At 50.1% G+C, this 56066-nt stretch carries 62 protein-coding genes and 3 pseudogenes; 7 read left to right on the top strand and 58 right to left on the bottom strand.

What is annotated here, in order from left to right; genetic code table 11:
- From J3351_RS11750 to J3351_RS11735, 4 genes are all read left to right on the top strand, one after another.
- A partial coding sequence (locus J3351_RS11750; protein WP_207697803.1) for a hypothetical protein occupies window positions 1-257 on the top strand: 257 nt, incomplete at its 5' end.
- Window positions 258-478: 221 nt separating this feature from the next.
- Window positions 479-1498, top strand: a complete 1020-nt coding sequence (locus J3351_RS11745; RefSeq protein WP_156182516.1) for an iron ABC transporter permease — start codon at window positions 479-481, stop codon at window positions 1496-1498.
- A complete protein-coding gene (locus tag J3351_RS11740; protein ID WP_005935386.1) occupies window positions 1499-2257 on the top strand; it encodes an ABC transporter ATP-binding protein in 759 nt (252 codons plus the stop codon). It begins immediately after the preceding gene.
- A 38-nt stretch (window positions 2258-2295) separates the two neighbouring features.
- The gene (locus tag J3351_RS11735; RefSeq protein ID WP_005935382.1) at window positions 2296-3345 is read left to right on the top strand and encodes an ABC transporter substrate-binding protein; all 1050 of its coding nucleotides are present in this window, start codon (window positions 2296-2298) and stop codon (window positions 3343-3345) included.
- Between the two features lie 25 nt (window positions 3346-3370).
- On the opposite strand, the gene J3351_RS11730 is transcribed toward J3351_RS11735, so the two are convergent.
- A complete protein-coding gene (locus tag J3351_RS11730; RefSeq protein ID WP_005935380.1) occupies window positions 3371-4162 on the bottom strand; it encodes an AraC family transcriptional regulator in 792 nt (263 codons plus the stop codon).
- Between the two features lie 119 nt (window positions 4163-4281).
- On the opposite strand from J3351_RS11730, the gene J3351_RS11725 reads away from it, so the two are divergent.
- Complete coding sequence (locus J3351_RS11725) at window positions 4282-4950, top strand: alpha/beta hydrolase-fold protein (protein WP_207697802.1); 669 nt, start codon at window positions 4282-4284, stop codon at window positions 4948-4950.
- A 523-nt stretch (window positions 4951-5473) separates the two neighbouring features.
- Here the strand turns inward: J3351_RS11725 and J3351_RS11720 are convergent.
- The 16 genes from J3351_RS11720 to J3351_RS11645 form a co-directional block, all read right to left on the bottom strand.
- Window positions 5474-6520: a YhcG family protein gene (locus J3351_RS11720; RefSeq protein WP_207697801.1), complete on the bottom strand. Its 1047-nt coding sequence runs from the start codon at window positions 6518-6520 to the stop codon at window positions 5474-5476.
- Window positions 6520-7788 (bottom strand): site-specific integrase, encoded by a 1269-nt coding sequence (locus J3351_RS11715; RefSeq protein ID WP_207697800.1) that lies wholly within the window; start codon window positions 7786-7788, stop codon window positions 6520-6522. Before J3351_RS11715 ends, J3351_RS11720 begins: the two co-directional genes overlap by 1 nt.
- Before the next feature lie 92 nt (window positions 7789-7880).
- A complete protein-coding gene (locus tag J3351_RS11710) occupies window positions 7881-8075 on the bottom strand; it encodes an excisionase (protein WP_207697799.1) in 195 nt (64 codons plus the stop codon).
- Between the two features lie 213 nt (window positions 8076-8288).
- Window positions 8289-9581: a virulence-associated E family protein gene (locus J3351_RS11705; protein ID WP_207697805.1), complete on the bottom strand. Its 1293-nt coding sequence runs from the start codon at window positions 9579-9581 to the stop codon at window positions 8289-8291.
- A complete protein-coding gene (locus J3351_RS11700; protein WP_207697798.1) occupies window positions 9565-10197 on the bottom strand; it encodes a CHC2 zinc finger domain-containing protein in 633 nt (210 codons plus the stop codon). The genes J3351_RS11705 and J3351_RS11700 overlap by 17 nt, the downstream gene beginning before the upstream one ends.
- 40 nt (window positions 10198-10237) lie before the next feature.
- Window positions 10238-11899, bottom strand: a complete 1662-nt coding sequence (locus tag J3351_RS11695) for a relaxase/mobilization nuclease domain-containing protein (RefSeq protein WP_207697797.1) — start codon at window positions 11897-11899, stop codon at window positions 10238-10240.
- A complete protein-coding gene (locus J3351_RS11690) occupies window positions 11871-12266 on the bottom strand; it encodes a plasmid mobilization relaxosome protein MobC (RefSeq protein WP_207697796.1) in 396 nt (131 codons plus the stop codon). The genes J3351_RS11695 and J3351_RS11690 overlap by 29 nt, the downstream gene beginning before the upstream one ends.
- Before the next feature lie 1015 nt (window positions 12267-13281).
- Window positions 13282-14964 carry a recombinase family protein gene (locus J3351_RS11685; RefSeq protein ID WP_207697795.1) on the bottom strand — a complete coding sequence of 561 codons (1683 nt, stop codon included), beginning with the start codon at window positions 14962-14964 and terminating at the stop codon, window positions 13282-13284.
- Window positions 14965-15082: 118 nt separating this feature from the next.
- On the bottom strand, window positions 15083-15349 hold the full coding sequence (locus J3351_RS11680) for a DUF6870 family protein (protein ID WP_117982154.1): 267 nt from the start codon (window positions 15347-15349) through the stop codon (window positions 15083-15085).
- A 469-nt stretch (window positions 15350-15818) separates the two neighbouring features.
- On the bottom strand, window positions 15819-16229 hold the full coding sequence (locus tag J3351_RS11675) for a sigma-70 family RNA polymerase sigma factor (protein WP_015560007.1): 411 nt from the start codon (window positions 16227-16229) through the stop codon (window positions 15819-15821).
- Between the two features lie 459 nt (window positions 16230-16688).
- Window positions 16689-17555 carry a metallophosphoesterase gene (locus J3351_RS11670; RefSeq protein ID WP_155175850.1) on the bottom strand — a complete coding sequence of 289 codons (867 nt, stop codon included), beginning with the start codon at window positions 17553-17555 and terminating at the stop codon, window positions 16689-16691.
- 122 nt (window positions 17556-17677) lie between these two features.
- Window positions 17678-20038, bottom strand: coding sequence for an ABC transporter permease (locus J3351_RS11665; RefSeq protein WP_207697794.1), 2361 nt, complete (start codon window positions 20036-20038; stop codon window positions 17678-17680).
- On the bottom strand, window positions 20022-20717 hold the full coding sequence (locus J3351_RS11660) for an ABC transporter ATP-binding protein (protein WP_041254460.1): 696 nt from the start codon (window positions 20715-20717) through the stop codon (window positions 20022-20024). The genes J3351_RS11665 and J3351_RS11660 overlap by 17 nt, the downstream gene beginning before the upstream one ends.
- A 64-nt stretch (window positions 20718-20781) precedes the next feature.
- Window positions 20782-22011: a sensor histidine kinase KdpD gene (locus J3351_RS11655; protein WP_155175846.1), complete on the bottom strand. Its 1230-nt coding sequence runs from the start codon at window positions 22009-22011 to the stop codon at window positions 20782-20784.
- Window positions 22008-22706, bottom strand: coding sequence for a response regulator transcription factor (locus J3351_RS11650; RefSeq protein ID WP_012741667.1), 699 nt, complete (start codon window positions 22704-22706; stop codon window positions 22008-22010). Before J3351_RS11650 ends, J3351_RS11655 begins: the two co-directional genes overlap by 4 nt.
- On the bottom strand, window positions 22699-22887 hold the full coding sequence (locus tag J3351_RS11645; protein ID WP_015560012.1) for a helix-turn-helix domain-containing protein: 189 nt from the start codon (window positions 22885-22887) through the stop codon (window positions 22699-22701). The genes J3351_RS11650 and J3351_RS11645 overlap by 8 nt, the downstream gene beginning before the upstream one ends.
- 150 nt (window positions 22888-23037) lie before the next feature.
- On the opposite strand from J3351_RS11645, the gene J3351_RS11640 reads away from it, so the two are divergent.
- Window positions 23038-23397, top strand: a complete 360-nt coding sequence (locus J3351_RS11640) for a helix-turn-helix domain-containing protein (RefSeq protein WP_014080204.1) — start codon at window positions 23038-23040, stop codon at window positions 23395-23397.
- Between the two features lie 202 nt (window positions 23398-23599).
- Here the strand turns inward: J3351_RS11640 and J3351_RS11635 are convergent, their stop codons facing one another.
- From J3351_RS11635 to J3351_RS11510, 26 genes and pseudogenes are all read right to left on the bottom strand, one after another.
- The gene (locus J3351_RS11635) at window positions 23600-24946 is read right to left on the bottom strand and encodes a relaxase/mobilization nuclease domain-containing protein (protein WP_207697793.1); all 1347 of its coding nucleotides are present in this window, start codon (window positions 24944-24946) and stop codon (window positions 23600-23602) included.
- A 158-nt stretch (window positions 24947-25104) separates the two neighbouring features.
- The gene (mobC, locus tag J3351_RS11630) at window positions 25105-25452 is read right to left on the bottom strand and encodes a plasmid mobilization relaxosome protein MobC (protein ID WP_003020363.1); all 348 of its coding nucleotides are present in this window, start codon (window positions 25450-25452) and stop codon (window positions 25105-25107) included.
- Window positions 25449-25613 (bottom strand): hypothetical protein, encoded by a 165-nt coding sequence (locus J3351_RS11625; RefSeq protein ID WP_014080207.1) that lies wholly within the window; start codon window positions 25611-25613, stop codon window positions 25449-25451. Before J3351_RS11625 ends, mobC begins: the two co-directional genes overlap by 4 nt.
- 12 nt (window positions 25614-25625) lie before the next feature.
- A complete protein-coding gene (locus J3351_RS11620) occupies window positions 25626-26210 on the bottom strand; it encodes a hypothetical protein (protein ID WP_003020359.1) in 585 nt (194 codons plus the stop codon).
- A 13-nt stretch (window positions 26211-26223) separates the two neighbouring features.
- Complete coding sequence (locus J3351_RS11615) at window positions 26224-27183, bottom strand: hypothetical protein (protein WP_207697792.1); 960 nt, start codon at window positions 27181-27183, stop codon at window positions 26224-26226.
- A 179-nt stretch (window positions 27184-27362) separates the two neighbouring features.
- On the bottom strand, window positions 27363-27716 hold the full coding sequence (locus tag J3351_RS11610) for a cysteine-rich VLP domain-containing protein (RefSeq protein WP_055228207.1): 354 nt from the start codon (window positions 27714-27716) through the stop codon (window positions 27363-27365).
- A 4-nt stretch (window positions 27717-27720) separates the two neighbouring features.
- Entirely contained in the window at window positions 27721-27897 is a 177-nt protein-coding gene (locus J3351_RS11605; protein WP_207697791.1) for a hypothetical protein, read from the bottom strand.
- Window positions 27894-28643, bottom strand: a complete 750-nt coding sequence (locus tag J3351_RS11600) for a DUF4366 domain-containing protein (RefSeq protein ID WP_207697790.1) — start codon at window positions 28641-28643, stop codon at window positions 27894-27896. Before J3351_RS11600 ends, J3351_RS11605 begins: the two co-directional genes overlap by 4 nt.
- A 2-nt stretch (window positions 28644-28645) precedes the next feature.
- Window positions 28646-28897: a DUF4315 family protein gene (locus tag J3351_RS11595; protein ID WP_015563850.1), complete on the bottom strand. Its 252-nt coding sequence runs from the start codon at window positions 28895-28897 to the stop codon at window positions 28646-28648.
- A 14-nt stretch (window positions 28898-28911) separates the two neighbouring features.
- Window positions 28912-30630: a C40 family peptidase gene (locus J3351_RS11590; protein ID WP_207697789.1), complete on the bottom strand. Its 1719-nt coding sequence runs from the start codon at window positions 30628-30630 to the stop codon at window positions 28912-28914.
- On the bottom strand, window positions 30611-32971 hold the full coding sequence (locus tag J3351_RS11585) for a VirB4-like conjugal transfer ATPase, CD1110 family (RefSeq protein WP_207697788.1): 2361 nt from the start codon (window positions 32969-32971) through the stop codon (window positions 30611-30613). The genes J3351_RS11590 and J3351_RS11585 overlap by 20 nt, the downstream gene beginning before the upstream one ends.
- Complete coding sequence (locus tag J3351_RS11580; protein WP_097786401.1) at window positions 32928-33317, bottom strand: PrgI family protein; 390 nt, start codon at window positions 33315-33317, stop codon at window positions 32928-32930. Before J3351_RS11580 ends, J3351_RS11585 begins: the two co-directional genes overlap by 44 nt.
- A 15-nt stretch (window positions 33318-33332) precedes the next feature.
- Window positions 33333-33890, bottom strand: coding sequence for an MT-A70 family methyltransferase (locus J3351_RS11575; RefSeq protein ID WP_374222250.1), 558 nt, complete (start codon window positions 33888-33890; stop codon window positions 33333-33335).
- A gap of 2 nt (window positions 33891-33892) precedes the next feature.
- Complete coding sequence (locus J3351_RS11570; protein WP_120041463.1) at window positions 33893-34672, bottom strand: site-specific DNA-methyltransferase; 780 nt, start codon at window positions 34670-34672, stop codon at window positions 33893-33895.
- Window positions 34662-35393 carry a septation protein SpoVG family protein gene (locus J3351_RS11565; protein ID WP_003020333.1) on the bottom strand — a complete coding sequence of 244 codons (732 nt, stop codon included), beginning with the start codon at window positions 35391-35393 and terminating at the stop codon, window positions 34662-34664. The genes J3351_RS11570 and J3351_RS11565 overlap by 11 nt, the downstream gene beginning before the upstream one ends.
- 15 nt (window positions 35394-35408) lie before the next feature.
- On the bottom strand, window positions 35409-36275 hold the full coding sequence (locus tag J3351_RS11560; protein WP_117612914.1) for a VirB6/TrbL-like conjugal transfer protein, CD1112 family: 867 nt from the start codon (window positions 36273-36275) through the stop codon (window positions 35409-35411).
- 11 nt (window positions 36276-36286) lie between these two features.
- A pseudogene (locus J3351_RS11555) lies at window positions 36287-36367 on the bottom strand (Maff2 family mobile element protein); the annotation flags it as partial.
- Window positions 36368-36458: 91 nt separating this feature from the next.
- Window positions 36459-38123: a recombinase family protein gene (locus J3351_RS11550; protein ID WP_015514789.1), complete on the bottom strand. Its 1665-nt coding sequence runs from the start codon at window positions 38121-38123 to the stop codon at window positions 36459-36461.
- Window positions 38124-38129: 6 nt separating this feature from the next.
- On the bottom strand, window positions 38130-38327 hold the full coding sequence (locus tag J3351_RS11545) for a hypothetical protein (RefSeq protein ID WP_015514788.1): 198 nt from the start codon (window positions 38325-38327) through the stop codon (window positions 38130-38132).
- A gap of 253 nt (window positions 38328-38580) precedes the next feature.
- Window positions 38581-39879 (bottom strand): virulence-associated E family protein, encoded by a 1299-nt coding sequence (locus tag J3351_RS11540; protein WP_025579734.1) that lies wholly within the window; start codon window positions 39877-39879, stop codon window positions 38581-38583.
- Between the two features lie 13 nt (window positions 39880-39892).
- The gene (locus tag J3351_RS11535) at window positions 39893-40540 is read right to left on the bottom strand and encodes a CHC2 zinc finger domain-containing protein (protein WP_025579733.1); all 648 of its coding nucleotides are present in this window, start codon (window positions 40538-40540) and stop codon (window positions 39893-39895) included.
- Window positions 40541-40611: 71 nt separating this feature from the next.
- Window positions 40612-42201: a MobQ family relaxase gene (gene mobQ / locus J3351_RS11530; RefSeq protein WP_096241072.1), complete on the bottom strand. Its 1590-nt coding sequence runs from the start codon at window positions 42199-42201 to the stop codon at window positions 40612-40614.
- Window positions 42202-42360: 159 nt separating this feature from the next.
- Window positions 42361-42840, bottom strand: coding sequence for an MGMT family protein (locus J3351_RS11525; RefSeq protein WP_015514786.1), 480 nt, complete (start codon window positions 42838-42840; stop codon window positions 42361-42363).
- A 354-nt stretch (window positions 42841-43194) separates the two neighbouring features.
- Window positions 43195-43509, bottom strand: coding sequence for a DUF3847 domain-containing protein (locus J3351_RS11520; RefSeq protein ID WP_025579729.1), 315 nt, complete (start codon window positions 43507-43509; stop codon window positions 43195-43197).
- Window positions 43506-43844, bottom strand: coding sequence for a DeoR family transcriptional regulator (locus J3351_RS11515; protein ID WP_207697787.1), 339 nt, complete (start codon window positions 43842-43844; stop codon window positions 43506-43508). The genes J3351_RS11520 and J3351_RS11515 overlap by 4 nt, the downstream gene beginning before the upstream one ends.
- Window positions 43845-44036, bottom strand: a complete 192-nt coding sequence (locus J3351_RS11510) for a hypothetical protein (protein WP_172455309.1) — start codon at window positions 44034-44036, stop codon at window positions 43845-43847. It abuts the gene before it with no gap.
- A gap of 533 nt (window positions 44037-44569) precedes the next feature.
- On the opposite strand from J3351_RS11510, the gene J3351_RS11505 reads away from it, so the two are divergent.
- Window positions 44570-45391 (top strand): helix-turn-helix domain-containing protein, encoded by an 822-nt coding sequence (locus J3351_RS11505; protein WP_025579723.1) that lies wholly within the window; start codon window positions 44570-44572, stop codon window positions 45389-45391.
- 45 nt (window positions 45392-45436) lie between these two features.
- Here J3351_RS11505 and J3351_RS11500 read toward each other — a convergent pair whose 3' ends face one another.
- The 15 genes and pseudogenes from J3351_RS11500 to J3351_RS11430 all read right to left on the bottom strand — a co-directional run.
- A complete protein-coding gene (locus J3351_RS11500) occupies window positions 45437-46201 on the bottom strand; it encodes an MBL fold metallo-hydrolase (RefSeq protein WP_015540951.1) in 765 nt (254 codons plus the stop codon).
- Window positions 46202-46235: 34 nt separating this feature from the next.
- Complete coding sequence (locus J3351_RS11495) at window positions 46236-46655, bottom strand: nuclear transport factor 2 family protein (RefSeq protein ID WP_025579721.1); 420 nt, start codon at window positions 46653-46655, stop codon at window positions 46236-46238.
- Between the two features lie 18 nt (window positions 46656-46673).
- Entirely contained in the window at window positions 46674-46898 is a 225-nt protein-coding gene (locus J3351_RS11490; protein WP_015540949.1) for a helix-turn-helix transcriptional regulator, read from the bottom strand.
- Window positions 46899-47034: 136 nt separating this feature from the next.
- Window positions 47035-47193, bottom strand: coding sequence for a Maff2 family mobile element protein (locus J3351_RS11485; RefSeq protein WP_207697786.1), 159 nt, complete (start codon window positions 47191-47193; stop codon window positions 47035-47037).
- 95 nt (window positions 47194-47288) lie between these two features.
- Window positions 47289-48176: pseudogene (locus tag J3351_RS11480) on the bottom strand (VirD4-like conjugal transfer protein, CD1115 family); the annotation flags it as partial.
- A gap of 41 nt (window positions 48177-48217) precedes the next feature.
- A complete protein-coding gene (locus J3351_RS11475; RefSeq protein ID WP_002596227.1) occupies window positions 48218-48376 on the bottom strand; it encodes a transposon-encoded TnpW family protein in 159 nt (52 codons plus the stop codon).
- Window positions 48377-48518: 142 nt separating this feature from the next.
- Entirely contained in the window at window positions 48519-50390 is a 1872-nt protein-coding gene (locus tag J3351_RS11470; RefSeq protein ID WP_207686922.1) for an AAA family ATPase, read from the bottom strand.
- A gap of 11 nt (window positions 50391-50401) precedes the next feature.
- A complete protein-coding gene (locus J3351_RS11465; protein WP_024729653.1) occupies window positions 50402-50704 on the bottom strand; it encodes a hypothetical protein in 303 nt (100 codons plus the stop codon).
- Window positions 50701-52197: a MobQ family relaxase gene (mobQ, locus tag J3351_RS11460; protein WP_207697785.1), complete on the bottom strand. Its 1497-nt coding sequence runs from the start codon at window positions 52195-52197 to the stop codon at window positions 50701-50703. Before mobQ (J3351_RS11460) ends, J3351_RS11465 begins: the two co-directional genes overlap by 4 nt.
- Window positions 52163-52522 (bottom strand): DUF3847 domain-containing protein, encoded by a 360-nt coding sequence (locus J3351_RS11455; protein ID WP_207697784.1) that lies wholly within the window; start codon window positions 52520-52522, stop codon window positions 52163-52165. Before J3351_RS11455 ends, mobQ (J3351_RS11460) begins: the two co-directional genes overlap by 35 nt.
- 127 nt (window positions 52523-52649) lie before the next feature.
- Window positions 52650-53174: a hypothetical protein gene (locus tag J3351_RS11450; RefSeq protein ID WP_015516227.1), complete on the bottom strand. Its 525-nt coding sequence runs from the start codon at window positions 53172-53174 to the stop codon at window positions 52650-52652.
- Between the two features lie 266 nt (window positions 53175-53440).
- Complete coding sequence (locus J3351_RS11445) at window positions 53441-54973, bottom strand: hypothetical protein (RefSeq protein WP_015573038.1); 1533 nt, start codon at window positions 54971-54973, stop codon at window positions 53441-53443.
- Window positions 54974-55104: 131 nt separating this feature from the next.
- Window positions 55105-55389 carry a DUF6809 family protein gene (locus tag J3351_RS11440; RefSeq protein ID WP_005944778.1) on the bottom strand — a complete coding sequence of 95 codons (285 nt, stop codon included), beginning with the start codon at window positions 55387-55389 and terminating at the stop codon, window positions 55105-55107.
- Between the two features lie 13 nt (window positions 55390-55402).
- Window positions 55403-55780, bottom strand: coding sequence for a TnpV protein (locus tag J3351_RS11435; RefSeq protein WP_005944774.1), 378 nt, complete (start codon window positions 55778-55780; stop codon window positions 55403-55405).
- A 4-nt stretch (window positions 55781-55784) separates the two neighbouring features.
- A pseudogene (locus tag J3351_RS11430) lies at window positions 55785-56066 on the bottom strand (DNA recombinase); the annotation flags it as partial.

Below are 56066 nucleotides of genomic sequence, written 5' to 3'. Positions count from 1 at the left end.
TGAGTGGATGGCGGTTGCCGTTCTCCCTGCATGGCTTTCCTGCCCCCCTTCCGGCGGCGTTTTCCAGCTCTCCCTTGCGGGGTCATCGCCGGGTATCCCATGCAGACGGTCATGCGGTTGTCAAGGTGCAACGGGCAAAACGGCAACAAAAAAGCCGTCACAAAACAGACCAGCCCTGCCTTCGCTTTTTCTGGAAGGTCATGCTAGTCGGTTATGTAACGGCTGAAAGCCAAGATGTTCAGCCCCGCAGGGTCTGAACGAATATGTAAAAATATGTTATATTCAAATGAAAACTTTGGCAAAAAGAGAGAGGGCCGGACGGTGCCAGCCCTCTTGACAAAAAGTAATTTGGCTATCCGGTTTTTAAGAATCGTCCATTCTTTAAAGAATTGTCCATAGACAAATCTGCAAGCAGCCTGTAAAATACTTTGCAGGTAGTCAAAGCTAACCTCGAACTACTTGAGAGGGTGATTTCTATATGAAAAAGACACGACTGACGATCATTCTATTGATGATTCTAACGCTTGTTTCTGCAATCATTACGCTTTGCATGGGAGCAGTCCGCATTCCGGTACAAGATACACTATCGATCCTGCTTCGGCACCTGTTCGGGACAGACACAGGCGCCTCGGTATCTGTGGCATTTGAACAGATCGTCTGGCAGATCCGAATGCCCCGAATTATTCTGGGCTTTCTAGCAGGAAGCGGGCTGGCCCTCTGCGGCTGTGTGATGCAGGCCGTTGTCCAAAACCCAATGGCAGACCCATACATTCTTGGCGTGTCGGCAGGTGCAACGCTGGGAGCCACTGGTTCGCTCTTTCTGGGGCTGGGCGTGATTTCCGGCTTCTGGGCCTTTGTAGGAGCAGGCGGTGCCTGCTTCCTCGTATTGGCTCTCTCATCGGCGGATGGCAAAACCACCTCAGTCAAGCTGATCCTCTCCGGCATGATCGTCAATGCACTGCTGACAGCATTTTCCAACTTTATCATTGCGGTAGCAGGCGATTCGGACGGTATGATGTCCATCAAGTTCTGGACAATGGGCTCCCTGACCCGCGCCGGATGGAAAAACATCGGCCTTATCACACTGATTGTGCTGGCGGCAGCAGTCTTTTTCCGGACGCAGGCGCAGACGCTGGACGGCCTGATGTTGGGCGAGGAAGCAGCTTCCACCATCGGCATCAACACCTTTCGGTGTCGGTTGGTTTACCTGCTGGTGCTCTCGGTGCTGACCGGTGCACTTGTATCGGTCTGCGGCACTATCGGATTTGTTGGGCTCATCATCCCGCATGTTTCCCGCGCCATTGCCGGCACAGCCCACCGAAAACTACTGCCGATTGCGGCATTATCCGGCGGACTGTTCATGCTCTGGGTGGATGCCATCGCCCGCAGTCTGATTCCCAACACCGAGCTGCCTGTGGGCATTTTCACTGCCTTGGTAGGTGCGCCGTTCTTCGTCTATGTGATGGTGCGTAAAAAATATGGATTTGGAGGCAATTGAATGAGACTGGAAGCGAAAGATGTAAACATTTCGATTTCCGGCAAACCAATTGTACAGCATCTCTCCATTGAGGTGCCGGACCGGAAATTCTCAGCCTTGCTGGGTGCCAACGGCAGCGGCAAGACCACTCTACTCCGCTCCATCTACCGCACACAAAAGATGGACAGCGGCATCGTTCGTCTGGATGACGAGGACATCACACACTTTTCCGGCAAAAAGCTGGCGCGGAACATGGCGGTGATGGGACAATTCAACCAGATCAATTTTGACTATACCGTGCTGGACATCGCCCTGATGGGACGGTATCCGTTTCACTCCCTGCTGGAGCAGGAAAAAGAGCGGGATTATGAGATGGCTTTGGAGGCACTGGACAAGGTAGGCATGAAAAGCTACCGCGACCGGAACTTCCAGTCCCTTTCGGGCGGTGAAAAACAGCGGGTGGTTCTGGCCCGCGCGCTGACCCAGTCACCCAAGATCCTGATCCTCGACGAGCCGACAAATCATCTGGATATCCGTTATCGGTTAGAAATCCTTTCAATCATCAAAGATTTGCAGATCACGGTCCTGGCAGCGCTGCACGATCTGAGCCTTGCAGCACAATTCTGCGACCACCTCTATCTGATGAAACAAGGCGAAATTGTAACGCAGGGCCAGCCTCAAGCGGTGATGACCCCCGAAAATCTGCGCCGAATCTTTGATGTAGAAGCCTGTGTGTACCCCAGCCCAATCAACGGAAGACTGATGATTCAATATCTATAACAAAAACGCGGGAGTACCCCGCAGAAAGAGGAACCTTTATGAAAAAGAAAACCCTGAGTGTTGCTGCCGCGGCACTGGCAGCCGTCATGCTGACCACTGGCTGTGGTCAGACCGCATCTTCTGTGGCATCGTCTGCTGCCGCCTCCTCTGAGGTGGCTTCATCGGTGGCCGAGAGCATCGTTTCTTCCGCTGAGGAGACTGCCTACCCTCTGACCCTGCAGATTTATGACGCTGATGGCAATGCTGTGGATATGACCTACGACCATGCACCGGAGAAGGTGCTGTCCACACAGCTGTCCATGACTGAGCTGCTCATCAAGCTGGGGCTCAAGGATAAAATCGTCGGCGTGTTCGATAATGACAATGCCCTGAAAGGCGACATCGCCGATGAGGTTGCATCTCTAAACAGCCTTGGCGATAAGAAGTCTGTTTCCAAGGAGACCATCCTTGCCACGGAGCCGGATCTGATCCTTGGCAAGGGTCCCCTGATGTTCACTGAAAGCAGCATCGGCACTGTCCAGTCCTATCAGGAGCTGGGCATTCCCGTCTACACTGAGCTGGCTAGCGCTTCCATTGATCAGTCGCTGGATAACATTGTAGAGGATGTGCGGAACATCGGCGAGATCTTCAACGTGCAGGAGACTGCAAACGCTTACGCTGACGAGCTGCAGGATAGAATCGACGCGCTGATGGACAAGGTCAGCGGCCAGAGTGGAGAGCCCCTGAAGGTTCTGCTCATGGCTGGCTACACCGATGGCACCTTCGTGGCCTTCAATTCCAAGATGAGCAGTTGTATGCTGAATGCCCTGAACGCTGAGAATGTTCTGGACAAGGGCGGCAACGGCCTGACTCTGGAGAATCTGGTCTCCATGAACCCGGATATCATCGTCTACGTCCGCGCAGATCGCTTTGGTGCCACCGATGCCGACGCGGTGGAGCAGCTGACCTCCAACGCCGTCGTGCAGGAAGTTCCCGCCATCGCCAACCAGAAGGTCATCGAGATGGATTATGATGACGTAATGGACTACGGTGCACGGGTCATCGATTCTGCTGAGACCCTGTACAACTTCATGTACAGTGCATCTTAACGGAACCTGAAATCAAAAATTTCGGTTATGGCAGAATACGGGTGGGCGGAAAGCCCATCCGTTTTTTGTAAATGCGGCTGAAATAACAGGCATCTCGGTAGCCGACCTCATGAGCGGCCTGTGTCACAGTGTAGTCGCCGGAACGCAAAAGCTCAGTGGCTATTCGGACACGATAATTGATGAGGTAATCGATGGGACGGATGTTTTTGTACTTATAAAAGAGATAGCTGACATGTCCAGCTTTCTCATTGACCTGCTCGGCCAGTGCGTCCAGCGTCAGCGGCTCTGCATAGTGCTCTGCGATGAAATCCAGCAGGATGTTCATAATCTGGCTCTCGTTATAAGTTTCCTCGGGCTGAAAATCTGCAAAAATCTGGGCGAAGAACTCTTCTGTCAGCTTTTCCTGCTGGTACTGACTGCGGATGTCAGCGTCCGGGTGGAGCTTTAGGATCTGCTCCAGAATGGAAAAGGTCTGTTCCGGATTTTTGAGCTTGTGGGAGAACAGCAAAGGCCGGTCGTTTTCGTAGTACATATTGATGTAGTGGAAATCCTGCTCGCCCAAAGCCGAAATGGTCAGGGTCTTGTCGGGACATCCGTGCAGGAATAGTCCTCGCTTGGCAATGAAAGGTTCGTGCTCAAATGAGAAGATGGCCCGACCCGACACCGGAACAATCAGTGCACTTTTCAGGGTGCGGTAGCTATTACTCTCACCAGCGTGCAGGGTAAAGCTGCGGAAGCCGACAGACTCGATTCGGCCCTGATTGTATTCCTGAAATAAAATTTCCAGCGGATTAGGAAGCGCGGATATTTGATTCATTGGGAGCTCCTTTGTGCAAAAGCGGTTAGCTAATGCTAATATAGCACAAAATGCTACCGTTTGTCTATGTGGGGAGCACCCCACACTGCGTAATAATTGATAAAAAAGGGCGGTTATGGATGGAAATTCTAAATCTCGGTTCACATCGAATTGAAGTCCGGTTCCCGGAAAAGGGACTGCGCAAAGGCAAAAATCCTGCAATCCTACTCAACGATGGGGAACTGATTGAGCAGTTGAATCTGCGCACGGAACGAGCAGTGTTGGTGGGGGTATACCCCAATAACAGACTTTCAGAATATACCCCGTGGCCGGAACCGGCTATTCGACCGGGCACACCGGATTTTGGCGGGCAGCTAGGACAATATCATCGAGAACTGAACAACGAAATTCTCCCGGCGCTTATAGACGAATACGCCCTTGACACAGAAAAACTGGCGTATGGCGGCTATTCGCTGGGCGGTCTGGCTGCAACCATGAGTCTCTGGGAAACAGATGCCATTGCTGCAGTATTTTCCCTCTGTGGGTCGTTCTGGTATCCGGGTGTTGCCGATTTCATAGAGGAACATGTCCCCAAAAACCACTCCGCACAGGTTTATCTGCAAAATGGTATCCGGGAGGGCGAAGGCCACAACAACCGCCTGTGTGATGCCTATAGCTATGCCCAACGAGTCCACACTGCCCTGCAAGCGACATGTGGAGCCAAAACTGTGCTGGATGACTACGGCCATCATGACCGACAAAGTGAGCGTCTTAACGCTGCACTGCGTTGGGTGGAACGTGTGCTATGAATCATTGGCGTAAATTTTGGCGTATGCTGAATCAAGGTGCATTTTATAATCACCAGCGACGAGCTGATTTAACCGCAGGGAACGCCGATTGGTAGCATAAAATCCTTATATGAAACAAAAAGCGGCAGCTACGTTGTTTTTCGCAACATAGCTGCCGTATCTTCGTTTTTGGAGTTCGGTGTAGCCACTACACCAATCCGCCTATTCACTTGTTACACCACACCGCTTTGTAAGGCTCCTTTTCGGGAAAACGTCCCAAAATTGGTGTAGCTGTGGTGTAGTACCGCAGATGATGGGCAAAATCGCATTAAAATTTGCTCGTATCTGCGCTTGATTTTCGCCTTTTACTGCTCAATCGGCTTCATCGTGGGGAGCTTGACTGGTGGTGATTTATAGCTGTTTACAAGTGTTCATAAGCCTTTGTTTGTGCAAGATAAAAAGGTCTTATTTTTCGCAACTCTACGCAACTGTTTACAGCTATTCTCAAATTGGTGGTAAGTCAGTGGTAAGGCTGGTGGTAAACTTATTCGTCCTCGTGAGAGTGCCAACGCTTCAGGACTTCTTCCACCTGCCTAATAAGCTGCTCCTTGTTCGGCATATATAAGACGTACCGGGATGCAAAAATCTGGTTTGACAAACCGCCCAGCGCATACTCGGCTGCTACGCTGTCCTTGTCGGTGCAGAGGATGATGCCGATAGGAGGATTATCTTCTGGGTCGTTGACCTCTGCGGCGTAGTAGTTCAGATACATATTGATTTGTCCGGCGGCTTCGGGCGTGAGCTTGGTGGTTTTCAACTCGATCAGCACATAGGCGTGTAAAATCTTATTGTAGAACACCATATCCACATAGTAGTGGGTGTTGTTCACTGTGACACGCTGCTGTGTGCCGACAAACATAAAGCCCCGGCCAAGTTCCAGCAAGAAATCTTCGATTTGTCGCACCAGTGCTGCTTCCAAATCGCTTTCAAGGAACGACTTTTCTTCCGGCAGTCCCAAAAACTCGAATACATACGGGTCCTTGATGATGTCCTCCGGCTTTGTGTAGTCCACACCTTTTTCAGCCAATGCTAAAACTTGTTCCTTGTTGGCATCCCCACGAGACAAGAGCAGCCGTTCAAACAGGGAACTTTCAACCTGACGTTTCATTTCACGGACAGACCAGCCAGAATTGACCGCTTCTTTTTCGTAGAAGCTGCGCTTCTCCTTATCGGAAATGGATAACAGCTCACAGTAGTGCGACCAACTCAATTTTCCAGACACTGTCTGGAAAATTGGATAGCTGAGATAGAACTGCCGCATATTGTAAACATTCGAGCGCGAAAAGCCCTTGCCAAGCTCCTTTGTCAACGCCCTGGAAAGCTGCAATAAGGTCTTTTCACCATATGCAGCACGGATGCTGTCATTTTGTTCACAACGAACAACGATCTCACCAATCTTCCAATAAGTTGACAGCAGTTCCTGATTGACCTGCTGTGCTACATTTTTACGGGAAGCTTCCAGCAGAGAACGAATCTCGCTCACTGCCGGGGCAAGAACCTGCGCTGCGAGGGTTACAGATTTATTTTCCATCAGTCATTTTCCTCCTTTCCTTCAAATGTCGTGGTTGCAGATAAGAACTCTGCAAACTTGTCGATTTCCTTTTTCTTGAGATTTTTTGTGGCCTCAGTGTAGATGTTCATGGTAGTGGTAATATCGGCGTGGCCCAGTACGTCTTGAATGACCTTCATGTTGATTCCGGCCTCGCAAAGCCGGGTAGCGCAGGTGTGCCGCAAGGAATGGCAACTAAACTTCGGAAGCAGGACAAGGTTCTTCGGCTTAATTGTACCGCTTTCGCATTTTGCCAGCTGTTCCTCGTTGCAGTCGCGGATGATACGGTCAATGCCTTTATTGATGGTGCTGTGATGCTGGCACTCGCCAAAACGGTTTACAAAAATAAAATCCGTATAGCCATCAATCGTCACCTTGCAGGAAATTCCAGTTTTCTTCTGATACTCTCGCTCTTGTACAAAAGCAGCCTTGACTGCCGGAGTCATAGGCACAATTCGATTTCCAGCTTCCGTTTTGGGTGTATTGATTCCGTACAGACAACCTTTCTCCCGGTGGCTGTAATAAATCAACGTGTGATTTACACTGATTTCACCCGTATCAAGGTTGATGTCCTCCCAGCGCAAACCCGTTGCCTCACCAGCACGGAGACCACATTCCACCATCACAGTAATGATGGGAAGCCAGTGATTGTACTTCTCACTGTTTTTCAAGAAGTCCATCAACAGCTTCTGCTGGCCTGCGGTCAGAGCCTTGCGGCGTTCGCTGTCCAGATTGTGCGTCTGCTTCAACTCTTTCAACGCATTATCGGATGGATTGATGCGGAGATACTCGTCCTCAACCGCAAAATCCAGCACCTGATGCAGCACTGTATGGATGTTCTCCACCGTTGCCACTTTCAGACGCTGCGAATCCACAAGGCCATTGTAAAACCGCCGCACATCCGACTTTTTCAGGCTTCCGACCTTCCGCTTTCCAAACTCCGGGAATACGTACATCTTGTACATATACTCGTAATTGACCAGTGTGTTGGCTTTCAGCCCCTTTTTCAGTTGCAGCCACTGCTCGTGAATGTCATTGATGGTCGCGTTCCGCGCTTCCGAACGAATGCCATCACTGCGGTCACGCTGAATCTCTGCTTCTTTCTCACGAAGTTCTTCCAGACTTTTGGCGTACACATTGTTGCGCTTGCCGTTTTCACTGCGCCAGCGGTACTCATACGTTCCGTTACTGCGCTGATATTCACCTTCCTTTAGAACACGCTTCTTTGAGTCTTTTCTTCTTTCTGCCATCGTTATGTCCTCCATTGTTGGCAGAAAGCAACCTACAGCTTAATCATACCATACCGCCGAGGTGCTTTCAACTGCCGACTTCATTTTTATTGTCAAATCGAAAATAATCGGTCAATGTGTTCATCCAGCCTGCGGCGTTTCAGCAGCCGCTTCGTACCATTCCAGAGAACAAAGGTACAGTCCTTGGAATCGCTCATTTCGCGCAGTTTGTTGATACCAATGCCGGAATAGGCTGCGGCTTCTTCCAGCGTCAGATTGCTTTTCTCCCAAATCGGGACTTCTTTCATAGGCAAAACCTCCGTATTTTTGTTTGTAACCAGCAGACTGTAACCGCCACAGAAAACTTTTTCTACGGTGGTATGCTGGCAATTTTCTGTATTTATTTTTCTTATCGGTTACAGGTTACATGGTTACAGATAGGAAAATCACGTGGAATGATGCTGCTTTTTGGCAGATACAGGGTGTAACCAAACCTGTAACCAACTGTGTAAAATGGCCCTTCAAAACGGAAATCCCATCTGCTGAGCTTCTTCGTCTGTAAGTTCTACAAAACCGTCTGCCTCCACTTTTGCAGCGGTTACACGTTCCCATCCTTTCTGCACGCCATACTTCGGGTAGCGTTTGGCTGCTTTATGGGCTGTCCACCCCTTGATTTCGCCATTCACAATTCCTGCAGTCATGATCTCACAGATAGCACGGGTTTCCCACTCCGCAGGAAGATTCAGATTGCCCAGTGCCTCAGCGTAGAGCTGTTTGGAACATACCCGGTCACCCGTGTAATCCTCCAGAAACGCATAAATCATGCCCGCCTGTGTATCTTCCTGCATAAAATCTTTCTGGCAAATCTGCAAGGCTTCCTGCATGGCAGGGCTGAATGTCAGCTTATAATCACCGCTGTTGTAAATCGTCATGGCTTCTGCCCAAAGCTGGTCGATATAGGCACGGGATTCCGCTTCGTTATCCAGAATATGTACTTCAGCCTGTGTTGCATCCACCGGGATGGGGATAAAGCGGCGGTTTCCCGTGCGGTCACGGGGCAGGAAGTCCTGTCGATTGGTCGTTCCTGCAAAGACACATTGCCGCAAACGATCTGCCGGGTGTGTTTCATACGGGATTTTGTAGGTTTCTTTCTGCTTGCTGAGAAAGCTCTTGATTTCTTCAATGCTTTTGGCATTGGCAGTCGCAATCATTTCCGACATTTCCATAATCCAGTGGCCTTGCAGCTTGCGGAACACGTTATCATCATCCAGTCGCCGCAAATCATCCGAGAACCATTCATCTTTGATAGCAAGCAGCCGGAAAAAAGAGGATTTTCCTGCACCCTGCCCACCGACCAAGCAAAGCATCATTTCAAATTTGCAGCCGGGATGAAACACCCGTTTGATCGCTCCAAGCAGAAAAATTTTCAACGCTTCTGTGGTAAGCTCATCTTCTGCGGCACCGAGAAAGCGATGCAAGGCGCGGCTTATCCGTGCTGTGCCATCCCACTTCAATTCATTCAAGTAGTCCCGGATGGGGTGGTAATGATTCTCATTGGCAACAATGCGAATTGCCGCAGACACTCGTTTTTCGCTGTACAGACCATACTTTTTCATTCTACGAAGAATGTACATCATATCCGTGTCGGTCAGTGTAGGGCCAGAACGCTGCCAGCCCATCGGCTTTACAATATCAATGCGTTCACTCAGCAGATTCAGCCGGATGGAATCAGCAAGAATCGGGTCGTTCTGCAAAACAGTCACACAGTTTTGAATCGTGTTCTGAACACCACCTTTTTCAGCCTGCGAGAGCATTTTGCGGATGTTGGAAATGGTCGGTCTGGTATTTTCGGATTCGTTGGGCAATCTGTTGAACCTCCTTCCGATGTTCGGTGAGAAAATATCGATTCTCTATCAGATATTGGATGTAATCCGTATAATGCAGGCTGGCAACAAAACATGGATGCAGTTCTTCCTCCGATAATTTTGGTACAAATCGTATGCGCCAGTCAGCTAGGATTGCACGGCACTCGTACAATATTTGGATTGGGTCTTTGTATTCCACGATTTTCAAGTGCTGCCGTGGGAAATTTTCCGTTGCAGAAAGTCCAAAGTCTGCGGCCAGCTTTTCCGCCGCCTGTCGTAAGGACAGTTGAAACATTTTTGCGGTGAAGTCGATTGCATCGCCATCCGCGCCACAGCCAAAACAGTGAAATCGAAAATCCACTTTCATGCTGGGATTGCGGTCTGCATGGAATGGACAGCAAATCATGCTGCTGCGGTTTGGACGAAAACCATAGGCTTCTGCAGCCTGTCGAGTAGTGATATTCCGTTTTACGATTTCAAATAAATTGTTGTTCTTGAAAATTGACCTCCTTCTTATTTTCAAAAGTCCCTGCCGAATGGGAAAGCCCTGCACGGGCTTACGCATCCGGCAGGGTTCCGGGGTGCGGGGTGGAAGACCCTGCTGCTTACAGGCTCATATCATAGCTGCGCTTCTTGCGTTTCGGTTGACGCTCGCGCTGTTCCTGTCGAGCCTGCTCCTGCCTTGACTTTTCGCGGACTTTGGCCTCCCACTCGCGTTTCCATGCAAGGTCGGATTTCATCTCATTGGTTTTTCGGAAGATGCTGTACACATTATCCGATGCAATTTCCAGACACCGGGATTCTTCTTTTAGGGGAGCATATGCCTTTTTCCTCTCCGCGATTTCTTTGGTCAGTTCTTCTTTCCGTATTTTCAAGGATTTCAGCGATGGCAGCTTTCCATCGTTCTCTTCCCGGAAATATTTCACAGATTCTGCATAGGCATCCAATTCCTTGGAATGCTCTGCACGGAATTTTTTCTTAAAAATCGCCTTCGCAAATTGCTGCTGAACCTCTTTGGTAGAAAGGTACTGTCCCGCATAATGAATCTGCTCATTGGTTTTCTGCAGTTCATCCTCTGCCTGCGACAGCCGTTCATACGCAGCCTGCGCATTGGCCTGTGCTGTCTTACACAGATCGTTCAGTTCCGTCAGGTCGTTGATGTTGTTTTCCTGCACCCATACCAGCGTTTCAGCCATTTTCTGCAAATTGCTGATTTTGACCTTTAGTGCATAGGCCAGATTTTCCTGTGCCTTAACATTCTCCTGCAGGTCCACAACGAGCCGCAGCCTAGTTCTGGTCATAAAGATCAGTATGGGGTCTTCCTTGTACCGCAGATTCTTCTCGGCGTTCTGAACAAAGAATCCTTCCAGACATTCTCTTTTGCAGCTGTCCCCCAAGGAACGCTCCGATATAAACTTGTTCCGTTCCGGCGGCAAATAGCTGTAACGTCCACGTTGTGTTTTGACGAAAACGTCATATTCATCCTGCAAGATATTTTGAAAGTCCTCATACGAGATTGCTCTCTCACCAGCAGTGGCAACGGCATCCCGGATAAGCTGTTTCTGTGTTTGAAACTTTGTCGAGTTGGGCGTAAATCCTTCCTTTTCGATTTCTTGTTTTTTCTCATCCAGCCGCCGCTGTGCCCAATACTCTGCCTCGGTCACGCCCATTCTGGATGGTGACAGTAAATCGACCTGATGCAGAAATTCGCAGCGGCACAAATCCATGAGGGATTTCTGCAGATGCTTCAGGTACTCGTTCGTCACATGGTGCTTGTACCCTGCCTTGCAGTCGATGGGTCGCTCCATGAAGGGCTGCTGGGGCACATCCAATTTTCGCAAGCTGTTGATTACGATATGTACATGAATGTTGCCGCTGCCATTGTGACCGTCCATGTGCGTACAGACCAATGCCTGATGCCCCGGAAAATTTGCTTTTGCGTATTCCAGCCCAAGCTCCTGTGCCCGTTTCCCCGTCAAACAATTTTCTGTGCTGTCCCGTGGATCAAAGCTGATGATGTAATGGTGGCTTTTGATTTCATTCTTGTTTTTGTTTTTCTGGTACTCGCGGTTCAACTGCTGGCAGGCCGCATCAAAGGAATAGGGTTCACAGTTCAGACCGTCCAGATAAAACTCATCTCGCATGATACGATTTCCGTTCTGGTCAAGGATCGGAGTTTTCCGAAGCTCGTCATGCTTGAAAATCAGATACTCCAGTGCAGCACCATAGTTGGAACTCTTACTTGCGATGTGCTTTAAGATTGCCATAGTTCTTTCCTGCCATTTCTGCGACTTGTTCCCGCATCTCAAAAATACAGGCAATCGCATGGTTGATGTTTTCGTGCATCGCACGGGACTGGATACCGCCGCTGTTGAAGAAAGCTGCGATCTGGTTCAGGTTGTTTCCGATGGCGGCAAACTCCCGTGTGATTGCTTCGATCTCGTCCGGGTGAACGTAGAACACATACGAGGTATTCACGCGGCCTTTCATCAGCATCTGCGCTGCAAACTCAGAGAGGGTCATTCCTGCATCTTCTGCCTGCTGGTGTAAAAGTTCATGTGTTGTTTCTGTAACTCGTGCGGAGATTACTTTTGTCTTTACGATAGATTTCACTTTTTTCTTCGTTTGTGGCATGGGGTCTCCTTTCCAAAATCAAAAGTTTGATTTTCCCGGCAGTGCATCTGCACTCCGGCTGTGACCTGCTGCGGCAGGCCACCAACAGGCAAAATTATGTGATTTTGCACGATGTGAGGGTATGGGGAGTGCAATCCCCATCAAGATGCCGCTGTGGAGAAACCGCCCGTAGGAGCGATTTCGTATACGAAGGCGAATCTTGCTCTTAACTACCGTCCACTCTGTCCCGGCCCGTTCCTGCCCGATTTTCTCCGGCGTATTTTCCGGTAAGACGTGCAGAATGCACATTCAGTACCAGAGTTATCCTGCTGGGGTGGCTCATGAAATTTTCAAGGTGCGATGTGACTTTGTAAGGAATTAGGGATTTTCAGAAGTGATGCCGTAGCGAATTGGCTTACTTTTGAAAATAATTCCTATACCCTATACAAACTTTAAGGGGTGTTTTTAAACCGGGTCTTTTAAAAGTTCAAAGAAAATTCATTTTTCCAACGTTCCCCTCTACCTATAACAATCTAAAATGGATTTTTGGCAACCAGTTTTTCAAATTTTGTTGAACTACCTAATTTTAGAACATGGATTTTGTTTATTTTCCACTCATAAAACTAGAGGAAAGCCTTTTCACAAAAGATTTTGAAAGCCCCTACACTAATAGGAATCCGCAGAGCTGTTTTGGAATACAGTTTTGAAATTTTCACAAATTTGGACAAAACGAAAAACGGCAAAGCAGATGAAATCCACTTTACCGTTTTGTGTCGATGGCGCGATACGCGTAAATTACTGCCTTAGGCTTTTCTGATAATTTGCCTTATGAGAAGGTCGGCAAAAATGAGCCTGTCTGCATTGCAGATGAAGTGCCGTTTGACATCCCCGAGAGTTGGGAGTGGGTAAGATTAGAGTCTATTTGTACCAAACTCGTGGATGGTGATCATAATCCTCCAAAAGGATGTTCCTATGAAACAACATATGATTAGCGCCTATTAGGAAAACACACTGTCAAAGGGGTTTGTAGCGGGGGTTAGCCCGCTACTGCGGTATCTTCCGTAGTGTTGATTTCAATGTACTCGGCAATCTTGCGGAGCTCGTCAGCGAATTTGAATTTCACGCTGATATTGCCGTTTTCATAGACCTTGATATAGTCCACAAGTTCAACCAAGATTTCACGGTTGAGGGCTTCAATGTTCTGATACTTCATAAAGGCTACCAGTGCAGGATGCTCGTTGTCCACACCGTTTGCCAGTTCTGCGCGTTCAGCGTTCAGCCGGGTAAGCACCGCGGAAATATCAGAAGTCTGCCGTTCATAGTCAGCCTTCATATCCCGGTATTCCTGCTGGGTGATTTCACCGTCTTTCCAGTCCTGATAAAGAGATTGCTTGTAGCGTGTTATCTTTGTCAGTTCCCGCTCTTTTGCAGCTATCAGATCGTCCAGTCGGTAGGACTGGCTTTTTTTGATTGGAGCGGAATTGATCTGCGTGACGATTTCCGAGTAGGAAACAGCCAAATGTACCTGATGCTGTACAGCGAACAAAACAGCAGCCTCCAGCCGTTCATGCTTGATTGAGTGCATGGTGCAGGCTGTCCGGGAACGGTTCTTGTAGGTTGAGCAAGAATAATATACATTGTTGTTCTTGCCAACGCATCGGGTAATGGCCCGCCCGCAATCGGCACATTTCAGAAAGCCGCTGAATAAATGTACCTCACGGCCTTTCGGGGAAGTACGGGTATCACGCTGTAAGAGAGCCTGTACCTTGTCGAAAGTTTCATAGTCGATAATGGCCTCATGCGTTCCAGCCACTTCCACCCATTCCTCGCGTGGAACAGCTTCAATCTGGTGTACCTTGTAGCTTTTCACCCGGCTTCGGCCTTGGGCTAAATCCCCGGTGTAGGTCGGATTGGTAAGAATGGAGTGGATCATGCGGACTCCCCACATAGGATCGTCATACCCTCTTGTCGAAACAGGCAAGCCCTTTTGTACCTTGTAAGCCGAGGGGCTCGGTACGCCGTGTTCGTTCAGGTACAGCGCGATAGCACGTTTTGATGACCCTTGAATAAGCATTGTGAAAATGAGTTTGACATTTTCAGCAGCATCGGGATCAACAATCAGCCTGTGCTTGTCCTTTGAGTGCTTTACATAGCCGTAAGGAGCAAATGCTCCGATATACTGGCCGTTGCGCCGTTTGTAATCAAATACCTGCCGGATCTTTTTGGAAGTCTGATAGCAGTAATTATCGTTCATCACGTTTGTAATGGGAACGATGATATTTGAAACGCTGTCGGGGTTCTTGTAGCTGTCCACATTCTCAGCAAGGCTGATAAAGCGAACACCCATTTGAACAAACAGGTTATCGATCAAACTTCCGGCATCGCTATAATTTCGTGCGAAGCGGGACAGGTCTTTTACTATAACGCAGTTGATTTTACCACTCATGACATCCGCCAAGAGCCGTTGAAAATCTTCACGGTTGGCGTCCGTTCCAGTATGACCATCATCCACATATTCCGTGATGCTTTCAAACTCGTCAATGTTGCGTCGGTAAAAATCGTTCAGTAGGTCACGCTGGTTCTTTACGCTGTTGCTATCGTCTTTTCCTTTTTTCAAATCTTCCTTTGAAAGCCGGATATAGATGCCCAGCCGCCAGCGGCGGATTGTGTAAGAGGGAGAGAAACTCTGCTGATACCCTCTGTTTTTTGCTCGTGCCATTGCTCCTCCTTCCCTATCACATTACACTTATATTATAACTCTGTCCGGGGAGGACAACAAGGATGCCTCCACTTCGGGACACTTTGTCTTGAAGAAGCAAAACGAGCTGTAACCGAAGTTACAGCCCGCTTCTTTGCCGCAGCAGGAAATCCGTCAGCTTATCTTGGAGAGATGGCCCGCTTTCAGCAAATTCAATTTTCACGCCAACACCACCGATGCAAAAGCAGTATGGATTTTTGACAGTCTGCAAAAATCGAGAGATGCGCTCCTTTCGGGAAAGCGCATTGTCAAAGGTCATACCGCTCACATCAGGCAGGGACTCGGCAGCCACCGCGCCAATGTCAACGCTTTTCATTTGTTCAAGTTCCTGTGTAGTTAATTTCACGGTAAACCTCCTTCGCAGATTGATAGAACGCCTCCCGCTGTTTGGTGGGGAAACGCAACAGGCCAGCACCACCGGGATGCTGGCCTGTTGCCTTACTCCACCTTGGGACACTTTGTCTCGAGGCTTATTATAGCTTTTGAATATTAGAGAGTGCCGCACATATTTACTTGGCCTGTCCAAAGACAATCGTTATTTTCTGTGCGGCGCTCTCACCGCAAGTAAAGCGACAAGCCCGGAGGAACAGGCAGCCAACCTGTTCAGCACCGGATCATGGCCTTGGGATGGCCGGGCCCATTTACAGTGTTGGTGTTGTTCGCTCAATCTCTTTTTGGAAATGTCACCGCGCACCCACCGTCTGGCTCCCCGAACTTACTCAGGGTTGCCGTTATTCCCTTGCGTTAGGAAGAAAACCTCCTCTCATAAACCGAGACATTTTTTCATCAATTCCAAGTGGGTTAAGAAGAAAAAATCAAAAAGTTTTTTTCATGCGTTCAAGGCCACGCTTGATCGACTGGCGAATAGACTCCTCATGTACGCCCTCGGCCTCGGCAATTTCCTTAATCGACTTGCCAAGAATGATATGTGCGTCAATTCTACGGCCTTGGATCTCCGGCAGAGAATTGAGAGCGTTCCACAGACGAAGAAAGGTTTCCATCCGTTCAAGGAGCTCCTGCGGGGTCGGCTCATGCAGGCAAGCGGAATACTCAATCCCGTCATCGCAGTCCAGAGAATACTGCGCCTTGTGCCGGGAGAGCCGCCGCTGGTAGGCCATTTCATAACGGGCATCGGCCTTGAATACCTCGGCAACCTCGTCAGAAACTTCGATAAGCTGATCCTGCGTGTACCAATAATAAAGATCTTTCAGATTGATAGTAGTCATCGTAAAATCCTCCATTTCAGTTTGTTCGGGGTTGGTCGGAAACGAAATGGAGTAATGGCGGAGAACGGCACCGCACCTCGGGACACTTTGTCTCGAAGTCTGGAAAGCAAAATACGCCTGCGCGACACAAGGCCACACAAGCGCACGAAAATATATTATCGGTTATGTACTGTTTAATTTCACATTCAAAGCCAGACTGCTTCGATGGAGGGGCTATGCTTTTTTTAACTGGTGCAGATCATGGATACTGCGAAAAAGAGAAAAGGACACGGAAAATAACCTCCAATCGGCTACCGTGTCCCTGCAAGTCGTCATTGGTTTGTGTAGACGCAAAGAAACGGCGGCTCTGAAAATCAAAGCCGCCGTTTCAAATGGGCGTGTCAAATTGTCTGCTCTACGACGGCTTTTTTTCTTTTGCCGTCGTGCGGCAGATCATTTCAATATTCGGTTGAAGTATCGTTATTCGGTGTTAAGTTCTACTAATACAACCTCTGGACGATTATTAAATCGGAATGGAATAATACTATTTCCAAGGCCGCGGCTAACAACCATATTTGTCTTTCCGTCTGTATAAAGGCCGGAATCATATTTAGGAAACAGCCCTTGATTGGGGGCAACGAGCCCCCCAATAAAAGGTAATCGAAACTGCCCTCCGTGTGCATGACCACATAAAACCAAATCAACACCACAGCATACATAGGTTTCAAATAACTCTGGCCGATGTGATAGCAGTATAGTGTAACTGTTTTCGTCATCAATAAGGCTATTCAATTTTGTGTTGACCATGGCTGGCGCTTCATTAAACATATCGCCCTTAATCGTAAAGTCAGAATCAGAAAGCCCGATAAGGGTAATCATTTCGTTGTTATGCACTAACTGTATTGCTTCATCTTCAAGGACAGTTACGCCAGACGCTTCAAGCCCTGTTTTGAATTGATCATAATGTGAGAAGTTAGCTTCGTGGTTTCCAGTTACAAAGTAGACAGGGGCTATTTGAACAGCTTGTTTTATAAAATCAAACGCAATCTCAATGTCTGTATGTCCAGCATCGATTAAATCTCCAGTTATCACAATAATATCCGGTTCGTGTTCAGACAGCAATTCTATCAATTCTGTATTGCTTTCTCCAAATTCAGCATTATGCAAGTCGGACACTTGTGCAATCCGAAAATTAGAAAAGGCAGATGGTATGCGATCGCTGGAGATATTAACCATACTTACCATCAATGCTGAATTGCCCCATATAGTATAGATTATCAAAACCAGCAGTATAGTTGTTAATACACAAATCTTCACCAATACTCTGGTGGAAAGGATTTTTTTCATTTTTTCCTCTCTTTCATCAACTTAATTATAAAAAAATCAGCTTACAAACAGGTGAATTTCAACTTACGAATTTGTAAGACAAAAGTGGGCGGCTTCTAAAGCCACCCGCTTCAAAAGTAGAATTACTGTGCGCTGATTGTATCAACAATGGACATATTGCGTATTCTCTTGATTGGCCCATGCACAGCCAGAATTACAGAGCTTACGACAATCAACAGAATAACAGCTACCTCTGGTAATGGAGGAGTCCAAGCATCCCCCCATCTATAACTTATCAACATTCCAAACAATAGCTTGTTACAAAACAGTCCCAACACCGTACCAACTACACCGCCAATTATGGTATAGGTGAAGGCTTCTGCAACAATCATTTTACTTAGCTGCCCCATGCTAACGCCGATGGCACGGAAAGCGCCATACTGTTTCAACCGTGCAGACACACTCATGGAAATACTATTGATTATGTTAAAAATTGTAATCATTGCAATTAGGACGAGGAATCCATAGATGAACAGCCAAAAACAATAGTAAGTTCCCATGGTACTGCTGTTACCCATGCGTTCATCAGCGAAAGTAAATGAGGAATCTACCATTTGGCGGATCACATAAACATCTTCGTCTGTTGTGCCTTTCACTAACTGCACATCAATAACCGTATATTTCGACTCGCCAGTAATTTGTTCAAATGTATCCTCTGAACAAATAATTGTTCCAACACCGGAGGCACTGTAAAACGGACAGTCGGACAACATTCCCACGATTTGGATTTCTTTACTTTGTCCGTTTGTATTCAACGATACAGTATCGCCTATTTGTATTGTGTTCTGCGAATTATAAACAATTAAGCCCGTCCCTAAATCAGTTTGCACAGATTCCAGAGAACCCTCTAATAAATAGTCCTTTGCCCAATCAAATTGATACTGCTCATAAGAGATTAAATCCATCTTTTTTTCAATACCGTTTGTGACAGACGGAACCTCGTATGCAAATTTTCTTCCATACGCTAAATCCACAACAGGATTTTCCTTTAGATCATCAAGTAATGCTTTGTCAATAGCACAGGCGTTATCAGGGCTTATGATAGATAAATCTGCTGTCCAAGGTTGGAGCGGTGTTAAGGTATGCTGCATGAACTCAACTGTTACAGAGAATGAAAGGAAAAGGATAATACTGAGAGCAAATGAGCTTGTCATCAAAAACAGATTTTTCCGATTTGCTTTTGCATGATAAATTCCAAGTGCTGTATCAATCTTAAGCAGTTGTGTATTAGCAGCATTTCTTGCAGGCTCCAAGTCGTTTGCATTACCGGAAACCGCTGCCAACGGAGATACTTTTGCTGCTTTCTTTGCCGGAGAATAGGCAGCGAACAAAACCGTTACCAAGCCCACAACGATTCCTGCAAGAATACTTGGTACGCTAAATCCGAATGTAGGCATCGCTTTGAAAAATTCCGGACTTAGGAAACGCAAAATCGCACATAAGACCCAAATGACAACTATACCGATGGAAATACCCACAGGGATTGCCAAACGGCACCAACTAAGCGCCTCTTTCCGTACTAAGCGCATAACCTGTTTTGGGGTTGCACCGATACAGCGCATAAGGCCGAAAAATTCGGTACGCTGGGCTACATTGCTGTTCAGGCTGCTTGCAATCATCATAATACCAGCTAACATTACCAGTACAAACAATACAGCCGCAGCCAAGTAAACCTGTAACAAAAAGGGAACGCGGCTTTGTCCAAGCAATCCAAGCAGATTGTTGTTGGAAGATATTTGTTCATTCGATAAATTGCATTGTTCTTTCAAATCTGCAATTTTCCCTTGTATATTTCTTGTGTTTGCAAATTGAGTAAAAAACATAATGCCGTAATCATTCGGCTCCCCGTCTGATACATTCGGATAAATCGCGCAGTAATCCTCTGTGTTCAAAATGATGCCGTAGGAGTCGCCACTCATGATCGAGGCGGTATTATTCATAAATCCTGATATGGTAAAATTCAGTTTATCGCCATCAGGAGTTTCTACGGCAATGGGATCACCAATCGCAACACCCATTATCTGCTTTGCATTTTCAGTCACCAACGCTTCATTACTTGTCTGTGGAAAAACACCTTCTTCAATTTGGTCAGTCCAGATTTCAGTTATATAGCTTTCATCACAACCGCATATCGCTACATCTTTTCCACCCAAAGTGTAGCCTAAATCTCCACGATAATTGAGTACGCCATACGGTGAAAATACTTCAATATCAGGGCGTGAAGCAATAATTGCTGCTTCTTCATTGCTGATATTCTTAATGGCAATATGCCAATTCCCAGACTCCTGCTGTGCCTGCAAAATCTGGCTGCGGATGAACATATCTGCCATTCCAAAAATAGTTGTAACCAGAAATACCGCCAGCACAATGCAGAAAATAGACATTCTGCTTTGCTTCTTGTGGATTTTTGCGGATATGGGAACAAGGTCAAGATAATGCTTCATTTGTTTTTCCTCCCAAATCCGTCAAAACGCCATCTGATACCCGGAACACCCGATCAACGGATGCAGTCAAATCCTTATTGTGGGTAATCATCAGGATTGTTTGCTGATAGCGACGGGACGCCTGCGTAAGCAGGGCGATAACATCCTGACTATTCTTGCTGTCCAAATTGCCAGTAGGTTCATCTGCCAGAATCAGTTTGGGCTTTGTGATTAACGCCCGGCCAATGGCAACACGCTGCTGCTGTCCGCCGGATAGTTGGCTCGGCAGGTGATGTCGACGCTCGGTAAGTCCCAAGAGTTCCAAAATTTCTTCTACTGCTGCCGGGTCTGGTTTGCGATAGTCCAAAAGAAGCGGAAACATGATATTCTGCTCCACATTCAGCTCGGAAACCAACTGAAAGGATTGGAAGATAAAGCCGATATTACGACGGCGGAAAATCGTGCGCTGTTCCTCTTTCATGGAAAACAGGTCTTGTTCATCAATCCAAATGTGGCCGGAAGTAGGGGTATCCAAAGCTCCAATACAGTTCAGTAATGTGCTTTTGCCAGAACCGGATTCACCCACAACGGCAGCAAATTCGCCTTTATCCAGGGAGAAGGAAACCTTCTTCAACGCTTCGACTTTCGCCTCACCCTTGCCATAAGTTTTACATAAATCTTGTACTTTCAATATTTCCATAGTCATCAGTACCTCCTTTCTCAAAAGGATAGCAAAAACAGCTTACAAGCAGGTGAATTTGACCTTACAGATCCGTAAGGAAAGATAGTGTAAACAGCGTACCTTTTCCGACTTCACTTTGTACGGAGATAACACCGTTTTGACCCTCAATAATGGACTTGGCAAGGGGAAGCCCCAGCCCGATTCCTTGTGTATCAAGGGAATGTTTGCTGCGATAAAAGCGTTTAAAGATATGGTAAATATCTTCCGGGACTATGCCGTTACCATTATCAGAAATAAAAATCCGAAACATAGCAGGAGTGCGCTCCCATGTAATACGGACAATACCGCCAGCTTGCGTGTGATCCAGTGCATTTTTTACAATGTTTCCAATCGCTTCACCTGTCCATTCCATGTCACAAATAAGCTGCTGTTCACCATCGCCATCTATCTGAATCTGCTTGCTTTCGCTTTTAGCCCTTGTGGTTAGGTCATTGACTGAATGAGCTATCAGCTCGGACACACGGCAACTTTTTTTCTCAAAAATGATGTTTCCCGTATCCAGTCGGGTTATCTTCAACATGGATAAGATTAACTGCTCCATACGCTTTAGAGAAATACCCATCTTCGCCGCAAACTGTTTGACCGTTTCTGCATTTTCTGGCTCACTTTCAATGATCTCCTGATACATAGTGAGGGCTGCCAGAGGCGTTTTGAGCTGGTGAGATATATCGGATATGGTGTCTTTCAAAAACTCTTTTGCTTTACGTTCTGTTTCATTTTTGGATTGGAGCATAGTTGCAAGCTGTTCTATCGAAGAAAACACTTGGTAGATAGCCCCCTCATAATTCTGCGGTAAATGACAAGAGTAATCCCCGTTGATGTAATTTAGCAATATTTTGTCGGCCTGTTGATACAATCGCTTCCTTTTCCAGAAAAAAATAAATATTCCTATGGCAAGCACAAAGAGAAAAAATAGCACAGTGCATAGCATGGTGCAGAAAGCGGAACGCTGAAATTGATTGAAATAAGGCCGCATACTGCTTTCTGACTGTTTTCCCAAACCCGCAGCCGCTAATAATGACCTACCATCGTCACTGATGTCTGTGTTCGTAAAGGCAACTGCAACCACTTCTTTCGGAACACCCTGTTCCAAAAGTGAGGATGAAACCGCTTCATCATGTTTGAGCCATAGGACTTCCGCATCGTTCACCTGATAAATAGTCAAAACGGTTGCTGTACCTACAAACAGCAGAGCAAACAAAGTCAAAAATAGCAGGAACCCTTTAATCTGTCTATCTTGGTACAAACTCATATAGACACCTCTTTCCATTGGTAGCCGAACCCACGAATGGTTATAAGGTGTTCTGGATGGGACGGATTGGTTTCCACTTTTTCACGAAGCCGCCGTACATAGACGGACAGGGTATTATCATCAACAAAATTTCCTGTATCATCCCACAGCTCATTTAGAATGATGTCCCTTGTCACAACGCGATTTGCGTTTCTTACCAGCAGACAAAGCAAACGATATTCGGCGCTTGTCAAATCCAATGCTTTTCCCTTTAAGGTTGCACGGCTACCCAACAGATCAATGGTAATGTCGCCACATTCCATAGAAGTGTTTTTTTCGCTTTTGGAAACTCCGGCCCGACGCAACAGCGCCCGGATGCGGGAACACAATTCCCCCAGTTTGAAAGGCTTGGTGATATAATCGTCCCCACCGCTATCTAATCCACGAATTATGCTGACTTCTTCATCCGATGCAGTCAGGAATATAATCGGTATCTGCTGATTTTCTTTTCTTACTCTTTCGCATACGTCAAATCCTGTTCCATCTGGCAGAGTAACATCCAAAATCAATAAATCGTATCGGTCGAGTTCGGATAAGTATTGTTTTGCTTCACATACTGTACGGGCAACTTCAACATCAAATTCATTCTTTTTCAAAGAGTAGACCAAGCCATCTATTAGACTGACATCATCCTCCAATAGCAATATTCTATTCATGTTTTAATTCCTTTCCTTGTTTTGTCCTTCCGTCAATCGGCTTTTCTGCGTTCTTTGGGATCAGCCAAACACCAGCCATCTTCACAGCGCCGGGAATACGCCCGGCAGCACAATAGTAATTTACTCTACGAGGTGTCACGCCCCATTTTTCGGCGGCCTCTTTTAGTGTCATATAATCCATTCTGCACCTCCATAGAGTATATTATAGTTCTTCGACTCGAACAATACAAGTTTTGGAAGAAAAGAATGTGAAATTAAATAGTCAGTAGCATGAAATACATAATCGTTCAAATAATATCACATGAAATGTAAAATCATATCAGGTGATGTTATGAAGATAGAACGAGATGAAAGACGCTTTGATTTTCACGATATAGGGCTCGCCATCAAGCGGGCAAGAGAAGCCAGCGGCATGACACAGGAGCAACTGGCCTATATTGTTGACCGCGCTCCGCGTACCATTATGTATAACGAAAATGACGGTCAGCATCCAAGCCTCAACACCTTTTATCAGATGGTCACAATGTTTGATATATCGGTGGATCAATACTTTTACCCGTCCCAAAATAGCGGGAGCGAGTGCAGAAAGCGGATTGATGCCATGTTGAACGCCTTGGACGAAAGAGAATTGAAAATCGTTGAAGCTACAATCCAAGCGATGAAAGCATCGAAAGAAACGGAGGAAACGTAAAAGAAAGCGTAACCTCCGTTTTTTTGCGCCATGTTGCGGGTTGCGCGTTTTGGCAAGCAATTCGGGTGTGGCCACACTCCGAAATTTTTGCAGGGCGCAGGGCCCGCAAAAATGCTTGTTGGGGAGCTCCCCAAACCCGCTGTACTTCGGGACAAATTGTCCCAAAGTCCCGGTGCGCTGCACCGTAGTCTGCGGCCCGTCACTATCGTTCCTGTGCCTTATTCTCACGCTCGTCCGTTATGCCGAGCAGATGATCAATGTTCGCTTTTATTGCCACGGCCTCCCGCATTTGCCGCTGGGCATCCCGGTATTCTGCATAAAGCTCTTTCTTTTGTCCCGCCAGCTCACGGCGGGATTTTTTTAGTGCTTCAATCTTAGGGAGCTTTGCGCCGTTCAGTATGGTGTTCATGGTATCCTTTGCCGCCCGGTAAGTGGCAAGCTCCACTTCATGCTGGGCCAGATACTTTTTGCTGTACCGCGCAGCCTTGTACCCATCGAACACCGGGCGGGTCTTGGCATAGTCCACCGTGGCAGCCATCAGCTCCGAGGTTTTGGAAAGGGCCTCCTCCGTTGTGCGGAGCTCGTCAGACAGCTTGTGAAAGTGATCCACAGCAGCCTCGGTGCGGGCCGTCAGCGCCGCATAGTCTGTCAGATGATACTCCTGCAAATACTGGAGCGCGGCAGCCATCTGTTTTAGGTTGTAGACCTTGGCCCATCGTTCATAGGCCGGGCCTTTGCCCTGGGCCATACGCTCTTGAATGTCGATGATAAGATTAACTCGCCGTGGCGGAACCGTGGGCTCCTCTGGTAGTTCAGGGAGCGGACTTTCCCCAGCAATTACCGCCTTGATGTCCTCCGGGTCAAATCCGGCTCCCAGTGTAGAAGCCCGGAGCCGGGTCGGTTTTTCCTGTCCGGGCGCAAGGAATGAGATGACACCGCCGCGCCCCTGTTTTACGGCAAAGCCGGACTCCTCCATGAGACGAAGAAAGTCGGCAAAGTCCGTGGGCTTTTTCTCCAAAGCGGCGAGAACGGCCAGCCGCACCCGCTGCTTGGCAGAGGGCGGCTTTTCCCCGATCCACTGGCCATAGTGAAGAAAGCGGCCCTTGCTGTGCTGGCGCGGATTTTGAATGACAGACAATTCATGTTCGATGCACACGCGGTCAGAGAGCCGCCGCAGGGCAAAGGACGAACCAATAAAATTATGAAATTTCCGGGAGCGGTCAAAGGCCGTTGCATTGAAATAAATGTGATTGTGAATATGGGCCTTGTCGGTATGCGTACAGACGAAGAACTGATACTTTCCCTTTGTCCAGCGCATCGCCGTTTCATAACCGATACGATTTGCTTCTTCCGCCGTAACCTCCCCGGGCAGAAACGCCTGCCGGATCTGAAAGAACAGTGCCCCGCGAGATACGGCCCGGCCTGTCTCTGCAAGGTATTGACTTTTTACCAGAAGAAACTCGGCGGGAGCCGTGTTCGGATCGCAGAGATAGGAAGATACGGCTCCCAGCTTTTCCGGGTTCAGGCCATAGGTGAAACGATCCTCCATCGTTTGAATTGCACTTTTTCCCGCCGCTGTTTTATAAGGGCGGATGTAGGTGGTCGCCGTAAAAATCCCTCCTTCCGGCAAACAGTATTTTTACTTTGGGACACTTTGTCCCGAAGTAGAAAAAGCCGGGGAGCGGTATCAACCACTCCCCGGATGGGTCAGAGCTCTACCAGCGCGGAGAGCTGTTTCAAGAGATCAGACAGCGGCCCCCACAAAGCGGCATAGTCCCGCTGCAAGGCCGCGAGTTCTTCGGGATAAATCGCGCCGTAGGTGTTGGCCTGAATTGCCACTTGGTTCAGATTGTTGGAGCAGCGCCGCTGGAGCGAAACCAGCTCACGAACAGGCGAAAGGTCAACATGAAGCACATACCCACTCAGGGCCATTTTCCGCATATAGGCTCCCATATTACGGATGCCAGCCTCCGCCATACGTTCTTGAATCAAAGCCTGCTCCGCCTCCGACACCATCACATGAAGATGGATCGGACGGCGGCGCTTTTTTGTCATCGCTCCTCACGCTCCCGGCTGCGGCAGGCGCGGGGCGGCTCCTTTACCTTATCCAGCGGCTTTTCCTGTTCGTCTGCCGGAACAGGGTGCGGCAAATGAAATTCACGGTGCAGGCGCAGCACCTCCAGTACAGACAATTCCTGTTCACGTTTCTTTTCCATATACGCACCTTCTTATCTATCGCCACGGTCAGGCTGCCTCCGTTGGGGAGCCGGAGCCTCCGAGCCGCGATCTGCCTCCGCCAACTTTGCCGCATTTTTCATCTGCTCGGCAATCGGACGGGGCCTGTCGGGATTATCAGGCGCAGGACGCAGCTCATAGTCGGATGCCTGTTTTTCCGTTAGCGGGCGGGTATAGGTAAGATAGCCCCAAGCCAAGAACGAGCCATTTTCCACCGGGATGCGCTGATCGTAATTGAAGATTTCATCCGGCTTGTTATAAGGCGGCTTCGGGAATGTCCCGATGTCTACAGGCCGCTGGGTCGAATAATACTTGTAAAGGCCGGGAGCCTCGGTCTGCCTGATCCCGACGTTATAAATACGCTGATAGTCCTGCACCCGGTCTGTGAAATCCTGTTCCATCGCGGTGCGGTCATTTCCATAGTGACCCCATTCATACTGCCGCTGGCCGTCCTTGTCATCATAGCAGGCCCATGTGACATAGCGGGATGGCGCGGTGGGATGTTCGCCCAATGCAAATCCCCGCCCATTTTCCAGCATGACCGCCTTCAAAATGGCGTAGCCTTGATTTTTGTCCATAGTACACCTCCCATCATCGAGACATTTCTTTGTTTTCTCTTTTCACAAACGGCTGGAGCTGATAGGGGCTTGTACCATCCTCGGGCCGCAGAAAGTCTATCCGGGCCGCAGCACGGATGGCGTTCTGGTTAAGCTGCCGCTGCCATGCCCCTTGGCTGGGAGCCCACTTAAAGCCGTTGCTTTTCAGTTCCTGCCGCTGATTGGCATCGGGCTTTTCCTCAAAAATAAGCTGCAAACGATTTTCAGCCTCGTTGATCTTTGCCTCGCCTCCGGGGAATGTCCAGCCTGCAAACTCGGAGCGGCTGCTCAGTTCCTCAATGCGCTGGCGCACACGGCGGATGTTGGCGTTGTTGTTGGAAAGCAGATAGGCGGGGTATGGCTTGCTTTTGTCCAAGTGCCATGACTGCGCCATATCTGCTTTGAGCTTTTCGGCCTGCTCCGGCGTAAGCTCCGGGCAGCCGTCCAGCGTTTTGTGTTTCCGAAAATACGCATTGACCGCCTTCATGGTGGCCTGCAGGGACTCCAGCCCCTCCAGCTTTTTTGTCAGCTTTTCCACGGCCAGATCGTCATCCGCGCTGATCCCACCCATTCCAACAGAGCGGATTTTATCAAGCAGCTTTGAAATCTCCGCATACTCTCCATAGTTGCGATCCCGGGCGGCGTTCTGCTTGTGCTTTTTTGTCACAGGGAAATTGCCGCCCCCGGAGATCAGAATAGAGGGCACCCGGGCATCAATCACATTGCGTTCATTCAGATTTTCCGCAAGTTTCCGGGCATAGCGATCCACCAGAGCGTCAATCTTATCGTGGTACATGGGATCGACACGGGCTTTCTGGCGTTCCGCCGCTGCATACGCTTCATCGACCATTGCCCGGTAGCTCGTCGTAGCGGAGCCCGGCTGATAGTCGGAAAAGCTGTTCATATCCTTTGCCCGCTTTGCGGCTTCTTCATTGATCGGATAATATTTCGGCATAGTACCTCCTTCCACAAAAGCCGGAACTTTGGGACAAATTGTCCCAAAGCCCCGGCAGCTAAAATGTTGACAGCATCTCACGGAAACAGGGCCGGACATAGAAACATACACCTCCCGCAGAAAAGGGCCTTAAAAAGCCTTGTCACAGGCGGGTTTTGGATGTCCTAATTGTCAACACATCAGCCCCGTTTTTTCCGCATATATTCCCGCTGCTGTCTGCGGTGTGCCGCCTTTGCACAGGCCGCCGAACAATAGGTTTGCCGTCCATCAGGAGCCACGGCTCTGCCGCATACCGGGCAAGCCTTGAAATCCGGCCTTGGCCCCTCTGTCAGCAACGCAGCCTCCAGCGCCGGATCAAGGGGCAGAACTGCCTCGCGGAAGTAGCGGCAATAAGCCCCCGTCCAGCATTTCCCAAACATATAGCACTCGCAATCCAGCGGCAGGCAGCCGCAGTCCCGGTCATAGTTGGCACACCATTTTGACACCAGCCTGCGGATTGCCGCTTTTTCTGTCCGGGTCAGTTCTCGGCCCACAGCATCACCTCCCGTTGCCCGGTGGTTTGAGCTGCTCCCGGTAGCAGAACACGCAACCGATCCCGCGCCAGTAAGGGCAGCCGTCACAACGGGAGCCCTTCGGCGGCAGGCTTGGCGGCACACCATTAAAGTAGCTTTTTTCTTTCATAAATTCCTCATAGGGGTTGTTGGTAAATCTCATTCATTATCCTCGCTTTCTGTATCGTCCTCGTCCCAAGGCGGCCCATCGTCCTCGGGATCGTCATAATCAGCCAGTTCCTCACTGTAATCATCTTCGGGTACAGCAGCTTTTTCATGCTTCGGGCGGTAGATTTTGAAGTACCAGCCTGCACCGCCGCCCAGAACAGCCACTGCCAAGATCAGCAGAAGCGTCCCGGCATTACTTTTCTGCTGGGGCTCGGGTTCCGGCTCCTCCGCAGGTTCCGTCACCGGAGCGGGTTCGGGAGCTGTGCCAGCACACTCGGTCATGTTGACCGCGCAGACCTCGCAATCCGTATGGATAGCTCCGGGCGCACATTTTTCTGTGCAGGAGCAGGCCGGAAGTTCTCCGCCAGCGGTCTCCAGTGCCACCAGCAGATCGGCTTCATCCACCATGTTCAAAAAGTAGGTGTGATACTGTTCGCCGTCCTCGTCCACAGGCTTGTCATAATCAATGACAATGTAAAAGGTGTTGCCGCCGCTGGTTTCCACCGTGATGAACTGTTTGTTGGTTGCAGCATCATAGAGCAGATCGCGGGTCACAAGGTTTCCATCCTCCGAAAAGCCCTCGCCCGGGGTAATGGTAGGTGCAGGCTCCGGGGCCGGAGTTTCTTCCACAACAGGCGGTTCCTCATTCCCACTGTCCGAATAGGCGTAGGCCGGAATCGCAAAGCCGCATAAAAGAACGGCGGAGCAAAGCCCCGCCGCCAACATACGAAAGTGTTTCATATTCAGTTTTCCTCCTTTTCTTCTTCGGACTTCGGGACACTTTGTCCCAAAGTACCTCCATCCTTCAGCTTTTCAAACAGTAGCGGGAGCTCCGTAAGGGAAATGCTCATACCACGCACAATGTCCACGATCTCGCTGTTTTCCGCCTCCAGCTTTTTCTGCTCCAGCTCCTTGAGCCGGGCCTGCTGTTCACTGATTTTGGCCTTGACCTTATCAATCTCGGCCTGAATTTTCATGCTTTTGGTAGTTGCCATTTCAAAACCTCCTGTCACGGTAAACGCCCGTAGGCGTAAAAGTGAGATTGCCAGTAGCTTGTATTCAAATTTGCGTAGCCGATGGGATCTCCGCAATGCAGCATTTTTCCATCACCGACATAAATCCCGCAATGGCTCACGCCCGGCGTGTCATAGGTGCCTTTGAAGAACACCAGATCACCGGGTTTGGGAGAACTGGTCGGCGTACAGATGTTATAGAGCCCCTGGGCTCCCAGCCTGCCCACATTCCAGCCGGAGTGATTGATGACCCACGAAACGTACCCCGAGCAATCAAAGGAAGTGGCGGGAGAACTGCCGCCCCACACATAGGGATAGCCGATGTATTTCTGCGCTTCGGCAAGCATCGCGGCAAAGGTTTCATCGTCCAGATATTCTCCGGGCACTTCGTAATCACCGGGTTTCCCGGTAATGTACTTGTTCACATAGGGAGAATCCGGGAACAGATCGGGGCGGTTTCCCAGCGTTGCCATATAGATGGCATACCGGGAAAGCTGATCCCCGCCCATAACGTACACAGGTACATGGGACAAATCAAAATTTTCCAACGTGACCGTACAGATGTAATAATCGTAAGGCACCTGATAGGTGTCCGTATGGGAGTTGCCGTCCTCGTCCGTCCATGTGTCGGTTTCCGTGCGATACCGGGTTTCCACCACCACATCCTCGGTCAAAATGTACTGGCGGTCAAAGAGCATTTGCAGCGTTCCCTGTACCTCGCCTATTGTCCATTGTCCCTCATGGAGCGCACACAAAAGAGAAAGCAGCACATAGGGATCATGTTCGATTTCGTCCAGATCGAAGTGGTATTCGTCATAGTCATGGGTGCTTTCATAGGTGTCCAGATAATGCTGTAAATCATCTTCCAGCGCACAATAGGCGGCTTCGGCGGCCAGCATATCACGATCCTCGCAAGGATAGGTGCTGGCTCCTAATGCACCGGCCCCGGCGTTCCCCAGCATAAGCATGGTAGAGGAACAGGACTGCATAGCAAACAGGAGTAACACACAGAGCACCGCAATCACGGCACCTGCAGGATGACTTTTGACAAATTCCACTGCCCGGGCAGTCAGGCGTTCTGTGGCTGTGGCAGTTTTCCCAGCCGCAGCCGCGCCCTGCTTTGCAGCCTCCTTTGCCTGCTTGCGGTATTGCCTGCGGAGCCGTTGCTTCTGCCAGTAGCGGGTAAGGGCATTTTTCGTCAGCTCCGGGTGCTCCTGTGCGGCGGTGTGAAAATGGTAGTCCGCCGTGTACTTGGTATAGCGGGCCTCGGCCTTGCGTACCACTTTTGCCGGATGTTCCCGGACTTTACGGCGCACAAAGCGAGAGCCGTGCCGCAGCGCGGTTTCTCCCACAAGCTCAGAACGGTGTGCGCCTTCCGTGCCGACATTTTCCTGTTCCACTTCAAAAATCTTGCCATGCACGAAGCTGTGAACGGAACCGCTGGCAACACGGCCTATGCGTTTTACCGGGCCGGGCTTTTTCGGCGGCTTTTGCTTTGCCAGCTTCTCCCGGGCCTGTTCCAGCTTTTCGCCTTGGGACTCCATGCGGAGCTTTGCCGCAGCAGCTTGTTCCTGCTGGCTCTTTTTGCGGAACTTGGACTTCGGGACACTTTGTCCCGAAGTGCCGGAAACCTCAGGCCCGGGCTGCTCCCCGTCAGGGGCGTGGGCGGTCTGCGACCAAGCCTCCTCCTTGGTCTTATTCGTTTTTCGTTTCATTCTTCATATCCTCCGGGCGGGTAGTCAGCAGGTCATAGATTTCTCCGCGAGGGAACCGATCCACAAATGGGATGGTCACATTTCCATAGAACAACAGGCCCTCGCCGGAATTGCTGTGTGTGATATAGGAAAGCTGATGCTCGGAAATGCCGAGCTGTTTTGCCAGAATGGTACGGTCACTCTGCGCCTGCGAAAGCAGAATCATAAAATCCGTGTTGTCCAGAATGTTCTCGATTTCCCGGCTGGCCAAAAGGTCTTTGACGTTCTGCGTCAAAGCAGAGGGCACACATCCTTTTTTACGCAGCATTTTCCAGACTGCCACAAAGTAGCTGGCTGTCAGCGGATCGCGGAGCAGGATATGAAACTCGTCAAAGTAGCACCAAGTCGCCGCACCCTCGTGGAAGTTTTGATCCACCGCCTGCGAAACAAACTCATTTGTGATGTGCATTGCAATCTTTCTAAGATTTTCGCCCATGTTTTTCAGAACGATGCACACCACACGGCTGTCCGTCTTGACGTTGGTAGGATGGTTAAAGAGATTGAGGGAGCCTGTGCAATAAAGCTCTAAGGCAGTTGCCACGCGCCGGGCCTCGGGCTCCGGCTGGCGTAAAAGCTCTTCGTACAAATCCTGCAACAGCGGTGTTTTTGCGGTTTCCAATCCGAGCGCCTGCTCCCGGTACACCAAACGCACACAGCGGTCAATGACCGTCTTTTCAATGGGCTGCAAGCCTTCCTTGCCGCCGACCACCAGCTCGCACAGGGACAAAAGAAAATCCGCCTTCATGGAAAGTGGGCTTTCTCCGGCAGCCATATTGAGCTCTACATCCATCGGATTGAGGTGGTGCGGACTGTCCGGGGCAATCTCGATCACCTGGCCGCCCAGCCTTCGCACCAGCGGCGCATATTCGCCCATCGGGTCAACCACAATGATCCGATCCTGCGGGATGGTGAGAAACACATTCAAGAGCTCGCGCTTTGCGGCAAAGCTCTTGCCGGAGCCCGTAGAGCCCAAATACATCCCGTTTGCCGATTTCAGCTTTTTGCGGTCAGCCATGATGACATTGTGAGAAAGTGCGTTCATGCCATAGTAGAGGGCCTGCCCAGCCATGCGGAGCTCCCTTGTCATAAAAGGAATAAAGATGGCTGTGGAGCTGGTGGTCATACCGCGCTGGATTTCTACCTCGTTGTAACCAAGGGCCAACGAGGAAACAAAGCCCTGTTCCTGTTGCCAGTCCAGACGGCGCAGAGCGCAGTTGTATTTCTGCGCGATACCGCCCACGGTAAACACATCGTTTTCCAGCCGCTGGCGGTTAGGAGCAAGGTTTACCACCGTAAAGGTCAGCAGAAACATTCGCTCATTGCGGGATTGCAAATCAGCCAGAAGCTCCGCTGCGTCCTTGCTGAATGTAATCAGGTCAGGGGGAAGAATATCCGGGTCATAGCCGGAGCGCACAGCCTTTCTCTGTTCCTCCACTTTCATTTTTCCGATGTCCGAGATTTTCCCCTTGATGGTCTTAATTGCCTTGAGCTGATCCACGGTCTGAATGTGCATGGTCACGGTCATTTCCGCATCCAGCTCCAAGATTTCCGCCAACAACTTATCCGAAAGCTCCGATGCCATAATCTGTAAGTAGGACACCGCGCCCCAATACTGGCCGATGCGGAATGTGCGGGACTGGCGGAAGTCGAGACTGTCCGGGGCAATAAAGTCTTTTGTGCCGAGCCCGGTCTGCGGGATGTCTTTCCACGAAAAGCGGAACGCCTTACGGCTCCCCGGGTGCATCTGGCTATGAAGCAGCGCAAGGCGGGCCCGTCCGTCCATCGGCTCCGAGGGAACGCCCAGTCGCTTAAAGTTTCCCATGACATCGGCCTCCACACGCTCCAGACGGGGCCGTGCCTCCGCAATCCCCTCGGCGGGTATGCCAAAGGTGATGTATTTTGAGCGTTCAATGCCGTTATTGCTTTTGGCAATCTGATTTTTCAGCATCCCGGTAAACTCATCCCGGACGCTGTTATAGTTGTCATCCGCTTTCGGGATATTGACTTGATAGCGGCTGCGGGAATGGGAACGACGGTTGATAAAGGAAAGCTGGAACGGCAGCGAACTGTCAAAGTAGTTGAGAAATGAACTCCATCCGCTGAATATGGCAGTCTGATCCTCGGTGGATGCCACGGAGTAATTGATGTCCTCATATTCCACAGTTTTTGTATAGAGCCCACCCGGGAGCTTGCACACACCGTCCGGGTGCATGGACAGATACGGGATTGTCTGTTGGGCAGACAGGGCCGCCCGGCCTTTACCCTTGGCGGCGGCTCCGTTTTTTTTCTTTGTGTTTTTCAATCACATCCTCCTTTCCAGCGCCCGGCCCGGCAAAGGGCGCATAAATGTTTTCGGTTCGGTAGGCCCTGATCCCCGGCCTTAGAAACTTGGCCCGGATGATATTCCGCACCACCTTTTCAAAGGGTAAGCCGTCCTTTTCATACATGGCCAGCAGGAACGCCGGGAGCATAATTCCCAGCATGAGAAACATCGCCCCGGTATTGCCGAGGGTGCCACGGGTTAGCAGATAGGCCGGAATCCCCACTGCGCCCGCGCTGCCGAAGCAGACAAGCTGGCGTTTGGTGAGGTTGAAAGCCATCTTTGTTTTGATTTTGGATAAATCGTTTGGTACGTTTACATAGGGCATAGATCACACTCCTTTCTATACTTCGGGACAATGTGTCCCAAAGTCCGGGATGGTTGGTGTTACTTCATTTCCCCATACAGCCCAGCCGGGCGGGGTCTGCCTGGCAAAGAGCTCCACGCGGGGCAGATCGCCCATCAGGGAAATGATTTTGGCGCGGGCCTCGTCCGGCTTTTTGCTATGGGCTTCAATCGGGGAAATGATGAATTGATGAATGTTGGCAGCCTGCCGCTTTGGATGTCCCTTGGTCGCCAGCAGGCAGATTTCTGCATTGCCCCTTGTCCAGAAGCCAAGGCCGTAAAACCAGCTATCCGCCTTCTTGTTCTTTTTCAGCCAGACGAAAGCAACGCTTTTGTAGGTGAAGCCCCAAGCCTCGATCAGCCGGAGTGCCTCCGGGAGCTGCGGGAAAGTAGCCCATAAAAAGAGTGCGCTGTCCGGGGCTGCAAGATCAGCCACAGGCAACGCACATAAATTCTCAATGCTCATAGTGGGATAATGATTTTCCGCCGCGCCCTGTACTTTCTTAGCCGAGTAGCGCCAAGGGGGATCGGCGTAAATGATAGAATACTGCTGGATAATTACACTCCTTTCTCGCCGGAGCTTTTTACTGCCTGCGCCGCACGGATGCGCTCACTGGCGGCGGCATAAAAGGACGGGGCCGTTTCAAAGCATACAAAGCGGCGTTCTGTGTTGATGGCTGCAATCGCGGTTGTGCCGGAGCCAACGCAAATGTCCGCGACCAGTTCTCCGGGGTGGGTATAGGTGCGGATCAGATACTCGCAGAGCTCCACGGGCTTCTGCGTGGGGTGGATGCCGCCGGACACCGTAGGCACAAAAAGTACATTTCCGGGATAGCGGCGGCCATCGTTGGACTCCGATCCCTGCCGTTCAAATTTCCCATAGTTGGAGCTTGTACCGCTTCGGGAATGAACGCGGGCATAAGGCTTGCCATAAGTAAACTGCGGATTGTAGACCGGGGACTTCTGGTAAAACACTAAGATATTCTCGGACTTTTTCAGTGGAGCCCGGTTTGCATTGAGAAAGCCCGTTCCGCGCTCCTTGTACCAAATCCACTCATAGCGGAGCATGGCGAGGTTGGATGCGCCCAGCACCTTGTCAAAGGGGCACTGTGCGAAAAACAGCACTGCGCCATTCGGCTTGACTGCCCATTTCACCGCCTCCCACAGCTCCGGGAGCGGCAGGGGCACATCCCAATAATTCCGGGTTGTGCCGTAGGGCGGATCAGTCAGCAGCATATCCACGCTATGTTTTGGCAAAGAACGCAAGCCCTCGATGCCGTCCATGAGAAACAAGCCCTCCTTCGGGACACGTTGTCCCAAAGTGCGGCTATCGGTCATTGCGGGCCTCCTTTGCTTTGGCAGGTGCAGGCCGGGCGGCATTTTCTTTTCCAGCTTGTTTCGCGGCCTCGGCCATCTGCTCCTTGATCGGGGCAGGCCGTACCGCCTGGGCCCGTGCAACAAGCTGTTCCACCGCCGCATGATACGCCTCCACACCAGCCGCATTGATCCGTTCCTGTGTGGCTCGGTCAGGAATCCGAACCGTAGCCCGGTATCCCGTCCGGCTGGCAGGATCAGGTTTAGAGGGAGCGCCGAGGAAAATCCCGTTTTTTCCGTCCACAACCTTAAAATCGTCGATGACCACACCGCCAAAGTTGACGCTGGCGAAGCCGATCAGTTTTCCCTGCGGCTCAATCGGGCGGACAGATACCGTGATCGGAACAACCGCCTCCTGCAAGACAGCATCTGTCCGCATTTTTACTGCCTCATCAATGCTAACGCCCTTGACTTCTGCAAGCTCCGCGATGGGAGCATCAAACAGCCAGCGCCGTTCCTCCGCAGCAATCTGCTCCGGGGTCAGCAATACATCGTCTTTCTTACTCAGATAAAATTCCTCCTTTCCGCTTGCCGGAGCAGGCTGGGCGGGGTCGTCCATCAGCTCTTTTCTTTGCAGGACGGCCTCTGTTTCCGCCATAAAGCGGTAAGCGTCTGCCTCAGTAAACTCCTCCGGCGTTTTTCCGTTCCATAAGCGCGTTCCGTCTGCCCCGTATCTTCTCGGCATAAACACCACCTCCTGTTAATGAGCGCCAAAGATACGCTGGGCAATGCTCCCGGTCTTAAAGAGCATGAAGCAAAGCAGAACCGTGTAGCCCACAGTTCCCCAAATCGCCCCAATGGGATCGCCGCCTGTTGCGATGCCTTGAATGAGCACTGCGTAAATTGCAACACATACAAGGATCAGCAGCCCTTGAAAGCCAACGGCAAACAGGGACTTGATGTAGTTTTGCCCGGTGCTGCCAAGCTCCCGGTTGGAAAGCGTAGCAACGGGGATGGGGGCCAGACTGGTCAGCAGATAGATTTCCAGCATCCTGCCATACACCAAAACGAAAATGATAATCCCCATCGCCTTCATCGTAAATCCAATGAGCGCAGACTGTAGCCACAGCCCCAAAAGCGGCCCCAAGTCCATCGCCTCCAGCGAGGTCTCCAGTTCGGCAAGCATATCCGCCGAAACATCGGTAGAGCCTTGAATGAGCCCGCCTGCCTGCGCGATAACGCTCTGCGACACATCGAACACAGCCATGACGATATTGAATGTATTTGACAGGATCAGGATTGCACAGGCCGTTTTGAACATCCATTTATAGAGGTTCGCAACGTCAACCTCGTGCATATTGTTCTTTTCCAAAAGCATCTGTATGAGCTCATAAGTGGCAACAAAGGTCAGCACCATTCCGGCAATCGGCAGGATCACCGTTTCGGAAAGCTGTCGGATCAGGGAGAAAACCCCGGCGTGCCACGCCGCCGGGGTAGTCCCTACCTGTGCCGCAATCTCTCCGACTTGGGTATTGACGGTATCAAAAAGACCTTCGAGGTTTCCCATGATCCCGCCAATCAGAAGCTCTTTGAGCCAGTTTGTGAGCCAGTCGGTGAGAAAATCCATAAGCGCCTACCTTAAAACAGGCCAGACAGCAGAGGGATCAGTGTAGTGCCAATGACGATGATGCCGCCACCCGCCATGAGCTGTTTCATACCCAAATAGGTGTAGGAAACCGGCTCGATGGCGGGCGGCGGCGTGTCAAGAAATATCTATGGAGTTTTTTTAGAACCGCCCCGGCGGGGCAGGTCAGGCTGTGACCTGCTCCACTTCCGGGAGGGGTTTGAGATTAAAATGAATTTCGATAGAAATGTGTCTTGTTTTATCGCTGTCTATGCTCTCATGGACAACGATTTCTTTAATCAGGCGATTAAGGGTAGCTGCGTCCAGTTCCGTGATGTCGGCGTATTCCTGAATGGCTTCTACCCACTGGCGGGCGTCATACGCAAGCCGGATTTCATCGGCCAGCTTCTTCCGGCCTTCCTCAACCCTCGCCTTCAACTCGGCCTGTTCCTTCTGCGTCTTTTCCATCAGCAGATTGAAGTTTGCTTCGCTGATACGTCCGGCAACCATATCCTCATACAGCCGCAGAACCATCTTTTCCAGAACGTCAATCCGTTCCTCGTCTTTGGCAAGGGAGCGTTCCAACGCTTCCCGCTGGCCTTTCTGCTCGGCTTCGCAGGTGTCGGACAGCTTCCCGGCAACGGCTTCCCCGTCCATCAGGGCGGCTCTGGCACACTCCCGGATTTTGTTCAGTACAAGCCGGTACAGGGTGTCGTACTCAACCCGGTGCTGGGAACAGTGCTGTTTCCCGTAGGCATTGTAGGTCTTACAGGAATAAATCTGCTTCGGGTGCTTCTCGTTGGTGTAGCGGATAGTCAGCGACTTCCCGCACTCGCCGCATTTGATAAGCCCCGCAAACAGGCTGATTTCCCCGGTCTGGCGGGGGCGCTGCCGGGATTTCAGCTTGCGCTGCACGATGTCAAAGGTCTTGCGGTCAACAAGCGGCTCATGCTGGTTCTCCACGACAATCCATTCCTCCGGCTTCTTCTCCCCGATGGTGCCGATTTTGAAGCGGTATTCCTTCTTCTGGGAAGCGATAGCGCCGGTATAGACGGGATTCATCAGGATGTCCTTAATCACGGTAAAGTCCCAGATATACCGCCCATTTACCGGGTCTTTCTTTTCCCACTTGGTTGACACGTTCCGCAGCCCCCGTACCCGGTTCCAGTAGGTCGGGCAGGGGATTTTTTCTTCTTCCAGCCTGCGCCGGATGTAGTTGGGGCCGTGTCCTTCCAGCGCCCACGCAAACAGACGCCGGACAATGGGTGCCGTTTCCTCGTCAATCAGCAGGTGGTTTTTGTCCTCCGGGTCTTTCTGGTAGCCGAAGGGGGCAAGGCAGCCGGTAAACTGGCCTTTCTGCGCTTTCAGCAGATAAGAGGAATGAACCTTCTTGGAAATGTCCTTGCTGTACATCTCGTTGAGGATGTTCTTGAACGGCGCAATGTCGTTGTTGTCCCGCATGGTGTCGATACCGTCATTCATGGCGATATAGCGCACGCCGTGGCGGGGGAAGAAATCTTCAATCAGGAAGCCGGTCTGCAAATAATTCCTGCCTAACCTCGATAAATCTTTCGTTATCACAAGGTTGGCCTGCCTGCGCTCGATGGCTTTCAACATCCGTTTCAGGTCGGGGCGCTCCATGTTCAGCCCCGTGTAGCCATCGTCCTGATAGACTGCAACAACCTCCCATCCCTGCTTCTCGCAGTAGTTTTCCAGCATATCCCGCTGGTTTGCAATGCTGGCGCTCTCCCCGTCAAGGTCATCGTCCTTGGAAAGCCTGCAATAAATAGCCGCCCGGAAGCTGCCCGCCAGTATTGCGTCCATGCCTGTATATTCCATTCCGTTCATCATAACCGTTTACCCGCACAATCCAGACGGAACACGGTCATGCTGAACCTTGTCTTTATTATACTCTAAATCTTGCTTTTTCGCAAGATATTCTTTATCATTTCTCTGGCTGTATTTCTGTGCAATCAGGCTCACGAAAACGTCCGTAGCGTCCAGTTCGCCGTCAAATACCGTTGTGACATGGATTTCAGTTTTGTTTTTTGCCATAGGCAGTTACCTCCATAAATGAAATAAGCCAGACAGGAGAGGGTCGGCAACGAAGTCCGGCAACGGGCTTCAAAAAACCTCGAAAACAATCTCTGTCTGGCGGGTTATTGTTTATTTACTTTTTCTTTTATTTTTCTGTTGCTTTGGTTGTCAGAGGGGAGAAAAGCCCGCAGTTACGGGCTTTTTCCCGGCAACCGGCTCGGCAACGGGATAGCAACGGGGTCGGCAACCGGCTGTGATTTTCCCGGATATTTCAGAAGGGAAGTTCCATCTGCTCCGTGACTTCCACAAATCCGTCCGGCGTTTTTTCACGTCCGTTGTCAGCGCCCGTTGCCGGGGCTTCCTGTTCCCAGCCCTTCTGCCTGCCGTATCCTTCAAATATCCGGGGATTGGAGAAATACTTCCATCCCGTGATACAGTGGTTCATGATGTCATTGACCTCCCGGATTTCCCATTGCTTCGGCTCGTCAAAGGGGTGGTTCAGGGCTTCTTTGAAAAGCTGCTTGGAGCATACGGCGCTGCCAGTGTAGCGGTCAAGGTATGCCTGTATCATCCCGGCCTTGGTGTCCTCCGGCATGAAATCCCGCTGGTGTTCTTTGAGGTACTGTATCATTTCGGGCGTAAAAGACAGCTTAAAATCGCCACTTTTGTAGGTTGTCATGGCTTCCGCCCATACCTGTTCAATATAGGCTCTGGAAGCGGCTTCATCGTCCAAAATGTGTATCTCGGCCTGTCCGGGGTAGACCATGACCGGCAGGAAGCGCCGGTTCCCGGAACGGTCAAGGGGCAGGAAGTCCAGCGCATTGGAAGTCCCGCCGAACACGCATTGCCGCAGCCTGTCCTCCGGGTGGGTTTCGTAGGGGATTTTATAGACCTCCTTCTGGCGGCTTAAAAATGACTTGATTTCCTCTATGCTCTTGGCGTTTGCGGTGGCAATCATCTCCGACATTTCAATTATCCAGTGGCCTTGTAGCTTGCGGTACACGTTATCATCGTCCAACTTCCGCAAATCATCGGAAAACCACTCGTCTTTTACGGCCAGCAGCCGGAAGAAGGTGGATTTCCCGGCTCCCTGACCGCCAACCAGACAGAGCATGACCTCAAACTTACAGCCGGGGCAGAAAGCCCGGTGGATGGCTCCCAGCAGGAACAGCCGCAGGGAATGGTAAGTGAAGTTGTCTGTGTCGGCTCCCAGAAAGTGACGCAGGCAGTAGCGGATACGCTCTTTCCCGTCCCAGACAAGGCCGTTCAGGTAGTCCCGGATGGGATGGTAGCTGTTGGCGTCTGCGGCCAGATCAGCGGCGTCTGCTATCTTTTTCTCGCTTGTCAGGCCGTAGGTATCTTCCAGATACAGCCGGATATATTTCATGTCCGTGTCGGTCATGGCCTTGCTGCCGGTTCTGCGTTTCCTGCCGATGGGCTTTAGAAGGTCAATACGCTCGGTCAGGAGATTTTTTGCAACCGCCCCGGAAAGAATGGGGTCATACTGGAACACGGTCAGGCAGTTGTGGATACTGTTCCGCACGCCGCCTTTCTCGGTGCCCTCCAGCATGGCCTTGACTTCCTCAACGCTCCGGGGCGGGGGTGCGGCTTCGATGGTGTCCGTCACGGCCTGCCGCAGTTCGGGCGGCAAGGTCTGCCATTCTCCGCTCAAGGTTCCTCACTTCCTTTCCGTAGCTGGTAATCAGGGCAGCCCGTTCCCCTATGTCGGAGAACAGCAGCACATCCAGCAGATATTCCACATGGGATTGTTTCTGCAAGGCTTCCACGAAAAGCGGGTGCCATTCTTCCTCCGGCGTCTTGGGGGCATAGTCCCGCTTCCAGCGGCGCAGCAGATTGTGATAGTCGGACAGTACCCGGAAGCAATATCGCTCCATGCGCTTAAATTGCTGTTCCGGGCTTTCCTTCCGGGGATTTCGCTTCGGGCGGCTCCTGCTTGGTGGCTCCTTATCCTCATAGGGGATGGAGAAGTCCTGCGCCAGCATGAGGGCGGCTTCCCTGGGGCTGACGTTTTCCAGACGGGAAACAAAGTCAATCACATCCCCGTCTGCCTGACAGCCGAAGCAATGGAAGCGCCGGTCAACCTTCATGCTGGGGTTTTTATCGTCATGGAAGGGGCAGACGCACATCCCGTTTCTCCCTACCAGGATACCGTAATGCTCGGCAGCCTGCCGGGTGGTAACAGACTGTTTCACGGCTTCAAATACATTCAATAGGCAAATCCTCCTGAAAATAGAAAAAGCGCCTGTCATTCTCACGGGGAAAATGGCAAGCGCCTGATTGGTTAAAGTTCCATATCCTGTTTTTGCTGGCGGCGGGGCTGCTGGTGTTTCTCTGCCTGTTCCTCCCGGATACGCTGCTCCCGGCCTTTGACCGCCTGCTGGATGGACGGTTTCTTTCCCGGCTCTGCGGTCTGGCGGTACTGCTCGGATGGTAAAACCTGATTGAGCCAGTGGCGCACATCCCGCAAAATCTTTACATCCTCCTGTACGGCAGTCAGCGCTTCCGTCTTGGAAGCGATATTCTCTGAAAGCTGTGCCTGTTCCCCGGCCAGCTTCTTTGTGCTGTACTTCGCCCCATCAAGGTGAACCTTGAAATACCGCAGGGCAGCGTTGTAGGCGTCCAGTTCCTCCTTATGGTCGGCGGCAAATTTCTCCTTGGGTTTCTTCCAGCGGATAGCGGCATATTTCGCATGAACCGGCTTGTTTGCTTCAAAGTTCCCGATATGGAAAAGCAGCCGGTCAATCTCTTTCACACGTTTCTCCATCGGCCTGATTTCCTCACGGATGGAAACGGCCTGTGCGCTGGCTTCATCCAGATAGGCGTCAAGGCTCTCTACGGTGGAAATCTCTTTCTGCCGCAGGAAGTCAAGGGCTTCCATAACCTTGTTGAAATCGCCAACGGTTCCTTTTAACTTCCCCTTGGAAGTCCAGCCGGTACGTTCCTCGCTCCGTTTATCCAGATACCGGGAAAGCAGTTCGGGGATGGTCGGCTCCTTTGCCTGTTCCAGCGCTTCCAGCAGCGCCGCCTTTTTCTCTTTCAGGCCGGACAGCCAGCCCTTTAAGCTGCGTACCATCTGCCGGATAGACTGCATGAGGGAATTGGCGGCTTTGATGTCCCGGTTCAGGTTGCCGATGTTGGTCTGTATGCCTTTTTTCTCCAACTGGCTGACCGCTGGCCCCATGTGGACAGTGGGGATTTTATCAATCCCCTGTCGGACATAGGAGCGAAGGTCAAGGCGCTCCGGGCTGCCGATGGCTTCCAGATAGCGGTTCGCTGTGTCAGCCCAGCCCTGCCGCCATATCTCAGCGTACTTCTGGTCGTTCCAGTCCACGGTATCCTCCTTGTGGCTTTTCCATCTGCCGGACGCAAGCCGGATACGCTCGCCGTTCTCGTCAAGGTCGTAGACCTTCCGGCTCTTGGGAAGCCACTTGCCCTGTTCGTCCATCGCCCGCATGGTAAGAAGGATGTGGGCGTGGGGATTTCCGTCCCCCTTGTCATGGATGGCAAAATCGGCAATCATGCCCTTGGAAACGAAAAACTCCCGGCAGTAGTCCCGGATAAGGTCGGCGTACTGTGACCGGGGAAGTTCCCTCGGTATGGCAAGCACGAACCTCCGGGCAAGCTGGGAGTTCCATTGTTTTTCGATGGCTTCGGCGGCGTTCCACAAGGTATTCCGGTCTGCGTACTCCGGCGGGGCATGGGGCGGCAGCATGATTTCGGTGTGGACGATTTCGCTTTTATGGGAATAGTATTTCTGTTTCTGGTCGTATTCGGAAAACAGCCGTTCCCCGCTCTGGTAGGCGGCAGACGCAACGGCTGACTGGCGCTTGCTGCGCTGGATGATTTTCACATCAAAGTGCGGGCATGGCAAGTCGTGTCCTCCTTTCTCCCGGCGTCCGGGCAAAAAAAGAGCAGGGAACCTGTTTCAAGATTTCCTGCTCGGTGGTGCCGCCGGTGGGCGGCTGGTATTCAGTTTTGAAAGTTCGGGTCAGGTTGGCCCGATGATGGGATATTTTACAACTCAAAATTCCTATCTCAAATCAAAAAGAACGCTTTCATAGTCCTTTACGAAATACTTTATATTTGTGCGTCCTTTCTGAATAATTGTGTGGCCTTCTGCTTCCAGTTTTTCCTTTTGTGCTTCTATACCGCCGGGATATTTTGCGTTCAATTCCCCGTTTGCCTTTAAGGTTCGCCAATACGGGGTTTCATCTTCGGAACGCTGGTAACTCGCCCATGCTGCAATAGATACAAAAATTCCTGCTGTAATAGGCTCTGTGAAATCCGCTCCATTCAGTTCAGCAAAATATTCACGGATTTTTCCGACAGTAATTACTTTGCCATAAGGAATTAGTTTCATTACCTTGTCATAATCGATTGGCGGGGCAAAATACATTCTGCTTCCGCCATATTTCTCAATGCTTTTCTGGTCGGTAATGGTCTGAAATTTAGGCATATCCTTGCTATCGTGTAGCATGGCATTAAAATCTTTTTTATCTTCATTCGCCATTTCTCAACACCTCCTGCCTTAATTATAGTGGAGTAGACTACTCCATGCAATGAGACGGTTTGAAAATAATCTTGAAAAATGTAATTGTGATTGGATTTGAATAAACTTGCTGAACGGGAACAGCTTGCAGCGCAAGGTGTTTCCGGGCGGCAAGTCCACAAAGGGGTAGCTGGCGGCAGCCAGCGCAGGGGAAGTGTAGCTTCCCCTGTGATGATTGGCTGGAGCCGGAACGCTGCGGGCAATCATCCGCTTTCCGCAGGAAGCCCCGGCAGGGCGCAACACACTACCTTCAGGTGGTGTATAGTTGCGCCCTCTTTCAGAGGGGCAGTCCACGGGCTGCGGCTCTGAAAGCAATCATGGCCGTTTCCGGCCTGCGTCCTCTCCCTGAAAATTACCGTTACCGGCAAATACTTTTTCCATGAGCTGACGAGTGCTGTCTTTGTGGAACAGCAGCTTCAAGAACAAACTGACCTGTTCATCCGTGATGGCTTCCGGGTGGGGAAGGTAGCTTTCCAGCATGGCGGCTCTGGTGCAAAGCCGGTGCGTCCGTTCCTTCCGTGTCAGCGTCTTTATCTGGTGTTCCAACATCTTTTCTTCATGCTGCGCCCTCTGCAGCTTCTTTTCCGTTTTCTCTATCTCCTGATTGAGTGCTTCCAGCTTTTCATTCATAGGCGGCTGTCCTCCTTTTTCGGAATGAGTACATATATCTTGTTGGGTTCCCCGAAGCTCTGACGCACTCGCAGTATCAGTCCGGCGTCCTCCAATTCATTCAGGGAACGCTTCACGGTCATGGTGCTGCGGGCAAGTGCCGCCGCCAGTTCCACGATGGGGAAATGGATAAATAAAATCCCATTGGTGTCCTCTATGCCGGATACAAAAACAATATCCAACATCCGGGCGTACATGACCTTGGCGGTGCTGCTGATCGGGAGCCGCAGCATGGCTCTCGGCAGCGGCATACAGGGCGGCAAGGGGGTGTCTGCGGTCATAAATTCAACTTCCATTCAATCGGTGTCCTCCTTTACTTTTCGTTTTGAGCGTTTGGAAAGATAATGGGGGCAGTCCACAATGACCGCCCGGAAACTCTGCTTGCAAGTACGCTGGCATTTCCGGCAAAGGTCGTTGTACGTTACCCGCCCCCGTTCATTGAGGAAGAAAGACAGTTCCAGCTTCCTCTTTTTCGGCATTCTCGGCATGGTGCCTCCTTAAACAAAAATCCGCCCATTTCAGCCGTAACAGCCGCAATAGACGGATAACAGATTTTAGTGTTGTGTTTCGGGGCGATTTTCAAGGGAAAAGCGGCCATAGAGCCGCCCGGAAATCCCCCGTAGTATTACGGATAGGGTAGACTATGCCCTATCGGATTGTTGTGTTTCGGTATCAATTCGGTGTTCATTTTCGCCGGTTCTCCCTGATGTCGTTCCTGCCCCTGGCTCTCACAACGGCGTTTCGCTCCCTTTGGTACGCTCGTTGCGGTCATGGTTCCTCCATTTCCCTGCCGCAAGTCGTTGCGCTACATCGCCGAGGAGCATATCCCATACAGGCCGGTCATTCGATTGGAATAATCCATCGATGAACTAAGCCCATTATGGCACATTTTTGAGCCTTCTCCCGTATATCCACAAAGTAGGAAAACCGTCCCAAAAACGAAAATTTCCACGATTGCGGAACGGGTATGGTATAATGGGATGGACGGCGGCAGCCAGCCGCAGGAAGGAGCGATGTATCTATGAAAACCCGCATTTCCGTACAGGAACGCCTGAAAGATTTACGGGTGGAACGGGGCTTAAATCTGGAAGAACTGGCGCAGGAAACCGGCATTTCAAAATCAGCCCTCGGCAGCTATGAAAACGACAACGATGAATACAAGGAAATCAATCACGGCAGCCTGTTGAAGCTGGCAGACTTTTATCAGGTGTCCGTTGACTATCTGCTCGGCCTTACCAACAATCGGAAATATGAAAACACGCCGATAGAAGAATTACATTTGAGTGATGAAGTCGTGGAACTGCTGAAAAGTGAACGCTTCAACAACCGGCTGCTGTGTGAGATTATCTCCCATGAAAAATTCAGGGAACTGTTGGCAGACGCAGAAATCTATGTGGACGGGATAGCAACCATGCACTTTCATGACACAAACAGCTCACTGGCTGCTTTACGGGCTATGATACTGGAAGAACATCCCGAAGCTACGGCAGACCGGGCAATCAAAGTATTGGAAGCCTGTCAGGTAGAGGAAGAAGATTTCTTCTGCCATGTGACGCACAAAACATGGGATGCCATTCTCCACGACATACGCAAGGCGCACGAAAATGACAGTGAAAGTGCGCCGGATACCACGCCCGCCGATGAACTGATACGGGAAGTACAAAAGGCCATGCAATCGCCGGGGGACAGGGTTCAGCAATTCACGGAGATATTCTGCAAGGCGTTTCAGCTTAAATATAAGCGGCTCTCACAAGAGGAACGAAGCCTTTTGAAGAAGCTGTTCAAGAAATCCCCGCTGATAAAACAGTCCGGTATGAACTTCCGGCGCAGGCCGTGGAAATGAAAACTGCCGTTGTGGGAATGGTTGTTCCTGCAACGGCAGCTTTGATTATATATGAATTTGGAAATCCTGAAACTTAAACAATCCATTTCCCTGTTTGAGTTTTCCGGCTCTCTCTAATTGTGCAAATCCGGCTTCAATATCGGCTATCAAAGAAACGGGAATATCCAACTGATGGTGTCCGGGCAGAACTTTTTTTATATTGTATTTCCGTATTCGCCTTATAGATTGATAGAATAGCTTCGGGTCGGTAGTTGGGTAAAATGCGTCCAGGCTTCCCTTGTATATCAAATCCCCGGAATACAAATAGTTTCGTTCTGGTTCGTAAAAGCAACAATGTCCGGGAGAATGTCCCGGCGTGTGAACAACTTGAATTTCCCGCCCGCCTAAATTTAGAAAATCGCCATCGTGTAAAATTCTTTGTGGGATACCTTGAAAAATCTGATAAGCGTTAATATCAAAATCTCTTGGAAAATCACAAGGAAGCCTTGTCAAATTATTCTTCACAACTTGCAATGGTATCGGAAACCTGACCGATAGCCAGTCCTTTTCCGCTTCATGTACGGCGATATTATCAAAATACTTATGCCCGCCAATGTGATCCCAATGAACATGAGTTGTAACTGTCATAACAGGCAGCTTTGTCAGAGAGTCCACAATTTTTCTGATGTTGGAAACGCCTAAACCTGTATCAATGAGAATAGCATATTTTTCCCCACATAATAGATAACAATGTGTTTCTTCCCAGTGCTTGTATTCGCTAATAGAGAATGTATCACGGTCTATTTGCTCAATGGTAAACCAATTATCCATTCCGCATAATTACCTCCAGCAACTGAATTTCCAGTTAAAACCACTTTGCATTTTCATCTCTGAAATGTGGTATATTGCCATCTTTATAAGGGTCATACCGATTTTCGTTACAACCAAATTCTTTTAAGAGAGCAATCTTGCCATCTGGCGTCCATTCTATCAGTGACATTCCATCAAACGCTTCTACGTTACCGGCGTCCATCTTATTTTTGAAATACCATTCAACAATGGTTTGATTGCCTTTATGGAAAAATTGCTTGATGTCCCATTGCAAGACAGTTCCACGGGTATTCCATTCCTCAAACCAAAGTTTTATTTTCTTGGAGCCGTGGTACTCTGGCCCCCAACTTTCAATATATACGGCATTATCAGAAAATACATTAAATATACCCAAATCTTTTTTTGCAAGCCACATATCAAACCAAAGTCTGATAATTTTTTCTCTATTGTCCATTTCGCAGCGCCTTCCTTGTCAATTTAATTTTTCAGCGTCTTTGTCCTGCTCTAATTCAATTACATCCAAAATGCCACAATTCAGGGCTTCGCAGATACGAACCAGCGTTTCCATGCTGATGTTTTTGCCTTTACCCATGTTGGCAATCATATTTGTGGTAAGACCGGCGGCAATCCGCAAGTCCTCTTTCCTCATATTGCGCTCAACCAGCGTGTGCCAGAGGGGTTTATAGCTTATGTGCATTTATCCTCCTGCCTTTCTCCCGGTTCCGGGGTTTCTGTTCCCATTATATCAAAGTTCTTGCTATTCCACAAATATTTCTTGACACAACCGCCGGTTCCGTCTGGATTGTGCTTTTCCTTTCTTTTCTTGATTACATCTACTTAGCCATAAGCTGCTTCATGCCCTGGGACTTGGAGCCCGGGTTATCCGAGCCGTAGCCCTCCAGCAGATTGACCACACCCCATACGCCAAGGCCAGCGCCGAGAGCGATAACGAGGGTCTGTAAAGTGTCGATTGCAGATGAGAAAAATGCCATATAAGCCTCCATTTCTCCGGGATTTTCCCGGTAACAAAAAAGCCGCCCATGCAGGCGGCAGGTTACAAACTTCGGGACACTTTGTCTCGAAGCATTTATGCAAAGGCGTCTGGATCGTCGATGTCATCATAGTTGAGGATGTCCTCGTCCTCTTCCGTGAGTGCATCGTCCGGCACAGTCACCTCATACATCGTACACGCCTCGTTCAGACCGGGCCGCCTGCGGCGGTTAATGAGCCTGTCGAGGTCAAAAGCGTTTTTCTGTTTATCGGCCTCCGCCGTATAGCGGTAGTTCGGATGCCGTTTCAGATCATACTTGGGAGAGAAGAACGGGGGCAGGCCCCGAAGCTGCAAAATACATTTATCTCCCGGCATGGTTGCAAGTTCGGCTGGGGTCATCAGTTCCCGGCCCAGCCGCTGGGTATTTTGACTGTAGCTTTCCGACTGACCACGGGAGCGGCTGTCGGTCTGCATACTGATTGTGGCTTTTCCCAGCCAGTTCTCGGATATTTCCTTGATGGTGCTGGCTTCGCGGCCACCAAGGAACACCACGCTGTCCATGTTGCCGAGGATTGTCTCGGCGTGCTTATCGTAAATGGCCTTGCATTGTGCCAACTGCTGATACAACAAGCACAAACTCACCTCACGGGAGCGGATGACCGCGACCAGCTTTTCGAGCTGGGGCACCTGTCCCGTGTTGGCTGCCTCGTCCCATAGCACCCGTACATGGTGCGGCAGGCGGCCACCGTGAACATTGTCCGCCCGTTCACACAGGAGGTTGAACATCTGCGAAAATGCAAGTGCCACTAAAAAGTTGTAGGTCTGCGTGGTATCGGAAATGATGAAGAATACCGCCGTTTTCCGATCTCCGATGCGGTCAAGCTCCAATTCGTCATAGGCCATGACTTCACGAAGCTGCGGGATGTCAAAGGGAGCCAGCCGCGCACCGCAGGAAATTAAAATGCTTTTTGCCGTCTTGCCAGAGACGAAAAGTCAAGGACTTTTTCATCAAATTCAAAAAGAAGTCACATTTTGCGGACTTCCTCACGGAGCATACGCTTGATTTTGTCCTCCATCGTCTCCTTGGCGGTCTCGCTGAAATGGACACGGACGATATAGGTGGTCTTGCCAATCTGCTTTCTGACAGTAGGGCAAGTGGCGGTGTTGGTTGCGGTATTGTTCATTCAAAGTCCTCCTGTAAATGAAAAATGCCCGGTGACTGTTCATCATCGGGTGATGTCGGTATGAGGGAACAAGGCAAGGCGGCAACATTAAGGTATCTATAAAAACCTTGCCGTCTTTGCCACGCTTGCCGTGTTCCTGTTGTCAGTCTCGGAGATAGCAGACCCATGCTGTGCCGTCTTTCTCGGTCACAAGTCTGTCCCCGATACGGCTCTTTGCCGTTCTCATGGTGCGTGAGGAAATCCCACGCTCATTGACTGCCTTTTCCAGTTCTGCGCTCGGCATACGCTTTCCGTCCGCAAGCAGTTCCAGAATGAGCATTTGCGCCTGTGCGGTCTTGCTCTCGGTCTTGGCGGTGTCCGTCCCGGCAAGAAGCTCGTCAGCGGTAATGTCATAAGCCCCTATCCATTCAAAACCTTTCTCGTCTCCCAGAGAAAAGGCAAGAGACTGACCGGGCGGCGCAAGGGAGCTTTTCTCATGGATAAGCACCCTCGTTGTGGGACTGTCCTTCAGCTTGCCAATAAACAGCAGACTGCGGACTGCCGCCGTAATGTCGATAGACCCCAATCCCCGGTAGGTGCTTTGCGTTCCTGCGGCTTTGTTCAGGTGTCCAATCAGCACGATAGCGCACCCGGTAGCCTGTGCAATGTCTCCCAAACTGCGGAATATCGGGCGCACCTCGTTTGCTCTGTTCATGTCCACATCTGCGCCCAGAAACGCCTGTACCGGGTCAATGATAACCAGCCTTGCGTTGTTTTCCCGGATTGCCCTTGCTATGCGCTCATCGGCAAGGGTCAGCGGTGTGTCCCTATCGTCAATGACAAGCACTCGTTCAAGGTCTGCGTCAGCTTCCATCAGCCGGGGCTTAACGGTATCGCCCAAACCGTCCTCGGCGGTCTGATAGATGATGTTGAAAGGCTCAAGGGTCTCCATACCAGGTAAAGGCTTTCGGTTGGTGCAAGCCGCCGCAAGACGCATGGCAAAGTAGGTCTTACCCTCGCCGGGGTTGCCCTGTATAATCGTCAGCTTTCCAAAGGGGATATAGGGAAACCATAGCCAATCCACGCTCGTAAGCTCCACATCTGCCATGCGGAGCATGGGAACAGGCTGGGCGGTGGGCAGCTCTCGCAGCGTGATTGTCTCGGCTATGAATTTGCGGCTGGGAATGTCCCCTTGCTGACGGAGAACATCGTTCCAGTCTTTCCTTGCCGGGACAAGGCGAATGACGGCGATCTCACCGGGAATGTCCTGTGCCAGTCGGGTGCAGGCTTCACTTCCTGCGGTGTCGCTGTCAAGGCAGAGGAACACTTTTCGGGTGTCCTTGCGTTCAGAAAGAAAACGGTCAAGGGCTTTGCCTGAAACGCCGCCCAGGGCAAGGTAGCTCCTTGTCTGCCAGTCCTGCGGATAAAGGCAGATAAAGGACAAAAGGTCAATCGGTGCTTCAAAGACAAAGAGCTGGTTGCCGTTTCCCTCATAGTGGAACGGATAGGATTTGTCAGACCCGGCAATGTCCTGTCTGAATGGGTCTGCCGTTCCTCGCACATGGGCGTATCTCGGCGTACCGCTTCGGTCTCTGCCGACAAACACAACATTGTGCCGCTTTGCGTCCTCGTAAATATCCCCGGAAAGAAGAAAAGCCTCAACAAGCGTTTTGTTGAGACCTCGGCTTTCGCAAAGATATTGAATTGCTCTGTCGGCTGTTCTATTGTGCAAGGGCAAGTGAAACGCTGTGGGCGGTGCTGTGCTGGCTTCGCTCTGTCCCTCGGCGCTTTCGCCGGTTAAGAGCTGGACTGCTTCGGGAAAGGACTTGCCGTAAAACTCCATGACAAAATCAATGGGATAGCCGCCCTTGCTCTGGCTGTGGCGAAACCACTTGTTTCCCCGGACGGTCAGGCTGTCATGTTCTTTCCAGCGGTATTCCCGTCCGCTTTTGATAAGCGTCTCTCCCTGTGTGCGGAGAAAATCTTCCAGACTGACGGCGTTTGCCCGGTCAATCTGTGCTTGGGTGTACTGCATGGGCATCCTCCTTACTTCTTGAAAACAGCGCATCGTCTGCAAATGCCATGCTCACGCTCGTCCAGCGTGTAGGGGCAGTTCGCACATTCCTCGCCGTACTGTCTCATGATAACAGGCAGATAGCCCAGCTCCTGCAACATATCAATCTGGCGGTCGGTGAGGGTGGCTTCAAAGGCAAGGCATTTCCGGGTGTGTTCGTCCAGCTCGATCAGGTCGGAAAGCGGTCTGCCATCGGTCAAAGCTTCTCCGCTCAAAAGGCGTTTTGCCGTTCTGCGGATGGGGTTGTACTCGTTCTTCCAGTCGTATTTTTTCATCGTGTCATATCCTCCTTTTTGTGTCGTGTTTTGGGTCGATTTTGGAGCTTTTGTTCCTCTGTGCGCTCGTTAAATCGGGCAGCAGTATCTACACATGACTTGACCTTCCAAAGGCGGTGTAAATCGTCTCTGACGGTCTTAAACTCGCCATAGGTGGTGTTGTGCGCCTGTTCCAGCTCGTCATACTCTTCGGTCAGCTTTTTCATATCCACCTTGCCGTCCGGGAACTCCCCGGTCAGCTTGCGTCTGGCGGCGTAGAACTGTTTCAGTTCCGCTTCATGCTCTGCCTTGTACTTGGCTCTGGGCTTCTCAAACTTGATTTTCTGCAAGCCGTCATAGACAGGCTTCAAGCTCTGGAAAGCAGCGGAGCTGTCATAGAGCTGCTTAATTGCTTTCATTCGGGCGGTCTGTTCGTCCAGCGTTTTCTTCAAGCTCTCTGTGGCAGCACTGTGTTCGCTGACACGGCTTTCCAAATCTTCAAGGGAGTAAATGCCGTTTGCCCGGAGATAATTGAAAGTCTCGTTCATCTCCTTTAGATTGCTGACCTTGCCTTTCTGCGAATACGCCCCGGCTCTGCGCTGGGTGTAATAGGCGTTCAGCAGAGAAACAAGGTCGGGTGCCTGCGGCTTGGCAATCTCCGCTTTTGCTTCGGCAATCCAATCGAACAGGAGAGCGATTTTCTTCTTGATGTCCCGGATAACGGCATTGGTTGCCTTGATCCAGCGGTTGAACTCGCCCTTTTCGGTGCGTATACCTTTCTTCTCCATTGCCCGGACGGTTGCGCCCTCATGGACGGTGGGAAGAAGCTCCACGCCTTGCCGTTCATAGCTGCGGTGGTCGATACGAACATCAATACCTTTTTCCGCAAACTTGGCATTGCACATCTCCGCCCATGCTTCACGCCAATGTTCCAGCGTTTCGGGACTGCCCCAGTCGGTAGTGGGAACGGCGTTGAAAACAAACTCTCCGTTCTGGTCTCGGATACGGTTGCCGTCCTCGTCCAGTTCGTACACCCGGCGTTGCTTTAGTCCCCATTTGCCGTTCTGCTCGATGGGACGGATGGGGCAAAGCACATGAAAATGTGGATTGGGTATGCCGCCGTCCTCACGGTCTGGCTGGTGTACGGCGAAGTCAACCACCATGCCCCGGCTCACAAAGTTCTCCAACAAAAATTGCCTTGCAAGAGCGATGTTTTCCTCAAGGGAAAATTCATTCTGCAAGGCAATGTCAAAGCTGTATGCAAGCTGGGCGTTCTTTCCACGCTCGGCTTTTTCCACGGCATTCCACAAGGTCTGACGGTCTGCAAATTCCGGGGGAGCATGGGACGGCAGGAGAATATCGGAGCAGATCACGCCGCCCTTTCTGGTGTAGTCGCTGTACTCGCCGTAATACTCGCTATACAATCGCTCCCCGGCTCGGTAGGCGGCAGAAGCGATAGCGGACTGTCCTGCGCTTCGCTTAGTCTGCGTGACGCTCAGATGAAATAGTGCCATCGGCTTTCAACTCCTTTTCTCTGTTTGCTTGGCTGATGTGGGTAATCGCCATGTGACGGACGGCTTGCTGGACTTCGGACAGAGAAAAGATGTGTTCCATCAGCTCTGTCATTTCGGTGCGTGTGAGATCTTTGACCTCCGGGGCAAGGCTCTCAATCGTGCCGCCCAGATTGCAAAGGCGGTGGGTGCGCTTGGTGCGTTCGCCTTTCTCCAGATACTTCTTTCTGTTCTCCAGACGCTCCAGCTTGTGCTGTTCCTGTGCAAGCTGCGTCTCGGCTCGTTCCTTGTCGGCTCGGAGCTGTTCAAGGGTTTTCGGTTTTGCCATTGTGCTTGACCTCCTTTTTTGATTTTGGGGATAAAAAAAGACCGCCGACTTTTCGCATAGTGCGACCAGTCAACGGTCAGTTTTTCGGTATTCAGTTGTTGTGTTCAGTTCGGTAAATTGAAGTTGGTCAAAGTTGTTGGCGAAGATATTCCACAACATTTCCATTCGTATCATAGAAACAGATGTTTCCTACATTGAGGGGCAGGACAATGGCGAAAGGCTTGCCACTATCAATATCAATCACCTGAATGCCGTTGCCATCATCTACTTCAAGTCGAACAATATTTTGGGTATTCATTGAGATAAATGCCCTTTCGTTATTTCCCTCAACAACAAACTCTGCAATGTAATCATCAACCTCAACTATATCTCCACCACCACGGAAGAAATATCCAAAAGACAAGCCAGGGCGATTTACATAGACAGAAAAAGTGTGGTCTGTCTTGTCCTGTGGGTAAGAAATAAATGCAGCCATTGTGTCGGAAATGCTTCCATCAACAATCCAATCATCCAAAATTTTTTGAGATTGGCGAATGTCTGCTTCTAAACTGTTTGCGGTTTTACCAATGTCATTGTTTGCATAAAGGAAACCGAAAACCAACACACAAGCCAAAATAACACCCAAGAGGATTATGGGTAATTTCTTTTTCATAGAATCACACTCCTTTATCAAATTAAGATTCTTGATTTTCAAACTTGCTGGCGGCGAACGGTTTGTCAAAACCGTTTGCGGACGGCAAGTCCACAGGGGATAGCCGCTTTAGCGGCGCAAGGGGGTGTAGCCACCTTGACGGAACGAAGTGACGAAACATTCTCGGTCATGCAGTTTTCTTCTGCTGACGGAGAATGAAGCTCCGCAGGACGCACCACTCTCGACAGAGAGTATAGAAGTGCGCCCTTAGAGTTCTAAGGGTATTTTTAGATAATTGGGAATGTTTCTTTGTCAAACTGCGTAACATTGAACACGATACGCCACTCGACATCATCACCAACCGGTTCAAAGTGCAGAGCAGAACAAGCAGCATGAAGTTTTTCTTGTGAATTTGTTCCATATATAACTGCTGTCGGACCATCTGCACCACCAATAACACCAACAACAAAACAGGAACTACTGCCAACTGGACGGAACGAATGATCGTCTGGTGTAACTTCTATCGGTCTATCGCCTTCATCACAGTCAAAAACCGAAATGTTCTCCATCGGTTCAGGGGTAAGTGTATAACTCATGGCAATATAATGTGTCGGATAAATCCAGCGATCAGAACCAAAACTATTTTGAGGAACTGTCTGCTGTTCTATTTCCTGCACGGTCAGTGTATGGGTTATTCCGCTAACAGGATGGGAAAACATAAATGAATCTCCGGGTGCGTGAACTTTGAAATGTGAGCCTGGAACTTGTCCTGGTTGCTGCTCCATTGTAAGAAAAAGTTTATTGATTTCAGGGTGATGCTTGGTTCCCCAAGGAAATACGTCTCTGCATATGACCCAGCCATAAGTACTATCCAGCCCATAATGGTCGATTGCCCATTTTGCTTCCAACTCATTGATAACGCCATCTGGCAGACAAGGATTAAAGCTCACAGCGCAGCCATGGGTTGTCTGTAATATTTTCTCGTTTAACTTCAAGCAAGGTTTGAAGTTAAAACAAAGTGGGTTTTCCCATTCCATCTGCATCTGTTGCTCACGGGTAAAATTTTCACATGAGTCATTTTCCCAGTCCAGATTCCATTTTTTCATGAAGTCACGGATGCTTTCTGAATCAACTCGCATACAAAAATCAACGACAAGTCCTTTGCTACATGAATAAGCTGCCGGAATTACCCAATGATATCCAGCCCAATCGAATTGTTTATCCAGCTTGATCTCTTTTCCGGCACGGTCTTTACCTCGATGTCCCCAGAAATCTCCATCAAAGTAGACCTTCCATTCAGGGGCAACCAATTCTGCCTCTGAAGTCATATCATTATCGTAATAATCTTCTGTGTATTTAATCTGACTGTAATCAAAGGAAGATTGCAGGTTTTTGATATATGTCCACGGTTGTTCCATAGGCAACAAATTCATCTTCTCTGAAATTTCCGATAAAGTTTGCTGTTGTTCCTGGGTTGTAGGGTTTTCATTGAGAAAGGCTTCAAACTGTGCTTCGTTCCACATCCACGCTTGTTCCACTGCCGCCACATCACCACAAGCCAGTATAAGCCGCAGAAAGTCGGTAAAATTTTCAGCTACTGGATGAACATAATCAGGAGAAGTATTCATGGGGCTGACAGAGAAAACCATCTCTCCAAATCCACGAATGAAACAGAAGTGGATACCATCTATCCCTGCCCATCCAAAAACCGATGCCCCTTTTGGGGTACAAAAATAATTTGTATTATCCTCACGGAGTTCAACTCCCACAGGACTTAAATCGACACCCCGCTGTAAAAATTTTTTCAAAATTCTATTCATTAAGCATCCCCCCATAAAATTAGTGCTATCACGCTCTTTATTGTAGTAAATTTTATCACAAGAGTGTGAATAAATCTACTGGCGAATGCTGAAACCGCCCGAACAGTTTCTTTCTGCTCAGGCGGCTTTCTTCATCTATTTTTCTTTCTTCTGCTGCACTTGTTCATGGGCTTCCTGCTGAACATCAGCCCAGCGGAAAAGCCATACTTGAAGTGACTTTCACTTTCTTCACATTGGGCGATTGCTGTCTGCGCCCGGAGTTCCTGCACCAGCTCATAGTCCTCTTTGCTGAGCCGCTGGGACAACTGCTCCATGAGCTTTTCACAGGCTATGACTGCCTTTCGGTATTCCGGTGATGTAGGTACAACTGTCTCGCAGGGATAAAACTCCCCATTATACATGGCTTCCAAAATCATAGCTTTACCTCTCTCAACAGTAGATTAGTTCCGTCTTGATGATTTCCTCTGCCCGGCAGCGGATGGAGTTCATTGACTGCACCCATAACATCTGATTTTCCGCTTTCATGGCTTCGGTCACGCCCTCGGCTTTCATCATCTGCCGGATAATCAAGTCCAGCCTGTCTGCCGCCTGCTCGTTCAGATCGGCAACGACGGTGTGGAGCCTGCCGGACAAAATTAGCTCGTTGTAAAGCATGGGACGGTGCAATTTCAGATAGGACTGGTGCAAGCGTCCCCAATGCCCAATAGGTCGGCGTTCCTCCGGCAGCTTCAAGTCCGGCACATAGTAGTCGCCCACCAACACATAGTCCATACCGTTCTCATGGATTCTCGGTTTCAACTCTTTCATAAAATCACGCTCCCTTTCTCGGTCCCAGCTGCGGCAAACTGCTCACCGGGATAAATACCCCTCTGGCAATATCCTCGGTGCGGATTGCCTGTTTTCTGGCTTCAATCTCCGCTTTTTTCTTGGCTTTCGTGCGCTCCTCATACTCTTTCTGTTTACCATTGGCTTTCCGCTTCAAGTAGTTCTGGTGGAGCCTGTCCTTGCGTTCCTCACGCTTGCGGATTTCCTCTAATTCCTCCGGGGTAAGCTCCACTTCGCCAAACGCAGGGGGAACGAAACGACCCACGAA

Source organism: Faecalibacterium sp. Marseille-Q0746 (genome assembly GCF_017377595.1).
In the GTDB taxonomy this organism is placed as follows: domain Bacteria; phylum Bacillota; class Clostridia; order Oscillospirales; family Ruminococcaceae; genus Faecalibacterium; species Faecalibacterium duncaniae.
Note: the sequence above shows the minus strand (reverse complement) of the source record. Positions and strands in the feature narration are given on the sequence as shown.

What these genes read in the sequence shown, in the direction of transcription:
- J3351_RS11615 (WP_207697792.1), bottom strand. Translation starts at nt 27,183, where the DNA reads ATGCCGAAATATTATCCGATCAATGAAGAAGCCGCAAAGCGGGCAAAG.
- J3351_RS11705 (WP_207697805.1), bottom strand. Translation starts at nt 9,581, where the DNA reads ATGCTCTCGCAGGCTGAAAAAGGTGGTGTTCAGAACACGATTCAAAAC.
- J3351_RS11560 (WP_117612914.1), bottom strand. Translation starts at nt 36,275, where the DNA reads ATGGATTTTCTCACCGACTGGCTCACAAACTGGCTCAAAGAGCTTCTG.
- J3351_RS11600 (WP_207697790.1), bottom strand. Translation starts at nt 28,643, where the DNA reads ATGAAACACTTTCGTATGTTGGCGGCGGGGCTTTGCTCCGCCGTTCTT.
- J3351_RS11735 (WP_005935382.1), top strand. Translation starts at nt 2,296, where the DNA reads ATGAAAAAGAAAACCCTGAGTGTTGCTGCCGCGGCACTGGCAGCCGTC.
- J3351_RS11465 (WP_024729653.1), bottom strand. Translation starts at nt 50,704, where the DNA reads ATGAAAAAATACGACTGGAAGAACGAGTACAACCCCATCCGCAGAACG.
- J3351_RS11650 (WP_012741667.1), bottom strand. Translation starts at nt 22,706, where the DNA reads ATGAATAGAATATTGCTATTGGAGGATGATGTCAGTCTAATAGATGGC.
- J3351_RS11590 (WP_207697789.1), bottom strand. Translation starts at nt 30,630, where the DNA reads ATGAAACGAAAAACGAATAAGACCAAGGAGGAGGCTTGGTCGCAGACC.
- J3351_RS11565 (WP_003020333.1), bottom strand. Translation starts at nt 35,393, where the DNA reads ATGCCGAGAAGATACGGGGCAGACGGAACGCGCTTATGGAACGGAAAA.
- mobQ (WP_207697785.1), bottom strand. Translation starts at nt 52,197, where the DNA reads ATGGCACTATTTCATCTGAGCGTCACGCAGACTAAGCGAAGCGCAGGA.
- J3351_RS11685 (WP_207697795.1), bottom strand. Translation starts at nt 14,964, where the DNA reads ATGGCACGAGCAAAAAACAGAGGGTATCAGCAGAGTTTCTCTCCCTCT.
- J3351_RS11445 (WP_015573038.1), bottom strand. Translation starts at nt 54,973, where the DNA reads ATGAATAGAATTTTGAAAAAATTTTTACAGCGGGGTGTCGATTTAAGT.
- J3351_RS11595 (WP_015563850.1), bottom strand. Translation starts at nt 28,897, where the DNA reads ATGGCAACTACCAAAAGCATGAAAATTCAGGCCGAGATTGATAAGGTC.
- mobC (WP_003020363.1), bottom strand. Translation starts at nt 25,452, where the DNA reads ATGACAAAAAAGCGCCGCCGTCCGATCCATCTTCATGTGATGGTGTCG.
- J3351_RS11745 (WP_156182516.1), top strand. Translation starts at nt 479, where the DNA reads ATGAAAAAGACACGACTGACGATCATTCTATTGATGATTCTAACGCTT.
- J3351_RS11640 (WP_014080204.1), top strand. Translation starts at nt 23,038, where the DNA reads ATGAAGATAGAACGAGATGAAAGACGCTTTGATTTTCACGATATAGGG.
- J3351_RS11540 (WP_025579734.1), bottom strand. Translation starts at nt 39,879, where the DNA reads ATGCTGGAGGGCACCGAGAAAGGCGGCGTGCGGAACAGTATCCACAAC.
- J3351_RS11440 (WP_005944778.1), bottom strand. Translation starts at nt 55,389, where the DNA reads ATGATTTTGGAAGCCATGTATAATGGGGAGTTTTATCCCTGCGAGACA.
- J3351_RS11730 (WP_005935380.1), bottom strand. Translation starts at nt 4,162, where the DNA reads ATGAATCAAATATCCGCGCTTCCTAATCCGCTGGAAATTTTATTTCAG.
- J3351_RS11665 (WP_207697794.1), bottom strand. Translation starts at nt 20,038, where the DNA reads ATGAAGCATTATCTTGACCTTGTTCCCATATCCGCAAAAATCCACAAG.
- J3351_RS11495 (WP_025579721.1), bottom strand. Translation starts at nt 46,655, where the DNA reads ATGGACAATAGAGAAAAAATTATCAGACTTTGGTTTGATATGTGGCTT.
- J3351_RS11490 (WP_015540949.1), bottom strand. Translation starts at nt 46,898, where the DNA reads ATGCACATAAGCTATAAACCCCTCTGGCACACGCTGGTTGAGCGCAAT.
- J3351_RS11740 (WP_005935386.1), top strand. Translation starts at nt 1,499, where the DNA reads ATGAGACTGGAAGCGAAAGATGTAAACATTTCGATTTCCGGCAAACCA.
- J3351_RS11435 (WP_005944774.1), bottom strand. Translation starts at nt 55,780, where the DNA reads ATGAAAGAGTTGAAACCGAGAATCCATGAGAACGGTATGGACTATGTG.
- J3351_RS11450 (WP_015516227.1), bottom strand. Translation starts at nt 53,174, where the DNA reads ATGAAAAAGAAATTACCCATAATCCTCTTGGGTGTTATTTTGGCTTGT.
- J3351_RS11475 (WP_002596227.1), bottom strand. Translation starts at nt 48,376, where the DNA reads ATGAACAATACCGCAACCAACACCGCCACTTGCCCTACTGTCAGAAAG.
- J3351_RS11675 (WP_015560007.1), bottom strand. Translation starts at nt 16,229, where the DNA reads ATGACTACTATCAATCTGAAAGATCTTTATTATTGGTACACGCAGGAT.
- J3351_RS11715 (WP_207697800.1), bottom strand. Translation starts at nt 7,788, where the DNA reads ATGGCAGAAAGAAGAAAAGACTCAAAGAAGCGTGTTCTAAAGGAAGGT.
- J3351_RS11660 (WP_041254460.1), bottom strand. Translation starts at nt 20,717, where the DNA reads ATGGAAATATTGAAAGTACAAGATTTATGTAAAACTTATGGCAAGGGT.
- J3351_RS11720 (WP_207697801.1), bottom strand. Translation starts at nt 6,520, where the DNA reads ATGGAAAATAAATCTGTAACCCTCGCAGCGCAGGTTCTTGCCCCGGCA.
- J3351_RS11580 (WP_097786401.1), bottom strand. Translation starts at nt 33,317, where the DNA reads ATGCCCTATGTAAACGTACCAAACGATTTATCCAAAATCAAAACAAAG.
- J3351_RS11550 (WP_015514789.1), bottom strand. Translation starts at nt 38,123, where the DNA reads ATGATGAACGGAATGGAATATACAGGCATGGACGCAATACTGGCGGGC.
- J3351_RS11725 (WP_207697802.1), top strand. Translation starts at nt 4,282, where the DNA reads ATGGAAATTCTAAATCTCGGTTCACATCGAATTGAAGTCCGGTTCCCG.
- J3351_RS11570 (WP_120041463.1), bottom strand. Translation starts at nt 34,672, where the DNA reads ATGACCGATAGCCGCACTTTGGGACAACGTGTCCCGAAGGAGGGCTTG.
- J3351_RS11620 (WP_003020359.1), bottom strand. Translation starts at nt 26,210, where the DNA reads ATGGACAAAAATCAAGGCTACGCCATTTTGAAGGCGGTCATGCTGGAA.
- J3351_RS11710 (WP_207697799.1), bottom strand. Translation starts at nt 8,075, where the DNA reads ATGAAAGAAGTCCCGATTTGGGAGAAAAGCAATCTGACGCTGGAAGAA.
- J3351_RS11645 (WP_015560012.1), bottom strand. Translation starts at nt 22,887, where the DNA reads ATGGATTATATGACACTAAAAGAGGCCGCCGAAAAATGGGGCGTGACA.
- J3351_RS11655 (WP_155175846.1), bottom strand. Translation starts at nt 22,011, where the DNA reads ATGAGTTTGTACCAAGATAGACAGATTAAAGGGTTCCTGCTATTTTTG.
- J3351_RS11605 (WP_207697791.1), bottom strand. Translation starts at nt 27,897, where the DNA reads ATGAGATTTACCAACAACCCCTATGAGGAATTTATGAAAGAAAAAAGC.
- J3351_RS11545 (WP_015514788.1), bottom strand. Translation starts at nt 38,327, where the DNA reads ATGGCAAAAAACAAAACTGAAATCCATGTCACAACGGTATTTGACGGC.
- J3351_RS11500 (WP_015540951.1), bottom strand. Translation starts at nt 46,201, where the DNA reads ATGGATAATTGGTTTACCATTGAGCAAATAGACCGTGATACATTCTCT.
- J3351_RS11485 (WP_207697786.1), bottom strand. Translation starts at nt 47,193, where the DNA reads ATGGCATTTTTCTCATCTGCAATCGACACTTTACAGACCCTCGTTATC.
- J3351_RS11510 (WP_172455309.1), bottom strand. Translation starts at nt 44,036, where the DNA reads ATGCCGAGAATGCCGAAAAAGAGGAAGCTGGAACTGTCTTTCTTCCTC.
- J3351_RS11505 (WP_025579723.1), top strand. Translation starts at nt 44,570, where the DNA reads ATGAAAACCCGCATTTCCGTACAGGAACGCCTGAAAGATTTACGGGTG.
- J3351_RS11525 (WP_015514786.1), bottom strand. Translation starts at nt 42,840, where the DNA reads ATGGCGAATGAAGATAAAAAAGATTTTAATGCCATGCTACACGATAGC.
- J3351_RS11520 (WP_025579729.1), bottom strand. Translation starts at nt 43,509, where the DNA reads ATGAATGAAAAGCTGGAAGCACTCAATCAGGAGATAGAGAAAACGGAA.
- J3351_RS11635 (WP_207697793.1), bottom strand. Translation starts at nt 24,946, where the DNA reads ATGGAGGATCGTTTCACCTATGGCCTGAACCCGGAAAAGCTGGGAGCC.
- J3351_RS11470 (WP_207686922.1), bottom strand. Translation starts at nt 50,390, where the DNA reads ATGCAGTACACCCAAGCACAGATTGACCGGGCAAACGCCGTCAGTCTG.
- J3351_RS11515 (WP_207697787.1), bottom strand. Translation starts at nt 43,844, where the DNA reads ATGGAAGTTGAATTTATGACCGCAGACACCCCCTTGCCGCCCTGTATG.
- J3351_RS11625 (WP_014080207.1), bottom strand. Translation starts at nt 25,613, where the DNA reads ATGGAAAAGAAACGTGAACAGGAATTGTCTGTACTGGAGGTGCTGCGC.
- J3351_RS11690 (WP_207697796.1), bottom strand. Translation starts at nt 12,266, where the DNA reads ATGCCACAAACGAAGAAAAAAGTGAAATCTATCGTAAAGACAAAAGTA.
- J3351_RS11455 (WP_207697784.1), bottom strand. Translation starts at nt 52,522, where the DNA reads ATGGCAAAACCGAAAACCCTTGAACAGCTCCGAGCCGACAAGGAACGA.
- J3351_RS11695 (WP_207697797.1), bottom strand. Translation starts at nt 11,899, where the DNA reads ATGGCAATCTTAAAGCACATCGCAAGTAAGAGTTCCAACTATGGTGCT.
- J3351_RS11670 (WP_155175850.1), bottom strand. Translation starts at nt 17,555, where the DNA reads ATGAAAAAAATCCTTTCCACCAGAGTATTGGTGAAGATTTGTGTATTA.
- J3351_RS11700 (WP_207697798.1), bottom strand. Translation starts at nt 10,197, where the DNA reads ATGCGTAAGCCCGTGCAGGGCTTTCCCATTCGGCAGGGACTTTTGAAA.